The organism is uncultured Roseovarius sp. (assembly GCF_947259555.1).
Taxonomy (GTDB): domain Bacteria; phylum Pseudomonadota; class Alphaproteobacteria; order Rhodobacterales; family Rhodobacteraceae; genus Roseovarius.
Genome location: NZ_CAMYMD010000089.1, coordinates 1 through 54,403, shown reverse-complemented (window position 1 = coordinate 54,403; position 54,403 = coordinate 1). Strand labels below are relative to the sequence as shown.

Genomic DNA, 54,403 nt, shown 5'->3' with positions numbered 1-54,403 from the left:
ACGAGAACGTGGACGCGGTCAAGGCGGGCTGTCCGAACCTCGGGCGTCATATCGAGAACCTTCAGAAGTTCGGTGTGCCGGCGGTGGTGGCGATCAACCATTTCGTGACCGACACCGATGCCGAGGTCGAGGCCGTGAAGGAATACGTGGCCAGCCAAGGCGCCGAGGCCGTGCTCTGCAAGCACTGGGCGCAGGGTTCCAAGGGCACCGAGGAACTGGCCAAAAAGGTTGTCGAGGTCGTCGAAGGCGGATCGGCCAAATATGCGCCGCTCTATCCCGACGACATGCCGCTCTTCAAGAAGATCGAGACCATCGCCAAGGAAATCTACCGCGCTGACGAGGTGGTCGCGGATGCGAAGATCCGCAATCAGCTCAAGGAATGGGAAGATCAGGGGTATGGCAATCTGCCGGTCTGCATGGCCAAGACGCAATACAGCTTTACCACCGATCCGACGCGCCGCGGTGCGCCCGATGGGCACAGCCTTCCGGTGCGCGAGGTGCGCCTCTCGGCCGGTGCTGGCTTTGTCGTGGTGATCTGCGGCGAGATCATGACCATGCCGGGCCTTCCCAAGGTGCCGTCGGCAGAGGCGATCTGCATCAATGACGACGGTCTGATTGACGGGTTGTTCTGATCATGGACCAGTCATCGCTACATACGATCATGATGCCGCTGCGCGACGATGGGCTAGGGTCCGTACTCTTTGCCCACGCCGCGGCGCTCGCCAAGCGTTTCAATGCGCATGTCCGGGTGGTGCATTGCCATCCCAAGGCAGAGGACATGATGCCGTTCGGCGTTGTCATTCCCGGATTTCTGCGAAAGCAGCTTGAAGAGGCGAGCCGTCGGAGCGCCGATAGCGAGCAGAGTTTTCTGCAGGAGAAATTCATCGCCGATGCTGACCGCCATGGCATCAGCGTAGAGCCCCGAAAGGCCGGTCAACCGACAGCGGCGTTTCGGGAATACGAGGGCAAGCAGGTCGACGCCGTGCGCCATTACGGGCGGCTTGCGGATCTGATCTGCGTGGCCAAGCCGAGCAAGGAAGAGGACCTTGGATACAACACCCTGAAATCGGCATTGTTTTCCTCGGGTCGCCCGGTTCTGGTCTGTCCCAAGACCGAGCAGGTGCAACCCGACATCGGACGCCATGTTGCGATTGCGTGGAACGGTTCTCTCGAAGCGTCGCGCGCGGTCGCGCTCGCCATGCCGTTGATCGAGGCGGCGGAACGGGTCACGATCCTGACCGGTGGGCATATCGATCACACGGCCACGCCCGAAGAGTTCAAGGTTTACCTTGGGCAACGTGGCATCAATGCCGAGATCACCACATTCGAGCGCCAGGGAAATGTCGGGCGCACCTTGTTGGAAAAATGCAAGGAGCATGGCGCGGACATGCTGATCATGGGCGCCTATCACGAGAGTTACGAGCGGGAATCCCTGCTCGGGGGCAATTCTGCCACCATCATAGCAGAGGCCACGATACCGGTGGTCATGGTACATTGAGGCAATTGAGCGGACAAACCGTTTAATCTGGACAGAACAGGGAGGATGACAACAAACTCTGAAAAGGTTCCGCTTAACGCTTCAACGGTCGAGGAGGACTTGGCCGGGCGGATCCAAATTAGCAAATGACCGAGACGCGGTCACAATTGGGAGGAAAGTATGAATATTCTGAAGACACTGACGATGAGCGCCGCCGCATTGGCGATTACGGCTCCGGCGGCAATGGCGGAATGGCAACCGCGCAAGCCCGTCGAATTCATCATCATGGCCGGCACCGGCGGTGGCGCAGACCAGATCGCGCGCCTGCTCCAGGGCCTCATCCAGAAAAAAGACCTGAGCCCACGGCCGTTTATTCCGATGAACAAGCCCGGCGGGTCTGGTGCAGAGGCCCTTTCTTACATCAAGGACAAGGAAGGCGACAACCACACGCTGCTGGTCGCGCTCAACAGTATCTACACCACGCCGATCATCCAGGAAGGGCTCGATATCGACGTCACCACATTCGCCCCGATCGGGCTAATGGCGATGGATACGTTCCAGCTCTGGGTCAATACGGATCGTGAAGATATCACTGATCTCGACAGCTATGTTGCGGCCGTCAAGGCAGCTGGTGACAGCTGGAAAGTTGGCGGTACCGGATCCGGACAGGAAGACTCGATCCTGACCGCGATGATGGAAAAAGAGCTTGGCTACGATGTTGTCTACATCCCCTTCCCGGGCGGTGGCACAGTGGCCAAGAACCTCGTCGGCAACCAGATCGACTCGACGGTCAACAACCCGGCGGAACAGATGGAGTTCTGGCGTGCGGGCAACACCAAGCCGCTGGTTCAGTTCAATGGCGAACGCATGCCGCCCTTCGAGGACGTGCCGACCGCCAAGGAGCTGGGTGTGGATATCGAGTACTACATGCAGCGCTCGATCAGCGGACCCGCAGGCATGGATCCCGAGGCCCTGGCCTGGTATCAAGACCTCTTCAAGAGTCTGTTCCATTCCCAGGAATGGCAGGACTATTGCAAGTCTGACGGCCTGACCTGTGACACTTGGGTCTCCGGTGAGGAACTCCAGAGCTTCCACGAAACGCAACTCAAGCGTCATGTCGAGCTTATCGAAAGCGTCGGTGCTGCAAGCATCACGTCCGAGTAAGCTAGCTCAATTGCCTTTCCGGGCGGGCCATGTCCCGCCCGGGGAGCCCTGAAAACCACCACAAGGATCAAGGCTGACCCCGAGGGGCAGCGCGCTCAGGGTGCGCGAACAGAGATGTCGTGCCTGACAGGATCCGATAACAAAGCGAACCGGAGGAAAACATGTCTGTTCGTATGGCTGAAATGCTGATGGGAGTGTGTATGCTCCTTGTATCCCTCGGCCTGATGTGGACCGTGGTCGCGGATGACCTGGCCATCGGCTGGATCGAGGGGCGAGGTCCGGGCTCCGGGATGTGGCCATTCTGGCTGTCTCTGGGCATGGCTCTTTCATCGTGCTGGATCTTATTTCGCTGGTTTCGCAACGTGACACCGGAATCAAGCAACTCTGACCCGTATATCGACCCCGAGACCGTTTTTCTGGTCGGTGTGACGATTGCGGCGATCTTCTTTCTACTTCTGTTGAGCAATATCATCGGGATCTACTTTTCGATGATGCTGTTCCTGCTGGCCTATGTCAGGGGGATCGGTCGCCATGGTTGGATTCTAACCATATCGGTCATGCTGGGCATGCCCGTCGCCATCTACATGTTGTTCGAGGTGGCGCTCAATAAATACCTGCCGCGCGGGTGGCCGTTCTTCGAGAACATCTTCCTGCATATCGACGATTTCCGCTACGCGATCATGTCCTGATCCTGTCCGCGTCCGCGGCAGCTACCTATAGGAAGCGAACAAATGGACTCAATCTTAAGCTTGCTGACGGCCGGACTGCTACAGTCTTTCGAGCCACTCAATCTCGCCATGATATTCCTTGGCTGTTTCGCCGGGTTGTTCATCGGGGCCATGCCGGGCCTTGGCTCGGTAAACGGTGTGGCGATCCTTCTGCCGGTTACCTTTCTTGTCCCTCCGACCTCGGCCATCATCTTTCTTGCGGCGCTATACTATGGCGCCATGTATGGCGGCGCGGTCAGTTCGATCACCTTGGGTATTCCGGGCTCGTCCACTGCCGTGGCGACTGTGTTTGACGGGCGCCCCATGGCGCAGCAGGGCAAGGCCGACAAGGCGCTGATGGCTGCGGCGATCGCCTCGTTCATCGGTGGTACCATATCGGTCATCCTGTTCACCGGCTTTGCGCCACCGCTCGCGGCCTTTGCTCTCAAGTTCGGGCCGCAAGAGGAATTCGCGCTGATGTTGCTCGCGTTTGCCACGTTCATCGGGCTGGGCGGAGACGACATACCCAAGACGATCTTTTCCATCCTCGTCGGGCTTGTTCTCGCGGCGGTGGGCTTTGACATCATCTCGGGCAAGCCACGTTTGATCTTCTTCGACATGGTCGAATTCCAGCGCGGTATCGAATTCCTTGTGCTGGCCATCGGCATCTATGGCATCGGCGAGATGCTGTGGACGCTGGAACATACCAAGGGCGCGGTGCAAATCCACAAGGTTGAAACCGGATTCCGCCGGATGATCGCGAACCTCAAGGACGTGCGCAAATACCTGCCGACCACACTCGTCGGCTCGGTGCTGGGCTTTGTCGTAGGTACCTTGCCAGCGGCTGGTGCCACACCTGCCTCCCTGATGTCCTATGGCTTGGCCAAGTCGTTCTCCAAGGACGGCGACAGCTTTGGCAAGGGCAATGTGGCTGGCGTGGCGGCCCCGGAAGCCGCCAATAACGCGGCTTCCACCGGCTCCATGCTGCCGATGCTCACCCTTGGCATTCCCGGCTCGCCCACCACTGCGATCCTTTTGGGGGGCATGATCATCTGGGGCCTGCGTCCCGGTCCGCTGCTCTTTACCGAAAGCCCTGATTTCGTCTGGGGCCTGATCGGCTCCATGTATGTGGCGAACTTCGTGACGGTCGTGCTCAACATCGCGCTCATCCCGGTCTTTATCCGGGTTCTGGCCATGCCATTCAGCGTTCTGGCACCGATCATCTTCATTCTCTGCGTGGTGGGTGTGTTTGCCACAACGGACCGGATGTTCGATACCTACCTGATGCTCATCCTTGGCCTCGCGGGGTATCTGCTGCGCAAGCTCAATTATCCCGTCGCTCCTGCGGTTCTGGCGATTGTCCTCGGCCCGCTTACGGAACGCTCGCTGCGCCAGTCGCTGATCTCGAGTCAGGGTGATGCCATGACGTTCCTGGAGCGGCCGATCTCGTTGACCTGTATCTTGGTCGCAGTTGCGCTGGTTCTTTACCCGATGGTGTCCAAGCAGTTGCGCAAACGCAAGCTTGCCCAATCCTGAGGGCGCTAGAGCCTGAATTTCGGGAGTACGAAAGAGGGGGGCCACATCGGCCCCCTTCGCACGTCGCGGTGCAGCTTCGAGCCAAATCTCTTGCGGGTCGGGTGCCACGTTGAACAGCAACCCCAAGACATCTCCGCGAGGTGTCTGGCGAAATCTCGGCTCATGCTGGACTGCGCCGACCATGGCCGAATTCGCCTTGATGATGGGGATGGCCTGAAGCTGCCGTTGCTGTGAGCCGCGCATCGTCGTGCCGCGGTGTGGCGACCCAACGCTTATTTGGCAGTGCTTAATGCCAGCCAAACCCGAGAAACATCAGAGCGCAGCGCAGGTTTCAGCCAAATCGCCCCGCCGGGGAGCGGCGTCATGCCGGAGGCATGCCTCTGGCATGACGATGCGCGGCGGCCTTCGGCCTTATTCCGCGCAGGTGCTTCAATCGAATGTCCGCTAAAACCTGCCCATCTTACCCGGACATTGCCCCGCTCCGCCGGTGTCGGCAGGGGCCAAAGAGCGCCGCCAACCCAAGGATAAGGCCAGACACGGTCGCGATCATCCCCGCCGCACTGACCGCGTTGGCGAAACCGAGCCAGATCGGGCCGTATCCGGCGAGAGAGTAGCCAAGCACGGCCGAGAATGTCGCGAAAAGCACGCTCCACGCGACCTGACGACCTAGCCGGTCGGTCATCAGCCGCGCGCTCGCGGGCGGGCAGATGAACATCGCGATCACGATGATGGAGCCAACCGCATCAAACGCCGCGACCGCCGACAGCGCTGCCATGGCAACCAGCGCAAGACCAAGCAGGCCGGTGTTGAGGCCCATGCTCCGGGCAAACCCCTCGTCGAATGTCGCAAGCGCCAGCGGCCGCCAGAGGACGGCAATGAACAAAAGCACACACAACAAAACCGCGCCCATGCGCAGCAATTCAGGCGGCAGTGTGGATAGCGCGGCCGGATCGGCAAGCGCGCCCCAGCCATAGCCATCCAGCCATATCAGGCTCTCAAGGTTGCCATAGAGCGCATGTTGCACATCGAGATGCACGCCCGAGGCCGCGCTCTGCTCCAAAAGAAGCACACCCGCCGCGAACATCGCCGTAAAGACCACCCCCATGGCCGCGCCCGGCTCGATCCGGCCAAGCCTGCGGATGGTCTCGATAAGGGCGACCGAGACCAGCGCCGCCGCCGCCGCGCCCAACATCATAGGCAGGGTGGCGACCATGCCGGTGAGAAGAAATCCCGCGACGATACCCGGCAAAACGACATGGCTGATCGCATCCCCGATCAGGGCCTGACGCCGGAGCAGCAGAAAATTGCCCGGAAGCGCGCAGGCCACCGCCGCCGCAATCCCGATCAACAGCGGGGAGAGGGACAGCATGACGAAATCCTGTCCCATCAGCGTAGCCCCGCCAGCCCGAGACCCCGGTCAAGGGCCGCGATCTGATCCGCCGTCAAAACCTCTTCGAGAGGTGTCAGCCCGTCATAGCGGGCGGCGGCCGCCTCGAATTGTGGATCGGAGCGCAACGTCTGCCAGCGGCGCTCGTCAAGGCGGGCCCGCGCGGCCATGGCATGGCCTGCATCCGTGGCCACGCCATCGGGCCGCAGAAATCCCGCGCGCCGCAACAGGCGCAGGGTGAGCGGCTCGTAGACCGGTTGACCGGACGCCAAGGCCAACAAGCCCTGACGCAAATGAACCCGACGTTGAAAGCGCATGTGACGCAGCGCGGCGGCCAGCACGCCTCGTCCGGGGGCCAAGAGCAAGGATAGGACAAAAAGCACGAACGCCGACAGCACGATGAGCGGACCCGTGGGCAGGTCTGGCGCAGTGGCCGAGAGCGCCGCGCCAAAATAGCCCGCCGCCCCACCGATGAGCCCGGCGATGATCACCACAATCTCCGCGCGTTCCGACCAGAAACGCGCCGCGACAGGCGGAATGATGAGCAGCGCCACAATCAAAACCAGTCCCACGACCTTGAGCCCGGTCACGGTAATACCCAGTGCGAGACCCATCATCGCCAGATCCACCGCACGCAACCGCATGCCCTGCCCCACCGCATATTCGGGATCAAAAGCCACAAGGATCATCGGCCGGTGCAACAGGCGCACCAGCAAGAGGATCACAGCCCCTCCCAGGGCGATTGTCAGAGCCTCATTGCGCAACATGCCCGCCGTGGCGCCAAGCAGGAATGTCTCCAGCCCGGCCTGACGGCCGGTATCCATAACCTGCACCACCGTGAGCAGCACCACGCCAAAGCCAAAGAACACCGACAACACGGCCCCGATGGCGGCATCCTCATGAAGCCGAGTGCGCGCCGTGAGCCATGTCACGGCCAAAAGACCAAGCCCGGCGGAGAGTGCCGCACCCAGCATCAGGCCGGGCAGAAAGCGGCCCTCGCCTCCCATTACCACCATGGCAATAAAGCCCAGCACCACACCGGGCAGTGTGGCGTGGCTGATCGCGTCGGACACAAGCGCACGCTTGCCAAGATAGAGGTAGGTGCCGGTGGCCCCTGCCCCCATGCCCAGCATCGCCGCCCCCAGCGTCACCAGCGTGGCATTATATCCCAGTTGAAGCCCCAGCGCGTCCCAGATCATGCATTACCCCGCTGCGGCCCCACCCATCTGGGCGAGGGCCAGCCGCCCGCCATAGGCGGCTTGAAGATAGTCAGGGGTAAAGACGTCGGCCACCGGCCCCTCGGCGATGGCGGTGGTGTTGATAAGAAAAACACGGTCAAAATAATCGGTCACGGTGGCCAGATCGTGATGCACCGCTATCACCGTCTTTCCTTCGGCGCGCAGACCGTGAAGTACCCCGATGATCGCCTTTTCCGTGGCGGCATCGACACCGGCGAACGGCTCGTCGAGCAGGTAGAGGTCCGCCTCCTGCGCCAACGCGCGGGCGAGAAAGACACGTTGCTGCTGCCCGCCGGACAGCTGGCCGATCTGACGATGGGCAAACCCCTCCATGCCGACACGCTCCAGACAGGCCATGGCGCGGGCGCGGTGATGGCCCTTGATGCGGCGCAAGAGACCAACATCCCGGTACAGACCCATCATCACGACATCGAGCACCCGCGCCGGAAAATCCCAGTCGACACTGGCACGCTGCGGCACATAGGCAATGCGCGCACGCATCTCTCCAAGCGGTCGGCCATAGCTGCTGACCTGCCCCGAAAGCGGTCGGATAATGCCCAGCGCCGCCTTGAGCAAGGTCGACTTGCCAGCCCCGTTGGGCCCGACGATCGCGGTCATCTGTGCGGGCAGGAACACCACATCGACCGAAAAGACCGCCGGTTTCTCGCCGTAAGACACGGTCAGCCCATGAATGGCCAGAGGGCTATCTGTGTCGGGTGCCTGCGTCCGGCCAACGAGTTCGAGCGACATGGCTATCCCCCCACGGCCAGAGTGCCATCCATCCCGCGCGCCAGCGCAGTCCCGCCCAGCGCACGGGCAATGGTTGTCACGTTATGGTCGATCATGCCCACATAGGTGCCTTCATAGGTTCCGGTGCGCCCCATAGCGTCGGAGAAGAGCTCACCGCCGACGATCACCTCGTGACCCTCTGCCGCGGCGCCTTCGATCAGCGCGCGGATGTTGCGGTCAGACACGGTGCTCTCGACGAACACGGCACGGATCTTTCGCGATACGAGCAATTCGACCAGATCCCGAATGCGCGCCAAACCGGCCTCCGATTCTGTGGAAAGGCCCTGTATACCCTCGACGCGAAAACCATGTGCCCGGCCAAAATAGCCAAAGGCGTCATGCGCCGTCACCAGAACGCGAGCCGGCTCCGGCACGGTTGCGAGCACATCGCGCGCATAGGCGGCGAGCCGGACAAGCTCCGACGTGTAGTCGGCGGCATTCGCGGAAAACAGCTCGGCATCGTCGGGTCGCGCCGCGCTCAGCGCCTCTGTCACGCGCCCCACGACCCGCACCCAGAGCTCGGGGTCCATCCACACATGCGGATCATAGCGCCCTGAATAATCTGCATGGGCAATGCGCCGGTCCACCGGCACCGCCTCGCCCACCGCGGTAACAGGTGCGCGCCTACCCAGTTTGAGCAGAAATTCCTCCATCTGCGCCTCAAGGTAGAGACCATGCCACAGTATCAGGTCGGCGCGGGTCAGCGCCGCGATGTCGGTGCGGGTTTGACGATAGGAATGCGGATCAATGCCCGGGCCCATCAATCCGCGCACATCGACGCGATCTCCGCCCACTACGCGGGCCGCATCCGCGATCATACCCGTTGTCGTGACCACACCAAGCGGCGCGTTGGCTCCGGCCCACGCCGGGCCATGGCTCATCAATGTCGATCCAGCGAGCAGACCAAGCGCCTTTCGGCGGTTGATCGGAGTAAGGTGTTTTGTGTTGCGTGACATGCGATTGAACATGCGACTTGTTCGCAACAAAGTCAAGTAAGTTGCAAATAATTCTCACTTTCATTCTCGTCACCCTGTGACCCCACCGTTGGTGTGCGGTTATGGCATGCTGACCTGACCCTAGCGCATCAATGCGCTGTAGTCCTGAAAGATGCTATCGGTGATACGCTGCGCATCAACCGGGTATTGGTCCTCGGCCACCGCCTGTTTGATACGCGTCACGCGAGCCGCGTCAAAGGGCGGGCCCGCGGTGCCATCGGTCTGCACCGGCTGAGGCCGCAGTTTGGCGACATTGGATGACTTGATCGAATCAACCATCTGAAGTCTCCGGTTTTGTGCCGACGGACGGCATGGTTATTTTTTAGAACGACACGGGGTCAGCGAATGTTTGGCCGCGCAGTCACTTTATTCAGCCCCGTGACGATGGCGTGCACAAGCTGGCCGCTGCGCGCATTGGTGACCTGGATGGCCTGCCCCAACTGCCCCGGCTCCAGCGCGACACCGGCGGTTTCTATGCGAATAGGCCCCTTGCCGCCCGCGATAGTCACCGGCGCGCCTTTATTGACCGGCCAGTCATGGTCCAGATACCTCCCGAGCGGCGCCTGCCCCGCCCCCAGATGAACCTTGAGCCGGCGTCCGATGGCACTCTCGCGCGCCACCACCAGATCGCCCTGACCGGTGACCGGAATATCGGCACGCTCCAGATGGGCGGTATTGAGGACAGTACCACGCGGCAGGCTCTCGACCAGCACCAACGCCCGGGTCTGCGCAATCTCGCGCCCCGCGCTGCCGATGCGCGGCCCCGCCCTGCCCGTCTCGAATGCGGATGACGCGGTGCCAGCCCGCCTCGGCGCAACTGAGCCGCACCGCCTGCCAACCACCGCGCTCGAGTCCAACCGACGGCGGCTTCGGGCAGGGCGGGGAAACCCGCGATGCGTTGAAATCACCGCATGCCCCCTGCCCGGCCGCTCTGAGCGGCTGCTCGACAAGCGCCTGCACGCGGCCTCCGTCCAGCGGCGCGGTCAAAAGAGGGGCCGCGAGCCGGATCACAGCCCGGCCTCCAGGAAATAGACCAGAAGGCCCTCGAAACTCTGCGCGTGACGTGTCGGGTCAAGCGGGCGCAGGGTGACATGGCGATTGCCCGGTTCGGCCATATCCAAAAGGTCGAACCGGTCATTCGGGTCGTCGACAAAGGCGAGGCTTGCGCAAGTCAGGCCATGACGCCGCCTTTGACCATCGGGACCGCGCAGCGCGAGGGTGAGGGTCAAACGCACGCCCTTGCCCGCGGCCTCAATGACGATGCTTGGGCGAAGACGATGATCTCCAACCGCAGGCTCGGCGCGGCCGCGTGTCAGTGCCGCATAATCCAGCGCTGCGGCAACCGGTCCGGATGCAGCTGACGCAATACTGTCGAGGCCGGCATCGGGATGGCGGTGCAACGTATCGATAAAATCATGCGCCACGCTTTGCGCCATAGGCTCGGCCCACGCGAACACCTTGGTTGACACGCGCACCACCGGCAGTGTCGCGCTGATCGTCAGGCGGCGACGCGCAGCACAGGCCCCCGCTGACACCGACCCGACCTGCGCGGCGACTCGCACGCGCCATTGCCCCTCCAGTAGTTCGGCAGAGAGCACGCGATGCGACAGCACCCGCCCCGTTGGCCGCAGGATCGACAGATCGGCGGTGGTCCGGCCCTTGTCCATGACGGTATGCCCGCGCCGGCTGGCCCCGCCCGCCACGGCCGCCGTAACCAGCGCCTCGCCAATCGCAGCCGGCACTGGGCCAAGCGCCAGCATGAACAGGATGGCACGCCAACGCATCTCAGCCCCCTGCCGCGCGGCACGCCGGATATAGGCGACCGTATCGGGATCAAGCGCCATCACCACCTCGAAGGAAACGCCGCCCTTGGACGTGACCCGCAAGGTCCGCACGCCGCGAATTTCACCCTCGACCAGCCCGCGCACGCTGTCGCTGCGCAGAACCTGATCGCGCAACACGGTCTCCGAATTGATCCGGATGCCATGGATCTGCTCGGTCAGGTCGCGCAGCGTCTCCATCCGGGCGGCGCGAATGGCCTTCAGCCGTTTCGCATTGGTCGAGGCGCCCGGCTACTTGGACACTTGCGACAGGCCCAGCCCGGTGAACTGAACCACCGGCACTGCGGGCGCGGAGACAACCGGATCGTCGGTCAGCCCGTCCTTGAGCTTGGCCACCGCCTCGGTGCGGGGGCTGGCGTCCTCGGGCAAGGCGTCGACGGCGCGCGGCGCGGACATGCAGACCCCGAGCGGCAGGATCATCAGGAACAAAAGTGCAGAACGGCAGGATGGGATTGGCATAGGGCCCTCTTTGCATCGGGCAGGCGTGAAAACGCGTCACGCCCTGCCCTGCAAACCTTGTGCCAGCCTCGCCATCGCGCAGGCCCGAGAATGGCACGCGGCTTGCAGGAAAATACCCGTAGAGACCTGACGAGAGGACGACACATAGCCGCGCTCAGCCCGGCCACGAACCGGCCCCAACTGGGGGCAAGCCTGCTGCCGGTGGGCATCCTCGCCGTTGTGGCGATGATGGTGTTGCCGCTGCGGCTCACGCTGCTCGACATCTTCTTTGTGTTCAACATCCTGCTGTCGCTTCTGGTTCTGATGGTCGCGCTCTACAGCTATCGCCCGCTCGATTTCTCGTCCTTTCCCTCGATGCTTCTGATCGCCACGGTGCTGCGGCTTGCGCTCAACGTGGCCTCGACCCGGATCGTGCTGACCGACAGACACGAGGGCGGCCACACCGCAGGGGCGCGGGCCGCGTCTCGGACGTATCGGCGCGCTTCACCCTCGACGCGATGCCGGGCAAGCAGATGGCCATCGACGCCGATCTCAATGCCGGGCTGCTGACCCCCAAACAGGCCCGCGCCCGCCACGCCGAAGTGGGCGAAGAGGTCGGTTTCTACGGCGCAATGGAGGGGGCCTCGAAATTCGTCAAAGGCGATACCATCGCCGGTATCCTGATCCTGCTGGCCAACATTCTCGGCGGTGTAGTCATCGGCACCTCGCAGCATGGCCTGTCATTCGGGGCGGCGGCGGAAACCTATGTGCTCTTGTCCATCGGCGGTGGCCTTGTGGCGCAGATCCCCTCGCTGCTGCTGTTCATCGCCACGGCGGTGATCGTGACCCGCGTCGCCTCGGCCCAGAACATGGCCGGGCATATCGGATCGCAGATCGGGCTGCACCGGGCCTGGGCGCCGGTCGCGGCGGTGCTGGCGATCATGGGGCTGATCCCGGGCATGCCCAACCTGCTGTTCATCGTCGCGGCGGGCGCGGTGGCATGGGTCACGCGCAACCAGGCGGCCTAGGGCACGCCACCCCAACGCCGGGACAGGCGCCCGCCCTGCCCGCGCCATCCTCGGCGCACAACCCTCCACCGAACCACCCTCGAACAAGGGCGCGATCACCGCCGAAGAGGTGACGGATTACGCACCTTTTGCAATACAGATCAGCTTTGGCCTCATCCCGCTGATCGAGGAAACCTCCGGCGGCGCGCTGGTGTCGCGGATCACCGGCATAAGGCGCGATGTCTCGACCGCCATGGGCTTTGTGATCCCCGGCGTGCGCATCCGCAACGATATGGGCCTGCCCGCCAATACCTACCATAACCGCATCCGGCGGGCCGTGGTGGCCGAGGACATCGCCTATCCTGATCGCAGACTGGCCTTGCCCGGCGGAGCGACGCCCCGCAAGCTGCGCGGCGTCGAGGTCAAGGACCCGTCCTTTGGGATGGATGCGGTCTGGATTCAGCCGCATCAACAGCCTGAGGCCAACGACTATGTCGTGGTCGAGCCGGAGTCGGTGATCGCAACGCATCTGAGCCAGATGCTCTATGCCCATGCCGCCGAACCGTGTCCGGCTTGCGCGATTGTGGGCTGGCTTTTGCCTGAGGCTCGGACGTTGCGGGGCCGGTCAGTTAGCATCCGTGTCAAGGCAAGCTGCAGGTCCGACAAACCGGATCCAAAAGTTGCACGCGTTTCGGAGTGAGCCTCTTGCATGGCTTCGAACAGGCTGCGCCGCATCTGCGAGGTGGTCGCCGAGGTCGTATCTGGTTGCGCGGCCTCAGCCCTTGTCTCACGCATTTCGGCGAAGTCCGCCTCCAGCATGGCCCGAAACCCCTGAAAGCTCGCCTACTGCGCCGGACCAATAGCCGCAAGCGTGTCGTTCACGCCTTCCAGAGCCTCAAGCTGTGCCTGAAGATCTGCCACCGCTTTGGCGTATTCTCGGGTGGTAATCGAGCGCACGGTTGCGATGTCGTTTGCGAAGGCGTTCCAGGCATCGCAGCATCGTGCCAAGATGTCCTCGTAGGTTTCGAACACGGAAATGACGAGGCGGTTGGCGCCGAGGTAGGCCCGGGCGTCGCGGGGTGCGCGGGGGCGGGTGCCCCACTCGGCCCAGGTCCGGGTGAGCGTGCCTTGCTGGCCGACCCGGGCTTCATCCTGGAACCAGATCTCCTGTGGCTTGGCTTGCTCCGCTTCGGATAGGGCAGCCGTTACCTTTGCCACCGCAACCCCAAGCTCACGCGCCGACAAATCCGTTCGTGTGATCGCAATCGCCATCGACACCTCCATTCATCAATGGAAAGGAAACACAGTGGCGAGGCGAAGGGAATCCCCCGCGTGTCACGGACCAAGGCCGTTGGTATAAACCCGAAAATCTTGGTGTATCGACACACTATGGCACAGGTATTTCATGGGGGTCCGCACCCGCGCTTTGCTTTAGCGTTGAGGATTGCGGCGACTTAACTATCTTTAGATAGTCTTTGCGCTGTAGATTCTGTCGACCTTGACCAAAACTCTGATATCACGTCGCGGTCATACCCCTTGTCTACAACTTGAAAGAGTACTTGTGATGCAGCGCAGAGATTTCCTCATTGCCTCAGTGGCCGCCGGCCTGATCGGTTCCCAACCGGTCTTGGCGCAGAGCAGCGACACTATATTGACGGTCAATGACACCGCACGCGGTACGTCCACACATTTCAGCGATGCTGATCTTTTGGCACTGACACAGCAGAATTTTGCGACCGAGACGATCTGGACCGACGCGGTTCGGACATTCTCCGGTCCGTCCCTGCAAGCCGTGCTTGATGCAGCAGGCGCCAACCCGGCACCCCTGCGGATCTTTGCGATCAACGACTACAGTGTCGAATTTCCCGTTGAGAAGATCGCGCAAGACACCCCGATCCTCGCCAACCGGATCGACGGTGAACGCTTCTCCGTGCGCCAGAAGGGCCCGCTTTGGGTGATCTTTCCGTTCGATCAGAACACCGAGTTTCAAAGCGAGGAAGTTTTCGCGCTGAGCGTCTGGCAGGTCGAGCGGATCGACGTCTTGAACGACTGATCGTGAACCGTGCTTCGCCCTCCGGCGCGCCCACCGGGAAGGTGGTGAATCCGACAAGGCGGCTGTCGGCGCAAATATTTCTGCTTCTGATGTTGGTCGCAAACACCGCGCTTCTGATCAATGCGATGGCATTCAAGCAAAGGCTTGAGGCGATCCATTCCGCCAGCGGTGACAATAGTGGTTGGGTCGTGTCTCAACTTGATGTGGACCATCAGGGTTTGCTGCGCGTGCTGGATGGCGCGGCACTTTTTCTGCGCCCGGATGTGACCAGACCAGTCGATCTTGCGACATTCCACCAGATCAAGCAGGAATTCGACATTTTATACAGCCGCCTGGATATTTTGCCTCCACGCAGCGTCGCATGCCAATTTCGCAACAGACACAGGCCAAGAGCATGTTGCTTGCCACTAAGACCCACGAGATGCGGACGCCGCTGCACGGCCTGATGGCCTCGCTCGGGTTGATCGAGGAATCGAGGAATCGAGACTAAGCCATGGCAACCGCGCGGTACTCAAGACCGCCCGCGGTTGCAGCGCACGGGCTTTGATGCAAGTCGATGACGTGCTGGAGCTCACCCGCCTGGGCGAGAGCTGCGAGACCCCGGAATATTTCCAGCCTGCCAGTATTGCCGCCGACATCGTCGACGAGTTGCAGCCGCTGGCGCAAAAATCCTCTAACCGGGTAGAACTGGTCATCACCGGCCCGTTCCATCTTTACCGTGTGGAGGGGCTGCCGATCGCCAAGCTTGCGATCGAACGGCAAGGGGCACGCTCTCTGTCGAGAGTGAGCCCGGCGTGGGCAGTCGGTTCCATTTTTCCATGCCAGTGATGGACGGATCGACCGCCTCAGCCGCCATTCGCGCCTCGGGTGGGCCATCCGCTGCGGCTGTCATCATCGCCGTGACCGCCTTGATCGAAGCAAAGACCGGGAGCGCATTCGGCACTCTGTGCGAATGAGTGGGTGAAACCACTGCGATCCGGCTCGCGCAGACCACCTTCAGCGATGCACAGCAAACGATCACCGCGCTTCGAGCCGAGGCAATTGCCGACAAGGAAAAAGCCGAAATCGTCCACAAGGCCGCCGGATCGGCCGGTATCATGGGGTTTGCAGACCTGTCCGAGACCCTGTCATAGGCCGAAACGATGCTGTTGGCGCAGCGCGATCCGTTGGACACAGAATTGGTCGATATGACAGCGGGCCTGCTCGCCGAACTGCACACGCTATACGAACCGCTCTTGCGCGAGAAAAGAACCCAGGCCACGCGGCCTCGAACCCGGCCTGATCGACGACACGCGCAAGAGCGCACCGCCCGATGACGCTTCGGCGTTCCGTTCCGGACGGGCACTCATGTGAGGCCTCCCGGCAAGGCCGGTCTTGGAGGATATGCAATAGCCATCTTTTCACGATCTTTCAAAAACACCCATGACGGGCGCCAGTCATTGGACGCTACGTTGCAAGCCCCGTTCCAACCCGGCGCGCGCCGTCAGGCCGCATACTCGTCATTGCCCTCGAAATTGAAGATGCAGGCCCCGTCAAACCCCGTCGATCGAAACAGAAAGGTCTTTTTTCATCGTGGCGATGAACCCGCCATGCTTCATTTCGAATGTCTTGAGGTCGGCGATCGAAGGAAAGAAGAGATTGACCGAAATATCCGGTGCCATCAAATCGGACGAACGCGCCCTGCAGACCGTGCTGCGAGAGATCGAGACCGAGACGCTCGTGCTGGCCCTCAAGGGGGCCGCCGCCAATCTGCGCGACAAGCTGTTGGGCTGTGTGTCGCAACGCGCCGCCGCCAATATCATGGACGAGATGGAGGCCATGGGCCCGGTGCGACTGAGCCAGGTGCAGGACGCGCAGAAACAGATCTCACCATCGCCCGCCGCCTCTCGGACGAGGGCAGCATCACGCTGGCCGGGCGCGGCGGCAAAGAGATGGTCTGATCCATGAGCGCCGCCCCCACCACAGCCCCAGATGCGCTCACGCCCCCCCGCCATGGCCGAGGGTCAGCACCGGCTGGCCGACGCGCTCACCCGCGCAGGTCTGGACCTTGGCTCGCAATCCACCCGGTCGGCCAGCACCGGGCGCGATCCGGGCCAGTCCGGCCAGCCTGCCCCGGCCCCCCTGCCGGGCCAGAACCACAGCCCGATTACCGCGCGATTACCGATCCCGCACCGCCGCGCACCGCCACGCGCGCCACCACATCCGTCAATCTGATAGCCTGAGGTTTCCCATGTCCGACGCCGCCCTCCCTGATCTGCAAGGCCGCCCAAAGGGCCGATTGCTCAAGAAGCTGAGCCTCTTTCCCCTCGCTACAGCGCTCCTCGGCGGGGGCGGTTTCGGCGCTTGGCCCTACTATGCCGGCGAGCGGCTTTCGCCCTCGCAAGAGGTGCTGCGCCTCATCGAACAGGAAAGCGGCGAGACCGGCCCCAGGCGCATGGTCAAGGAAGAGCCTGAGACCACGGTGTTCGAAACGCAGTATTCCAAGTTTGCCGACGCACTGACGACCAATCTCAAAGGCTCGCGCCGCTTTCTTCAGGTCAGGGTTGGCATCTCCACGCAATATGACGCGACCGTCATCACCAATGTCGAGACCCACGCCATGGCGCTGCGCTCTGACATGCTCGCCGTGATCAGCGGCTTTGCAACCGCGCGGCGGGCGCAACCCACGGTGCCGCTCACGCATATCGTCGGTCTCAACCCGGCTCGGGTGGTGCAGGTGGATCTCGCACCGCGCCCACAGCTTCTGTTCGAGGGCACGGCACTTTTCGATGGCGAGTCGGGCGCGCAGGACGGGCGCGCGGCCCTCTCACTGACCCGCAAACTCGACGACTGACAGATTTCCCGGAGACAGGACCATGACCGAAGACACTCCCGACACCCCGCAACAGCCCGCACAGGCCGCCCCCGTCGACCTGGGCCTGCTGTCCAATGTCCGCGTCAGTATGACGGTCGAGGTGGGCCATACCCAGATCACCTTGCAAGACCTCTTGCACCTCAACGAAGGCTCGGTGGTAGAGCTTGACCGCATGGCGGGCGACCCGCTCGACACTCTCGTCAACGGCCCCCCCATCGCCAAGGGCGAAGTGGTCGTCGTGGGCGAGAAATTCGGCATTCGCTTCGGCGATATCGTCGATCCGAAACAGCGGATTGAGACGCTCTGACGCAGCCAAACCCGCTCCACAGGCATGGCACGAAACCTGCAGGGGATTGCGCAGCCATCCCTTGCAGAAGGCGTCTCACTCGTGGACCTGCTCACCCCTGACCGCATCCTGCCGCTCGCCGCCACACCGGAGGCGGACCGATGATCCGCGCCATGCTGCGCATCGGGGCCTCCGTGATCTCGGCCCCGCTCTTTGCCGCGCCCGGGACGCCGCGCCGGGGTGATGACGCTGCAAGTGCCCCCCTTGGCGCGCACTCTACTTCACTGGCGCCATCGGGCGCGAGATCCCCGAAACGTTCTCTAAGGCGGTCGCGGTGATCCTCGCGCATGTCTGGCGCCTCGAACAAGGGCGGCCCGAACCCCAAGTGGATCTGCCCGGCAACCTGCGGCTCCACGAACTCGGCCGCCCAAGCGACAGGACCTGACATGCCACGCAGACGCACCTCCACCGGCGAAATGATCTCGACGCTCTGCTTTCTGGGCGTGGGCCTGCAGTCGCTGGGCGAGGCCGCACTCGCCCCCCTGGTCCAAGCCTCGATCCCAATGCCTTGCGCGCTCGCCTGCCGGACCGGAGCAGCCCGCCGCCCAATCGCCCGGATGCTGCGTCGCGAATGAGCAGGGCTGTCGCGGCCTCATCCCCAAAACCATGCCGCTGCAATAATTCAACAGCGGGATTCAACTGATCATGTCGGGGCAGGTCTTCGTGCCCACGGGCGCGGCGCGGGGCAGCGGCGAGAAATCCGCTGGCGACGGCGCGGATCTGTCAGAAAAGGAACTGATCCTGCTACGTCTCGCGGCGGACGGGCTGACCAACAAGAAAATCGCCCGCGACATGGACGCCAGCGAAGTGACAGTGAAAATGCACATGCGCTCGATCTGCAAGAAACCCGGCGCGCGTTGATCTGAGACGAGAGCGACGCGGTCAAATCACTCTGCTACCGCGCCTGCGCGCCTTTCATCTCAATGCTGGCAATGCTGTGCGCCTGCTCCATCTTAGCGGCAGTACCCGGCGAAAGAGGTGTCGAATGTCGCACAGGGACCGCCCACAACAAAGCCATCCGGTGCCAGAGGGCCGGTTGGGCCGGATGCTTCGCTTTGGCGATATGACTTCCGGTATCTTCGGGGACATGCTCGCGCAGGGGGCCCGGCAAATGGCGCGCGGAGAGCGCCCCCGCCTGCCGGGGCTCCTGCTCACCCCCGAAACGGCGCGACGCGTCACCCGCGACCTTGGTCACATGCGGGGCGCCGCGATGAAGCTCGGGCAGATTCTCTCGATGGAAACCGGCCATATTCTGCCCCCCGAGATGACCACGGTCATGGCAACCCTGCGCGCAGATGCGCCGCACATGCCACCCAAGCAGCTGCAATCTGTGCTCAATGCCGCTTGGGGTGAAGGCTGGTACTCGCGCTTCGCCCGCTTCGATCTGCGCCCGTTCGCTGCCGCCTCGATCGGGCAGGTTCACCGCGCCAAGACCCATGACGGGCGCGATCTTGCGATCAAGGTGCAATATCCCGGTATACGCAACAGCATCGACAGCGATATCGACAATGTCGCCACCCTACTGCGGGTTCCGGGGCTGATCCCTCGCGACATGGACCTCACGCCACTGCTGAGGGATGCAAAGCAACAACTGCAGAACGAGGCCGATTATCACGCCGAAGCGCGGCACTTGCAGCATTTCAACGAATTGCTGCAGGCCTCAGATGTGTTTTGCCTGCCCAGGCTCGTTCCGGAGCTGAGCACAGCAGACGTGCTGGCCATGTCCTATGTCGAAAGCCAACCACTCGACGCCCTGTGCGACGCTCCGCAGGAGCTGCGAGATCACGTCGCAAAGCACCTCATCGAGTTGGTTCTACGCGAGCTCTTCACGTTCAATCTCATGCAGACCGATCCCAATCTTGCCAACTATCGCTACGATCCGGCGACGGGCCGCATTGCGCTGCTTGATTTCGGGGCCGCAATGGCCATCAGACCGGCCTTGGCAGAGGATTTCCGCGCCCTGCTCAACGCAGCGCTCGATGAAGACCCTGAACAGACACGCGCGGCAATGCTCAAGATCGGCTACTTCAGCACCACCACCGCCCCGAGGCATCAAGAGCTGATCCAGCGCCTCTTCGAGACGGCCATGGCCCCGCTGCGTCAGACCGCACCTTTCGATTTCGGCACATCGGATCTCGTGGAGCGGCTGCGCGATATGGGGCTCGCCATGGGGTCCGACCGCGAACTTAACCACGTTCCGCCGCCGGAAACCCTGTTCTTGCATCGCAAAATCGGAGGTATCTATCTCTTGGCGACCCGGTTGAAGGCACGCGTCGCACTGCGACCCATGCTCGAGTCCTTTCGTTGAAACACGGCCTCCTGTCAGGTTTGAAAACGCTTGTGACGATAGCGGCCGGCAGCAGACCGGGCTGCAACCGAGGGCGATTCCCTTCGCGATCATTCGCAGGCGTGCGTTTCACCAAGAGCGATCCAATCGAAGCCCTTTGACTCAGATTATTCAATTATATCAGTAATGTGAAATCTTTAGGCGATGCGCTTGAAGTCTTGTGCCAAACACGACTAGGTTGCGCTCATCGGGGATGGAGGCGCGCGGCATGACCGTGCAGCGCGCCAACTATCCAGCCTTTGGGGGGAGGAGCCGGCATGATAATCCGTGCGATCAACGGCCTGAACGAAGTGGTCGGACGAGTGATATCGGTCCTTGCCATCATTTTCGCCGCGATCATCATCTACGACGTTGTCCTGCGCTACGTGTTCAGCGAGCCGACGCGGTGGGCCTTCGACGTCTCGAAGCAACTCTTCGGCTTCTACTTCGTGCTGTTGGGTGGCTATGCCCTGCGTCACGGCGCGCATGTCCGCGTCGATATCCTGACCGAAAAGTTGGGGCGCGGCGGACAGCGGATCGCGGATCTCTTGGGCTACGCGATCTTCTTCTTCCCCTTCGCCTGGGTATTTCTCACCCGCTCCTGGGATTTTGCCTCGCGCTCCTGGGCGCAGGGTGAAGTCACCTATGGAGCCATTCAGATGCCGGTCTATCCGCTCAAGATGGCGATGTGCGTCGCCGCGGGGCTGTTGCTGCTACAGGGGCTCGCAGAAGTGCTGAAAATCGTCTTCGACCGGCAGGAGGCCTCTGAATGAACCCCGAACTGATTGCCGTCCTGATGTTCGGCCTGCTTTTGCTGGGCCTCTTTCTCGGGCATCCGCTGGCCTTCGTTCTGGGAGGCACCGCCGTGCTGACCGCGATCATCGCGGGCAAGCCGATGGTTCTGGGCATCGTGATCAACCGCATCTTTGGCGATGTGCTCGACAATTACACTCTGATCGCCATTCCGCTCTTTGTCCTGATGGCCCGATTTCTATCGGATTCGGGCGTAACCGACCGAATGTTCGAGACCCTGCGCCTGATGCTCAGTCAGGTGCGCGGCGGCCTTGCGCTCGCGGTGGTGTTCATCTCGATCCTGCTGGCGGCGACCACGGGCATCATCGGCGCGTCGATCACGGTGATGGGCGTGATGGCCCTCCGCCCGATGCTGCAATACGGCTACGCGCCGTCGCTCACAGCCGGGGTGATCGCGGCGTCGGGCTGTCTCGGCATCCTCATTCCGCCCTCGATCATGCTGATCCTGATGGCCAGCTATTCGCCGCTCTCGGTGGGCGAATTGTTCGCGGGCTCGATGATCCCCGGCGTGCTCTTGGGTCTCAGCTATGCGGTCTACGTGTACATCATCTCGGTGCTGCGCCCCGACCTCGCCCCGGCGGTGGAGCCGGATGAAAAGGTCGAGCGCGCCACCCTGATGCGGATGCTGGCGGTCGAGGCGCTGCCACCGCTGGTGCTGATCTTCGGCATTCTCGGCTCGCTGCTGGCGGGCATCGCCACCGCGACCGAGGCATCGGCGATAGGTGCCGCACTCGCCCTCCTGATCGTGATCGCGCGCGGGCGGTTTCAGATGGGCACCTTCTATGGCGCGATGCTCGAGACCGGGCGCACCTCGGCGATGATCCTGTTCATCGTGGTGGGGGCCACCGCATTCACGGGCGTGTTCAACATCACCGGTGGCCTGCGCGCCACGCAAGAACTGATCCGCACGCTCGACATGGAGCCGTGGATGCTGATCACCATGATGATGGCGATCGTGTTCATCCTGGGCGCGTTTCTGGACTGGACCGGGATCGTGCTGCTGTCCTTCCCGATCTTCCTGCCGATCATTCAGGAAATGCCCGACGTGAACCTCTTGTGGTTCGTCGTGCTGATGGCGGTCGTGCTGCAAACCTCGTTCCTGACACCGCCCTTCGGCTATGCGCTGTTTTATCTGCGGGCCATCGCGCCCAAGGATCTGCGCACCGGCTCAATCATCCGCGGCGTGCTGCCGTTCATCGCGCTGATTGTCGCGATGTGTGTACTCGTCGCGGCCTTTCCGGCGCTGGTCACCTGGCTGCCGGATGTCCTCTACACCAAGTAACCACCAACCATGGAGAAGGGAGATACCATGACCATCAAGGCATTCGTACTCGCGGCCGGGACCGCGACCGCGCTGGCCGGGCAGGCCACCGCGCAAGAGAACTGGACGATGACCACAACCTGGCCGTCCTCGCTTGAACTGATCGAGACCGACAAGCACTTTGTCGATCTGGCCAACAAGCTGACCCAAGGTGAGTTGACCATCGAATTCTTCGACGGCGGCTCGCTGGTGCCCTCGGGCGAAGTCTTTGGCGCGGTCGAATCGGGCACCATCCAGGCGGGGGCCGACTGGCCGGGCTACTGGGCCGGGCGCGACGCGGCCTTCTCGCCGCTGGCCACCACGCCAAGCCTGTTCAACGCCGTCGATTACGTGAACTGGATCCAGCAATGGGGCGGTGCCGACCTCTATAACGAGATCTACGGCAATTACGGCATGGTCTACCTGCCCTACGGCGTGACCAACAACGAATCAGGCTTCCGCACCAACGAGCCGATCCGCAATCTCGAAGACCTGCAAGGCAAGCGCCTGCGCCTCTCGGGGCTGGAGCAGGGCAAGCTCCTGGAACGTCTGGGTGGCAATCAGGTCTCCATGGCGGGTGGCGAAATCTACCAGTCGCTGGAGCGTGGCGTGATCGACGGGGCCGAGTTCTCGACCCCCAATGTCGACTGGTCGGGCGGCTTTCAGCAGGTCACCGAGTATTGGGCGACGCCGGGCTGGCACCAGTCCGCCTCGGTCTTTGGCGTGATGATCAACAAATCCGCATGGGACGCGCTCAGCGCCGAGACGCAGGAGAAACTGCAGATCGCCGCAGACGCAACGCTACTGTGGTCGCTCGCCTTCACCGAAAAGCGCGCGACCGAGGCCTATGCCAAGTTCGACGAGGCGGTCGAGATCAACCGCTATGACGACGAGACGCTGGCCAAGGTGCAAGAGATGGCCAACGAGGTGATCGTCGAGACCGCCTGCGAAAACCCCAACTCGGCCAAGGTATATCTGAGCATGGTCGAGTATCTCAACGACTACGCACAATGGCGCGATGCCTCGGCTCCGTTCAACCTCGGGCGCACGCCCAACGGGCCCGACGCCGCCGCCCTGCGCGACTGCGCAGAATAAACCCGATACGCCGCTACAACACGAAGAATGCCCGCCGGAACCGGCGGGCATTTTTATGTTCTCCAAGAAAAAGCCCGGGCGCGCACGCCCGGGCCATTGTTCCTGATCAGGCCGGGTCTCAGCCCTTGGAAAACTCGGGATAGGCCTCCATCCCCATTTCCGCCATGTCGAGCCCGTTGATCTCGGTCTCTTCGTCGACCCGCAAGCCCATGACCGCCTTGATGATGAACCAGAGCACGAGGCTGGCCACGAAGGTGAACACGCCATAGGCGATAATGCCCGTGAGCTGCGTGCCGATGCTCGCATCACCGTAGAAGATCACGGCGAGCGTGCCCCAAATACCCGCGAACAGGTGCACCGGGATCGCGCCGACCACATCGTCGATCTTGAACTTGTCCAGCAGCGGAACGGCAAAGACCACGATCACACCACCGACGGCACCGATCCAGAGCGCACCAAAGAGCGTGGGCGCCAGCGGTTCGGCGGTGATCGACACGAGGCCAGCCAGGGCACCGTTGAGGACCATCGTGAGGTCAGGCTTTTTGTACATCGCCTGCGTCAGGATGAGCGCGGTGACGGCACCTGCGGCTGCGGCCATGTTGGTGTTGGCAAAGATACGGCTCACGTCAGAGACATCCCCCACCGTGCCCATGGCCAGCTGCGAACCACCGTTGAAGCCGAACCAACCCAGCCACAGGATGAACGTCCCGAGAGTGGCAAGCGCGAGGTTCGAGCCCGGGATCGGGATGACCTTGCCGTCCTTGCTGTATTTGCCGATACGCGGGCCCAGCACGATGGCACCGGCCAGCGCGGCCCAGCCGCCGACGGAGTGCACGACAGTCGAGCCGGCAAAGTCGGAGAAGCCCGCCTCGGACAACCAGCCGCCGCCCCACTGCCAGGACCCCGAAATCGGGTAGAGCACACCGGTCAGCACGATCACGAAGACCAGGAACGGCCACAGCTTGATCCGCTCGGCCAGAGCACCCGACACGATCGAGGCTGTCGCGGCGACAAACACCAACTGGAAGAAGAAGTCCGAGCCGATTGACGCGTAGTCAAGCGCCGCGTCAGCAGCCGCCACCCCAACCGGGTCGAGCACGGTCGTCGAAAAGAATGGACCAACCCAACCGGCAACCATCCATCCATCACCGGGATACATCAGGTTGAAACCGATCAGCCAATACATGATCGCGGCAAAGGAATAGAGCGCGATGTTCTTCGTCATCTGCATGGTGACGTTCTTGGACCGCACAAGCCCGCCTTCGAGCATGGCAAAGCCGGCAGCCATGAAAAAGACAAGAAACCCGGCCATGCAGAACAGCAGAGTTGTCATGATGTACGGGCCGACCTCGTCAAAGCCCGGCGCCGCGTCCTGCGCGAGTGCCAGCTGCGGCAGCGCAATAAGCGGTGCGGCCAGCCAATATTTCAGCATGGAATTCATTTTGTCCGTCCTTTCCCCTGCGCGATCAAAGCGCGTCGTCATTGGTTTCGCCGGTGCGCACACGCACGGCCTGCTGGATGTCGAGCACGAAGATCTTGCCGTCACCGATCTTGCCCGTGCGGGCGGTCTTGGTGATGGTGTCGATCACCTGATCGGCCATACCGGCCGAGACCGCGACTTCGAGTTTGACTTTCGGCACGAAATTCACGGCGTACTCGGCCCCGCGATAGATTTCGGTATGGCCGGATTGAGAGCCGAAGCCCTTGATCTCGGTAACCATCATGCCGCGCACGCCGATTTCGGTCAGCGCCTCGCGGACCTCCTCCAGCTTGAACGGCTTTATCGTTGCAATGATGAGTTTCACGTCTGCCCCTTTCGGTTACGGTGTCTCAGCGCGTTGTTTGCACCCGCAGAAAAGTCTCTGAGCGCAGAGTCTGGAAGGGTGCGGACCGGATTTCGAAGATTTGACCCACCGGTATTGCATTATTTTTGGGCTGATTAATTTTATTGATTAATTTTTGTGCATTTTTGAAACCCATATGTGTGTCTGCCGGGTCTCTACTTTTGCAATCGAGCGTTATACACTGCGTCAAAGGCACAAGTCCGGGCAGGGCGAGCATGAGCAATACAGGACGAAAGAAACCACCTCTGGTGGCCCCGAAGCGCACGCGCAAGGCTCCGGCCAAATCTACGCGCAAACCAAAGGGCAAACCCAAGGCAAAGGCTGGCAGACGGCCAACGCGACGCAGCCGCTCGCGCAACCCTGTCGTGCGCTTTGTCGGCGCGATCCTGCGTTGGGTGATGCGGCTGCTCTGGGGTATCGGCTGGCGCATCACCGCGGTCGTGATGCTTATCGTGGGCATCGCCGTGGGCTATACCTACACCACCCTGCCCGATTACCAGACCCTGCTGGACGGGCGCGCCAAGGGGTCGGTGACACTCATCGACAGCGCCGGCGAGGTCTTTGCCTGGCGCGGCGATCAATTCGGCGGCGTCGTCACCGCCGAAACCGTCAGCCCGCACCTCAAGAACGCGGTGATCGCAACTGAGGACCGGCGCTATTACATGCACCCCGGCGTAGACCCGATCGGCATCGCGAGCGCGATCCGAATTAACCTGCGCGAGGGGCGCGGCCCACTCTCTGGCAACGGCGGCTCAACGATCACGCAACAAGCCGCAAAACTCCTGTGTTTCGGCACGGCCTATGACGAGTCCCAATGGGACAGCGAGGCAGAGTATATCGCGGATTGCCGCCGCACATCGCTCTGGCGCAAGGTCAAGGAAGCCGTCTACGCCCTCGCGATGGAGGCGAAATACACCAAGAATCAGATCCTGTCGGTCTATCTCAACCGGGCCTATCTGGGCGGCGGGGCGTATGGGGCCGAGGCTGCCGCGCAGCGGTATTTCGGAAAATCCGCCGCCAATCTCAACCCGGCCGAAGGCGCGATGATCGCGGGCCTTCTGACCGCGCCCTCCACGCTCGCCCCGACCGCCAACCTAGAGAGATCGCAAAATCGCGCCTCCGTGGTGGTCGGGTTGATGCGGCGCCAAGAGTATCTCAACGATCAGGAAGCGGCCATCGCTCTGGCCAATCCGGCAGAACTGTCAGAGGCCGCCGCGCGGCAGGCGGGCGGATATTTTGCCGATTGGGTCATGGCCTCGGGGCCCGAGTTCTTTACCCGTGACACCACCGAGGATGTCATCATCCGCACCACGCTGGATCAGCGGATTCAACGCGCCGCCGAAGAGGCACTCGCCTATATTTTCGATGAAAAGGTGCGTGACGGTTCCAAGGCGCAGGCCGCCATCGTGGTGATGTCTGCGGACGGTGCCGTGCGCGGCATGGTCGGCGGTCGCAAGACCAAGGTGATCGGGGCGTTCAACCGGGCCACACAGGCCAAGCGCCAGACCGGGTCGGCCTTCAAGCCCTTTGTCTACGGCACCGCGCTGGAACTGGGCTATTCCCATGATGCCACCGTCGTGGACGAGCCCTATTGCCTCGACATCCCCGGCTCAGGCCGCTGGTGCCCCGAGAACTACACCCGCGACTACAAGGGCCGCGTGACCCTGACACAGGCGCTTTCGCAATCGCTCAACATTCCGGCGGTCAAGATCTCCGAAAGTGTCGGGCGGGATCTTGTGCGCAAGGTCGCCAGCGATTTCGGTATCGAGAGCGATCTGGCCGATGGCCCCGCCCTCGCGCTTGGCGCATCCGAAAGCACCCTGATCGAGATGACAGGGGCCTATGCAGGCATCCTCAACGGCGGGTCATCGGTGACGCCCTATGGCCTTGTCGAGTTGAAACTTCTCGGCGAGTCGACCCCTTTGATGGGGACTGGCGGCGGCATCGGAGAGCGCGTGATCCAGGAAAACGCCGCGCGCGAATTGACCTATATGATGAGCCGCGTGATTGATGGCGGCACAGGCGGTCGCGCACGCCTGCCCAACCGCGAGGCGGCGGGCAAGACCGGGACAACGCAGGCCGCCCGAGATGCCTGGTTTCTTGGATTTACCGCCGATTATGTGGCGGGCGTCTGGATGGGCTACGATGACAACACCCCACTCACCGGCGTGACCGGCGGCGGGCTACCGGCTGAAATCTGGCAGGAAACCATGATCCGCGTGCACGAGGGGATGGAGCCCAAACCCCTGCCGATGCTGCGCCCCAAACCGCGGGCCGCTCAGGCAGAACCGGTGCCACAGCGTCGGACCCCCACCAACAATGGCAACCCGATCGAAAACATCCTGCGTGGCATTTTCGGCGGCAATTGAGCCGTCACACCGATATTGGGATCGCCTCAATGCGCGGATATGTTTGATATTTTTCTGCCCCGCGCGATGACAGCACGATGGCAAGGTCATGAAATCACGACGTGGCATAAGCCGCTCGCGCGCCCCGTGCCACAGATCAGCCCGCGCGCTTGAGATCCGCGATCAGCGCATTCACATCGCCATTTCGGCGGTCGAGCATCGCACCAATCTCGGTGCGTTCGCTCAAACGCAGGCTGATGCCCTCGATGATCATGTCGAAAAACAGATCCTTTCCCGAGCGGTCCGACACCAGAAAGCTCACCTCGAACGGCGATTGTCCGCGCAGATAGGCGGTCGATTTGACCTCGTGCCAGGACTTGACCTGCTTGACCGAATTGACCTCGATCCGCCCCCCCACGAACTCGTTGAACCGCTTGCCGTATTTCCGCGCGATATATCCGCGAAACGCTTCGGTGAAGGCACGCAGCTGTGCCGACGAGATCCGATTGGCATCTGCGCCGAGCGTCGAACGTGCAATGATGCTGACATCGGCATAGCGACTGAAAATACGTTCGAAATCCGCAATCATGCCGGACACCGGTTTACCCGAGGCGATGACCCGATTGATATTGCTTACAACCTCGTCCACCAGCGCCTTTGCACGCCGGTCATCAAGCGCCAATGCAGGGCGCGGCAATGCGGCAAGCCCGGTCAGGGCCAGCCCGGCAGTCAGAAACTGGCGGCGGAACATGTTACTCATCATAGGGGTCCTCCAACGTGGCGGATGTGGCCGGGGTGTCATAAGGATCGGCACTCGTGTCGTACGGATCATCATATACACTACCGGACGTGCCGCCGAGTTCAAAGCGGCGGTTTTGCAGGTAGATCGAACGTGACTGCGCATAACTATCGGCACTCTCGTATAGAATCGTGTCGATGGTTTCGCTGAACTTGTCCCGCTTGGACAGGCCCGCCGCCACGCCCGCACCGGTGCCGATCAGGCTCTCTGGCGACTCGAGCAGATAGCTCAGCGGATTGGTGAAGAGATCGACGGCAATGCCCCAGGTATCGCGCTCCGTGGACGGACCCAGGACCGGCAGCTCCACATATGCACCCTCGCGCGCGCCCCAAGCATGCAACGTCTGGCCGAAATCGGCATTGGTGCCGGCTGGCATGCCCATCTCGCTCGCCGGATCAAAGAGGCCGCCCAGCCCCACCGTGGTATTGACCACGAGGCGGGCAGTGTCCTCGATGGCCCCGCGCATGTTGAGCTGAAGCACGCTGTTCACGATATCGCTCGGCAGCGACAGATTGGTCGAGAACCTCACGATCAAGGTTTCGATATCATCGGGAATCGCCGAACTGTAGCCCTTGGCCGCCGGTCGAATGAGCGCCCGGTCAAAACCCCGGTTGAACTCGTGCACTTTACGATTCTGGTCCTCGTAGGGATCGAAGGCGTCCTGTGTCGGCATCGACGGGTCCGGGCGCGCACAGGCCGCAATCAGCATCACACCGGTGAGGGCAATCAGACGCAGGGCGGGCTTGCAAAAGTTTTTGTGGGTTGGCAGCAACAATCTAATATCCACAGGCTAAGAATGGCAAAGGGTTACATAATCGATCATGCCGGCAAACCCATCATCCTTCGCCTCGTCTTCACAATGCTGTGGCAGAATGGTGACATTGGCTGTTATGCAGGGTCAGAGCGTTTCGGCGTTGGTCTAACACATAAAACATGACGACAGGAATTACGATTGGATAAAGCAAGATTAGAGGCCGGACGCGAAGAATTGCGTATGGCGAGGCGCGAGAGCCGTGGACTGTATTGGTTCGTGGGCGTTTTCAGCTTCTTTGTAAACCTCCTGATGCTGACCGGGCCGATTTACATGCTTCAGGTCTATGACCGCGTCCTGAGCAGCCGCTCGGTTGAAACGCTGATCGCCTTGTCGGTTCTGGTCCTGTTTCTCTACTCGATGATGGGCCTTCTGGACTATGCGCGTGGTCGGGTCATGGGACGTGTCGGCGCGCGATTCCAAGCGCGGCTGGACAGGCGCGTTTTCGATGCGGTGATTCGCAAGGCCGCGGTGCAGCCTGACACCAACACCGCCACCGGGCTGCGCGACCTCGAATCGATCCAGCGCCTGATGACATCGCCGGTCCTGCTCGCCATCTTTGACATGCCATGGGCGCCGTTTTTTCTAGCTGCGATCTGGATCTTCCACCCTTGGTTGGGAATCCTCGCGCTGACAGGCGGGGCGATGCTGATCCTCATCACGGTCATCAACCAGATTTTCACCCGGCGACCCACTGGGCAGGCAAACGGCGCCAGCGTGCAGGCCGAAGAGATCTCCGACCAGCTGCGCAACGAGTCGGAAATGATTCAGGCCATGGGCATGCGCGACGCAGCCTTCGATCGCTGGCAACAGGTGCGCGGCCGCGCGCTCTCCACACAGATCGAATCGGCCGATCTCGGCGGCAGCTTCACGACCTCGGCCAAGGCGCTTCGGATGTTGTTGCAATCGGCAATGCTCGGGCTTGGGGCGCTCCTTGTGCTGCGCGGCGAGCTGACACCGGGCGCGATGATCGCGGGTTCCATCCTGCTGGGCCGCGCACTGGCCCCCATCGAGCAGGCGATTGGCCAATGGCCGTTGGTCCAACGCGCGATGAAGGGGTGGGACAGCCTCGCCGAACTCTTGGGCACGGTGCCGCCGGAACAGCCGCGCACACCCCTGCCCCGCCCCAAGGCGCGCCTGGAAATCCAGCAATTGACCGTCGTGCCCCCGGGCGAGAGCCAGGCCGTGCTCAAGACACTGAACTTCAAACTCGAACCTGGGCAGGCCGTGGGCGTCATCGGCCCATCCGGCGCGGGCAAGTCGACACTGGCACGCGCGATCACCGGGGTCTGGCGGCCTGCGGGCGGCAAGATCCGCCTCGACGGTGCCGCGCTCGACCAATATACCCCTTCCGTGCTCGGTCAGCTCATTGGCTATCTGCCGCAGCGCGTTCAGCTCTTCGATGGCACGATTGCCGAGAACATCTCGCGCCTCGCGGCAGAGCCGGATGCCGCCAAGATCGTCGAGGCCGCCAAGAAGGCAGATGCCCATGAGATGATTCTCAAGCTGCCCAACGGCTACGACACCAAGGTGACGGCCAGTGGGGGCCGCCTCTCGGGCGGGCAAATGCAGCGCATCGGGCTCGCACGGGCCATGTACGGCGACCCCGAGATCCTTGTGCTGGACGAGCCGAACTCCAACCTCGACAATGAGGGCAGCGAGGCGGTAAATGCCGCGATCCGCTCGTTCCGTGCCGCGGGCAAGGCGGTGGTCGTGGTGGCGCACCGCCCGGCGGCGATCAAGGATTGCGATTTGCTACTGATGCTCGAACACGGGTCGATGCGCGCCTTCGGGCCACGCGAAAAGGTGATGAAAGACGTGTTGCAAAACCATCAACAACTGGCCGCCGCCGGTGGCATGGGAGGTGTGCGATGACATCTCCCACCAGTGGCGCGTGGTCAGTCCGCAAGCCGATGATCATCGGTGTTCTCGGGCTTTTGCTCTTGGTTGGCGGTTTTGGGACCTGGGCCGTTTTCACGCAGATTTCCGGTGCGATTATCGCGCAGGGGCGTATCGAGGTCGATCAGAACCGTCAGGTCGTTCAGCACCCCGACGGTGGCGTCGTGACCGCCATCAAGGTCAAGGAAAGCGACAAGGTCGAGGTCGGCGAGGTGCTCGTGCGACTCGACCCCACCGAATTGCAGTCGCAATTGTCGATCATCGAGAACGAATTGGCCGAGTTGATGGCGCGCCGCGCGCGTCTTGAGGCAGAGCGCGACAAGGCAGACACGCTCAAATTCGACCCGCTCCTGATCGAACTTGCGGACCGCAACACCGATGCGGCCGAGCTCATGACAGGGCAGGAATCGCTGTTTCGGGCACGGCGCGAAACGGTCGCGGCGGAAATTGACCAGTTGCAAAAGCGCCGTGGCCAGACCACCAACCAGATCGAGGGAATAGAAGCCCAGCAAACCGCGCTGGCGCGGCAGCTTGAATTGATCGAACAGGAACTTGCTGACCAGCAATCCCTGCTCGACCGCGGCCTTGCACAAGCCACACGAGTGCTCAGCCTGCAACGTGAACAGGCCCGTCTGAGCGGATCGATGGGCGATCTGACGGCGCAAAAAGCCGAGGCGCAGGGCCGCATCACCGAGATCGACATCACCATTCTCAAGCTCGGGACGGACCGGCGCGAAGAGGCGATCACCACCCTGCGCGACCTGCAATACCGCGAGATCGAACTGCGCGAGCAACGCCGCGCGCTGATCGAGCAGATGAGCCGGCTGGACATCACCGCACCGGTGTCGGGCGTGGTCTACAATCTTCAGGTATTTTCGCTTGGCGCGGTGATCCGTCCGGCCGATCAGGTTCTCTTCATCGTGCCGCAGGATCGCCCCCTCGTCATCAACGCCCGCGTCGATACCATCCACGTCGACAAGCTCTTCGTCGGGCAGGAGGTCACATTGCGGTTTTCCGCGCTCGATCAACGCACGACGCCCGAACTCTTTGGGCGCGTGACGCAGGTCTCTGCCGACGCCTTCGAGGACGAGGCCACAGGCGCCAGCTACTACCGCGCCGAGGTGGTGCTGAGCGAGGGCGAACAAAAGCGACTACCCGAGGATGTCACGCTCATTCCGGGGATGCCCGTCGAGACGTTCATCCGTACCGCAGACCGTACACCGATCGCCTATCTGGTCAAACCATTCACCGATTATCTGGCCAAGGCGTTCCGCGAATGACCCAAATCGCGCAGGTAGCAGGAATTCGGATTTTATTCCTCGCGCTCTGCGGCTAGCGTCGCCGCGACAGACACCCAATGGAGACACGGATATGAGCCAATTCGAGACCAAACTTGCCGAGATGGGCGTGACCCTGCCCGACGCCCCGGCCCCCGCGGCGAATTACGTCCCCTATGTTCAGGCGGGCGACATGCTGTTTGTATCGGGTCAAATCGCCAAGGACGGCGACACGCTCTTGACCGGCAAGCTGGGCGACAACATGGACGTGCCCGCCGGTGCCGAAGCGGCCAAGGTCTGCGCGATTGCCCTCTTGGCGCAGGTCAAGGCGGCCTGCGGCGGCGATCTTGATCGGCTGGTGCGGGTGGTGAAACTCACTGGTTTCGTCAACTCCACCTCCGATTTCACCCAGCAACCGGCGGTGATAAACGGTGCTTCGGATTTCATTGGCGAGGCATTGGGCGATGCGGGCAAACACGCGCGCGCCGCCGTGTCGGCCCCGTCGCTGCCATTTGGTGTCGCGGTCGAGATCGACGGGGTCTTCCAGATCCGATGACCTCCCTGCCCGAGGCGTTCCGCCGCGTGCCCTTGGCGCATCGCGGCTTGCACGACGTGACCGGGGGGCGACCCGAAAATTCGCGCGCCGGGATCACGGCGGCGATTGCGTGGGGGTATGGCATCGAGATTGATCTGCAACTCAGCCGGGACGGTCGGGCAATGGTCTTTCACGACTACGACCTTGGTCGCCTGACAGGCGACACCGGCCCCGTTCGGCAACGCGACGCGGCGGCGCTTGCGGACCTGCCGTTGCTTGGTGGCAAAGAGGGTATTCCGGACCTGTCCGAGGTTCTCACCCTCGTCGACGGCCGCGTGCCCCTGCTCATCGAGTTGAAGGATCAGCACGGCCAGATGGGCAACACCGACGGCGCTCTCGAAAACGCGACAGCAGAGGCGCTGACTCAATATACCGGGCCGGTTGCAGTGATGTCGTTCAATCCGCACATGGTGGCGCGGATGGCAATTCTGGCACCAGACATCCCGCGTGGCCTGGTGACCTGTGGCTACACGCCGGACGATTGGCCCTTGCTCAGGCCAGAGACGCGAAACCGCCTGCGCGACATCCCTGATTTCCGCGCAACCGGCGCGGATTTTGTCAGCCACGACATAAAGGATCTGGATCGTCCGATACTGAGACACCTGCGCGCCGATGGTGCCGCCATCCTGTGCTGGACAGTGCGCTCTCCAGAGGCCGAGGCGCGCGCCCGCGTCCACGCGCACAATATCACGTTCGAGGGCTACAGGCCCGCTATCCCGGCTTGATCCCGCGCCTGGATGTCCCAGATAGAGCCAGGGATTGACCGGGGTCTTTTGACATGAGCCAAAGCGACATCACACTCAGCCTGCACGAACGGATCGCCGACATTCCGGCTCAGGTCTGGGATGCCTGCGCCTGCCCCGAGGCGGCGGAGGGCGGCCGCCCCGAGGACCCATTTACCACACATCGCTTCCTCAAGGCGCTCGAAGACAGCCGCTCGGTCGGCACCGGAACGGGCTGGCACCCGCATTACATGACGGCAGAGGCCGGCGGCGAGGTGATTGCCTGCGCGCCGCTTTACCTCAAGGCGCACAGTCAGGGCGAATATATCTTCGACCATAACTGGGCCCACGCCTATGAGCGCGCGGGCGGACGGTATTATCCCAAGTTTCAGGTGGCGGTGCCGTTCACGCCCGTAACCGGGCGGCGTTTCCTGACCCGCCCAGGCTTCGAAGAGACAGGTCGCGCGGCGCTGGTGCAAGGCGCGGTCGAGGTGGCCGAGCGCAACGGCATTTCCTCGCTTCACCTGACCTTTTGCACCGAAGCCGAAGCCGACGCGGCGTCGGCTATGGGCCTCCTGCGCCGCCGCAACCAGCAATATCACTGGCTCAATCGTGGCTATCCGGATTTCGCCGGGTTCCTCGCGGATCTGTCGTCCCGCAAACGCAAGACGATTCGCAAGGAACGGGCCCGCGCGCAGGATTTCGGCGGCGAGATACTGGCGCTGACGGGCGATGATATCCGCCCCGAGCACTGGGATGCCGTTTGGACCTTTTATCAGGACACCGGCGCGCGCAAATGGGGCACGCCTTACCTGACACGCGCCTTTTTCGAATGCGCACACGAGAGCTTGCGGGACGATATTCTGCTGCTCCTCGCCATGCGCGACGGTCAGCCGATCGCAGGCGCGATGAACCTGATTGGCGCCTCGGCCCTCTATGGCCGGTACTGGGGCTGCATCGAGGACTACCCCTGCCTGCATTTCGAGCTGTGCTATTACCGCGCCATCGAATTTGCCATTGATCATGGGCTGCAAAGGGTAGAGGCTGGCGCACAAGGAGAGCATAAGCTGGCGCGTGGCTATCTGCCCGTGCCCACGCATTCGCTGCATTGGTTGCGCGATGCGGGGTTTGCCGAGGCCGTCGCCCAGTATCTGCAGGCCGAGCGCATTGCCGTCGATGAGGATATCGAAATTCTCACCGGCTATGGCCCATTCCGAAAACCCGCGATGGAGGATCACGAATGACCGAAAAACTGAGTGACACCGCACGCAAGACCACCCTTGAGCCCCTGCTCGAAAACGGCTGGGCCTTGGCCGAGGGTCGCGACGCAATCCACAAGACATTCAAGTTCGCCAATTTCGTAGAGGCCATGGGCTTTATGACCCGCGCCGCGATCTGGGCCGAGAAATGGGACCATCATCCCGAATGGTTCAATGTCTACAACAAGGTCGAGATCACGCTCACCACGCATGACGTGGGCGGCCTCAGTGCCCTGGACGTCAAGCTCGCCCGCAAGATCGACGGCCTGATCGGGTGACTCTCATCCCGATCCGTCGTTAAAACGCGCGCCCTGGGGCCAGGCCCCAGGGCCTCGTTCATCGCACCCGGCATCTGCCGCGACCAGACCGGATCGCGCACATCAAAGCAGCATCACGCCACGCCGGATAAGATTCGCGCCTGCGATCAGCAGCACCCACAGCGTCACCTTTCGAAATGTCGCCTGATCGAACCGGTCCTGTAGCCAGAAGCCCAGCCCGATACCGACAAGCGCCGGCGGCACCAACCCGAGCGAGAGCGGGAGCGTTTCGGCGCGCAAGACCCCCGAGCCGATGTGCGAGCCAAGCAAGAGCACCGCGCCCAGTCCGTAGATCACGCCCTGCACGCGCATCTGTTCGCGCTTTTCCGCGCCGCGCGCCATCAGCATCGCCACGGTCGGCGGTCCCCAGATGCCCGATAGCCCCCCGAAGAGTCCGGCCAGCGCGCCCATCCCGGCCTCGCCGCGCGCGCCCCCCTCGGACGACAGGCGCAGGCCGCGTCCCAGCAACGTAGAGAGCGCATAGGCGGTAATGAGCGGCCCGATAAAGAGGAACATCGCGGCGGGCGGCAGGCGCGGCACCGCCTGGGCCGCCAGCACCATGACCGCCCCGCCTGCCACCAGAAACACCCGGAACCGCGCGACCGAGGCAAGCGCCGCGCCGACGCCCTGCCGCAGCGCCTGCCAAAGGTTCGTGGCGAGCGTCGGCAGAATCAACCCGGCCAGCGCGAGGTCGGGCGGCATCATGGTGCTGAGGCCCGCGATCAGCACCGTTGGCATGGCGAACCCCACCACCCCCTTGACCAGTCCCGCGCAGATCGCCACGCCAAAGGCGAGGCTCCAGCCCCAGAGCGGGCCTATATCGAAAAACATCTCCATGTCTGGTGTGGTAGCATGTCGGTAGCGCCGCAGTGCAAAAAATCAATACGCAACTTTAGATCAAAAACCTGCGACAATTGGCATAATAGTTGCGCTGCACCTGCATAATAGATAAAAGGCACCAGATCAGGAAAAGGATGCGATTCATGGCACATGACGGACAGGATATTGCAATGGCCCAGCCGACGATTCTGGATGACCTATTAGCGCTGACCGGTGCGGCGGTTGCCCCGGTCGAGACCGTGCTGGAGCGCGCAAAATCCTCTGTCGCCGATCTGGTCACTGTCGATGGCCGGGTCTCGGGTAGCGCGATCGAGGCGCATCAGACGGCCGCGCACGGGTTGGCATGGCTGGCCACCTATGTCGAATCCCTGCGCCAGATGCAGAACTGGGCCACCCGGCTGCAGGAGCAGGGCCAGTTCGGCGAAGTGGAGCAACTCATTCACCAGATCGCATTCGGCGAATACCTGCATCAGATCGCCGGCGGTATCCAGATGAACCAGGGCGAGGTGGTGCGCCTGCAGGATCTGGGCCTTGGCTGGGATGCGCTCAGCGGTTTCCAATGTGCCGAGGTGCAGGCCCTGATGGCGCGTGGCAACAGCCAGGCCGCACGCACCCGGCTGGTGGAGTTGATGCAGGAACGCGCCGCCGAGATCACCGTCGGGCGCAGCGGGCTCGATGATGAGCTTGAGATGATCCGCGAACAGTTCCGCCGCTTTGCCGTGGAAAAGGTCGAGCCGTTTGCCCATGAGTGGCACCTCAAGGATGAGTTGATCCCGATGGAGATCATCGAGGAATTGGCGGAAATGGGTGTCTTCGGCCTGACCATCCCCGAGGAATTCGGCGGGCTCGGCCTGTCCAAAGCGTCGATGTGCGTGGTCTCGGAAGAGCTGTCGCGCGGTTATATCGGGGTTGGCAGTCTTGGCACCCGCTCGGAAATCGCCGCCGAACTGATCCTTGCCGGGGGCACGCAAGAGCAAAAGGAAAAATGGCTTCCCAAGCTGGCCAGTGCCGAGACGCTGCCGACCGCCGTATTCACCGAACCCAACACCGGCTCTGATCTTGGCGCCCTGCGCACCCGCGCGGTGCGCGATGACAATGGCGACTGGAACGTCACCGGCAACAAGACCTGGATCACCCATGCCGCGCGCACTCATGTGATGACGCTTCTGGCGCGCACGGTGCCCGACACCACCGATCACCGGGGCCTGTCGATGTTCCTCGCCGAGAAAGAGCCCGGCACGGATGAGGCCCCCTTCCCGACGGCGGGTATGACCGGCGGCGAGATCGAGGTGCTGGGGTATCGCGGCATGAAGGAATACGAGCTTGGCTTCGACAATTTCCACGTCAAGGGCGAGAACCTCTTGGGTGGCGAAGAGGGCAAGGGCTTCAAGCAGCTGATGGAGACCTTCGAGAGCGCCCGCATCCAGACCGCTGCGCGGGCCATCGGCGTCGCGCAATCGGCGCTCGATGTGGCGATGAAATACGCGCAGGATCGCAAACAGTTCGGCAAGCCGCTGATCGCCTTCCCGCGCGTCTCGGGCAAGCTGGCGATGATGGCGGTGGAGATCATGGTGGCGCGTCAGCTGACCTATTTCTCGGCCTGGGAAAAGGACAACGGCCGGCGCTGTGATCTGGAGGCCGGGATGGCCAAGCTGCTTGGCGCACGTGTGGCATGGGCGGCTGCGGACAACGGCTTGCAAATCCACGGTGGCAACGGGTTCGCGCTGGAATACACGATCAGCCGGATCCTGTGCGACGCGCGGATCCTCAATATCTTCGAGGGTGCTGCGGAGATCCAGGCACAGGTGATTGCACGCAGATTGCTTGGGTAGTCTTGGCCTTGAGCGGACATTCGATTGAAGCAACTGCGCGGAACAAGGCCGAAGGCCGCCGCGCATCGCCGTGCCGCCCCCCGGCGCGGCGATTTGGCTGCAACCTGCGCTGCGCTCTGATGTTTTCCGGGCTTGGCTGGCATTAAGTACTGCCAAACTAACGTTGGATCGCCACACCGCGGCACGACGATGCGCGGCTCACGGCAACGTCCGCTCCAGGCCACAACCATCCCCATCAATCCGGCTGAAAGATCGCACCCGCCTGCAACGCGCGCCCCGTGCGCCAGATCAGTCCTGCGATGATGACGCAGAGCACAGCCAGGAGTCCCAGCCCGATCAATCGATGCCCCGCAGACCCGGTTTCCTGGGCATGCGCAAGGCTGGCAAGCGTCGCCCCCGCAACCGGAAAGCTAAGCGCCCAAAAGGCGAGCGAAAAGGGCAATTTCAACAGCTTCGGCAACTGTATCGCCACGATCAGCGCAAAGAGATAGGCGCAGTTCAGCAGAACCCGCGCGAATTCATCCACCCCGCCAACGAGCGCCACCCAGGCGAGATAGCCCACCGACGGCGGCGCGATCAGGATCACCAACGAGGGCTGCAACCGCTCGGGCAATGGGTCGTGAAAGATCAGCCGGTTCATCACCAGCACCAGCATCACTATCCAGAAGATCAGCCCGACGCTGGTAAAGAACCAGCTGATCTCGATATAGCCCAGAGGCACGCCCGCGATGGCCACGATCACGTTGCCGACGGCGGGGATGAACCAGGCGGGCGACAGATGGCCGTGCTGGAAGGCGCGCGCGCCGATCCAGCCATTCACCACCGCGAGCGTCAGCCCCAGTTGCATCGGCACTGCGACCAGCCACATCGCCCGCGCCAGCCCCGGATAGGGCACCAGCATGACGATGGACATCAACACGAGCGCAATGGAAATCGCCGGGAAAAACGCGAGTTTCACGGGATGCTGCCATTCGGCCTGCACGGCACCAGGATGGCGCAGAAGCTTGGCCAGATAGCCTAGGGCGATCGCGGCAAAGATGCCCATGGTGAACCAATGCGTCACGGCCGAGGCGACATGGCCCAGCCCCAACGCCGCCTCGCCCGCGCGCAGCGCAAGGGTAAAGCCGCACAGCCCCATCACCACGGTAAAGAGCGTCACCGGCATGTGTTGCAGACGGCTACCGGCCATGCCGCTCACTCCGCCGCGCCGATGCTCAGATGCAGCGGGGCAAGGCCGTCGACCTCGCCAAGCAGCACATTGCCGGGGACCACCGGGCCGACGCCTGCGGGCGTGCCGGTATAGATGAGATCACCCGGTTGCAGATGGTAAAACCGCGACAGATGCGCGATGATCTCGGGCACGGACCAGACCATGTCCGACAGCCACGCCTCTTGCGTCACCCTGCCGTCCACCGCCAGCCGGATCGCCTGGTCGCCGATCTCGCCAAAATCTGCCTTCGGCGTGATCGCGGCGATGATGGCAGCCTGTTCGAAATCCTTGCCCAGATCCCAGGGGCGGCGTGTCTCCTTGGCGGCACCCTGCAGGTCGCGGCGGGTGAGGTCGATGCCGCAGGCATAGCCGTAGACCGCCGCCATCGCCTCGGTCTCGCTGACCCGGAAGGCAGGCGCGCCGATGGCCACGACGAATTCCATCTCATGATGGCAGTCGCTTGTCTCCAGCGGATAGGGGATCGTTGCCCCCGACAGGCAGATGTCATGCGCCGATTTGTTGAAATACCACGGCGCCTCGCGGTCCACCTCGTTGCCCATCTCGGCGGCGTGGGCAGCATAGTTTCGCCCGACGCAAAAAATCCGCCGCACCGGAAAGGCCCCGGCCTCGCCTTCGACCGGGACAAGCGGGGCGGCTGGAACGGTGAATAGCGGGTCAGTCATGGTGAACTCCGGGGCAAGCGGTTGAAATCGCGCCTGTTATGCGCCCCGCGCACGGCCTTGTCAAAGCACTGGCTCAGCCCGCGCGCAGGCCCCGCGACCAGACCCCGCGCAGGGCGGGCGCGTCGCCGCGCACAGAGAAGCGGATCAGATCGGCCCGCGTGCCCACCTCCAGCCGCCCGCGATCCGTCAGCCCCACGGCGCGCGCCGGGTTCATGGTGACGGTGGCCAGCCCGCGTGCCATGTCGCCCCAGCGATCCCCTAGCTGCACCGCCGCCAAGAGAAGCGCCGAGGGCACGTAATCCGAGGACAGGATGTCGAGATGTCCGAGATCGGCCAGATCGCTGGCAGCGACATTGCCGGAATGCGACCCGCCCCGGATCAGGTTGGGCGCGCCCATGATGACTGAGATGCCACAGGCATGACAGGCGCGGGCGGCCTCAATCGTGGTGGGAAACTCCGCCAGCCGGATGCCGTGGCCATGCGACACCGCGACCTGCGCCTCGGTGGTGTCGTCATGGCTCGCCAGAACTGCGCCATAGCGGGCGGCATGGGCCACGGCGGCGGCCTCATGCCGGTCGCCATGGGCGGCGCGCAGCGCCTTCAATTGCGCGATATGGGCCTCGAATTCGGCGTCATTCAAGGCGTGCTTGCCCTTCATATAGGCTTCGAGCTTGGTCAGGTCTCGAAACTGCCGCTGCCCCGGCGTGTGGTCCATCAGGCTGACGATGCCAACGCGGTCCTCAGGCCCGAATTCCTCCATCTCCTCTTCCAGCGTCTCGGAACAGACCTCGGCACGCAAATGCAGGAAATGGCTGATCTTGAGCGCGTCCCCGGCGCGCAGGCTCAGGAGTTCATCGGCCAGCCCGCGCGCATATTTCTTGTAGCGCCCGGCCCCGGTGGGCACCGACCCCACGCGCATCGCGTCGAACACCGTGGTGATGCCGGTGCTGGCCAGTTCCGCGTCATGGGCGAGGATGGCGGCGTTATGCGGCCAGTCGACCTTGGGGCGCGGTTGAATATGTCGCTCCAGATTGTCAGTATGCAGCTCGACCAGGCCGGGGGCGAGGTAATCACCGCCGCAATCCACCGCACCCAATGGCACCGCCGTGCCGGTGTCGATGGCTGCGATCTGCCCGTCCGCCACATGCAGCGCGCCGGGGCGCACCTCACCCGGCAGGACCAACAACGCATTGGCGAGAATGAGGTTTTCTGTCATGTCACTGTCACGCTTTCCTGGCAGAGGGCGTCAAACCGATGAGTGTGCCCATGCAATTCACCCGCTACGCTGTCTATTACACGCCGCCCGAGACGGCGTTTTCGGAGTTCGGCGCAGCCTGGCTGGGTTGGGATGCGGCCCGAGGCACTGCAGTCGCGCATCCCGAGGTGGCAGGCCTGCCCGCGCCCGTGGCCGAGATCACCGAGACCCCGCGCAAGTACGGGCTGCATGCCACGATGAAACCGCCGTTCCAGCTGGCCGAGGGTCAGGACGAGGCCGCATTGCGAGGTGCGTTTTCGCGGTTCTGCGCGCAGGCGCAACCGGTTCTGCTCGATGGCCTCACCGTCACCGCGCTTGGCCGGTTCTTGGCGTTGATGCCCGAGGGGGACACCACCGCGCTCGATGCGCTCGCCGCCCAGACCGTGCGCGCGTTCGAGCCGTTTCGCGCCCCGCTCTCGGAGGCGGACCTGGCCCGCCGCCGCGCCGGCGGGCTGAGCCCCGATCAGGAGGCGCGGCTGATGAAATGGGGCTATGCGCATGTGATGGAGGGATTCCGCTTTCACATCACGCTGACCGGAAAGCGGCCGAAATCCGAGTTGCCCGTGCTGCGCGATATCCTCACGGCGCAGGTCCTGCCGCTCCTGCCGCGCCCCTTCCCCATTGATGCGCTGTCGCTGATGGGCGAGGATGCGCAAGGCCGGTTTCACCTGATCGCGCGTCATGTCTTTACCCCGTAGACCAGCTTGATCGCCCGCTTGGCGAGCCGCCCGACAGGCGCATCGGTGTCGAGCGTCACCACCGGCCACGCACCGTCGGGCAGGGCGATGTCCGCCCCCTCCAGCCGTTCCGCGATATCGTCGGCCGCCTCGCGCCCGCGTGCAGCCAGACGCGCGACCAGCACCTCGGGCACCGCCGTCAGATGCAGCACGATCAGGCGCGGATAGCGCGCCTGCGCCTGCGCCAGCACGCCGCGCGACAGGTTGACCAGCAGATCGCGCCCCGCGCCGAGATCCATGCAGATGCCCACCGGCACCCCGTAGCGCAGCCCATGCGAGCGCCAGTCGAGGGCAAAGCCGCCCTCCTTGCGGCGCACCTCGAATTCGGCCTCGGTCACCGGCTCATGCCCCTCGCCGCCATCATCGGCGGGCCGGGTGATGACCCGGCGCACCCGGCGCAGGCCGGGGCGCTCGGCCACCATCGCGCGCATCAGCGTGTCCTTGCCCACGCCCGAGGGGCCGACCACGGCAATGAGACGGCCCTTTTTCATGCCGCCTGCCCCGGGGCAAAGGCGCCCACATCGACCTCGCGGTCGCAGACCCGGCCGCGCGCGGCCTCGTCGTGAAAGATGCCGATGATCGCGGCACCGCGCGCCTTTGCCTCTTCGATCAGCGTCAGAACCACCTCGCGATTGGCGGCATCGAGGCTGGCGGTCGGCTCATCCAGCAGAAGTGCTGGAAAGGCGTGGGCAAAGCCGCGCGCGATGTTTACCCGCTGCTGCTCGCCCCCCGAAAACGTCGTCGGACTGAGCGACCACAGCGCCTGAGGGATGTTGAGCCGCGCCAGCAGCGCCTCGGCCCGCGCGATGGCGTCCGCCCGCGCCACACCAAGGGTCAGGAGCGGCTCTGCCACCACCTCGCGCGTGGGCACGCGCGGCACGACGCGCAGGAACTGGCTGACATAGCCGAGCGTGTCGCGCCGCAGTTGGATGATCTCACGCGGGGCGGCACCGGCTATGTCGGTCTCGCCCACCATGATCCGGCCCGCACTGGCGCGGTAATTACCGTAGATCATCCGCATCAGCGTGGATTTGCCCACCCCCGATGTGCCGGTCAGCGCCACGCACTCACCGCGCGCCACCCGCAGATGCGCGCCCGTCATCACCGGGATCACCGCGCCGCCCTGATTGTGCAGGGTAAAGCTCTTGCCCAGACCTTCGATCTCGATCATCGTATCCGTCCCTTTCCCGCCCCGCTCAGACCTGCAACACGCTCGACACCAGCAGCTGCGTATAGCCATGCTGCGGATCATCAAGCACCTGATCGGTCAGCCCGTCCTCGACGACGCGGCCATCCTTCATCACCATCAGCCGGTCGGCGAGCAGGCGCACCACCGCCAGATCATGCGTCACGATGACCGCCGAAAGGCCCATCTCGCGCACCAATCCGCGCAAGAGGTCGAGCAGCCGCGCCTGCACGCTCACATCAAGGCCGCCGGTGGGCTCATCCATGAACACCAATCGCGGGCCGGTCACCAGATTGCGGGCGATCTGCAACCGCTGTTGCATGCCCCCCGAAAACGCCTGCGGTTTGTCATCCACGCGGTCGGCGGCGATCTCGACCCGTCCCAGCCAATCCACCGCCTGTTCGCGGATCTCGCCAAAATGCCGCGCGCCCACCGCCATCAGCCGTTCGCCCACATTGCCGCCCGCCGAAACCCCCATGCGCAGCCCATCACGCGCGTGCTGGTGAACAAACGCCCAATCGGTGCGCATCAGCATGCGCCGTTCCGGCTCGGACATGGTCAGCGTGTCGCGCGGGCCGTGTAGCTGCGTGTCGAAAATCACCTCGCCCCGGTCGGGCGGCAGATGCCCGGCAAGGCACGACAGAAGCGTCGACTTGCCCGAGCCACTCTCGCCGACGATGCCCATCACCTCGCCGGGGTAGAGATCGAACCCGACGTCCTCGCAGCCGCGCCGCGCCCCGTAGAATTTCGCGATGTCGCGGACCTGCAACAGCGGAGTCATGCGGCACCCTCCTCATAGGGCGCACCCTGCGCGCCGACATGGCCCGCCGCACGGCGCGACCGGCAATAATCGGTGTCGGAACAGACGAACATCCGCCCCCCGGCATCATCCACGATCACTTCATCGAGATAGCTGTCGGAGGCCCCGCACAGATCGCAATCGTAATCGGCCTTGCTGGGCTCGAACGGGTGATCCTCGAAATCGAGACTGACAACTTGGGTATAGGGCGGCAGCGCGTAAATCCGCTGTTCGCGCCCCGCACCGAACAGCTGGATCGCCGCCATGCCCAGTTTCGGATTGTCGAATTTCGGGATCGGCGACGGGTCCATGACATAGCGCCCCTCGACCTTGACGGGATAGGCATAGGCGGTGGCGATGGCGCCGTGCTGGCTGATATCCTCGTAGAGCTTCACATGCATGAGACCATATTCCTCAAGGCTGTGCATCTTGCGGGTCTCCAGCTCCGACGGCTCCAGAAAACGCAGCGGTTCCGGGATCGGCACCTGGTAGACAAGGATCTGATCCTGGCTCAGCGCCTCCTCGGGGATGCGGTGGCGGGTCTGGATCAGGCTCGCCCGCGCGGTTTCCTCAGTGGTGGCGACCCCGGCAGTCTTCTCAAAGAATTTGCGGATCGACACCGCGTTGGTGGTGTCATCCGCGCCCTGATCGATCACCTTGAACGTGTCATCGGGGGTCAGGCAGGCGGCAGAGACCTGCACGCCACCGGTGCCCCAGCCATAGGGCATCGGCATCTCGCGGCTGGCAAAAGGCACCTGATAACCGGGGATCGCCAACCCCTTGAGAATGGCCCGACGGATCATCCGCTTGGTTTGCTCGTCGAGATAGGCAAAGTTGTAATCGGTCATAAAAGCCCTCGTTCCCGCAGGTTGGCGCGCAGGTCGTCCGCCCCCGTGAAATGATGCGCCTGCCAGCCGGCGGCCCGCGCGCCTTCGACATTGGCGGCGCTGTCGTCGATGAAAAAACAGCGCTCTGCGGTGGCACCGGCACGGTCGCACAGGAGGTCGAAGATTGCGCAGTCGGGTTTGACCATCCCCTCGTGACCAGACACGACAATGCCCTCGAACATATCCATCAGTTCAGGATGCAGACGGGGGGCCTCGGGCCATGTCTCGGGCCCCCAATTGGTCAGCGCCCACGGTGCGTGACCACGCGCGCGCAAGTCTGCCAGCAGCTGCCAACTCCCCACGATCTTGTCGCGGATGGTCAGGTGAAACCGGTCAAAGAACCCGTCCATCAGATCGGCATGCTGCGGGTGCAGCGCGGCAATCGCCGCCACAGCCTCGGCACGGCTGCGGCCCCGGTCCTGCTCATAATTCCAGTCATAAAACCCGATCCGTGCAAAGAACGCGTCTATCTCGGCATCATCCGCAAAGGCATGGCGAAAGGCCGCCTGCGGCTCCCACCGGATCAGGACATTGCCCAGATCGAAAACCGGGGTCATGGCATCCCCCGCTTCACTGTTCCCAAAATACTCATTCTGCGGCCTCCCACCGGGTGCTGCCCTCGGCCTCGCAGCGCAGTTTACGCACCAGTTCCAACTCAGATTGAAAATCCACGTAATGCGGCAGCTTGATATGCTCCAAAAACCCCGTCGCCTGGATGTTGTCGGCATGCATCAGCACGAATTCCTCGTCCTGCGCGGGTGCGCCCTGATCCTCCTCGCCCAGTTCCTTCCAGCGCAGCGCGCGGTCGACCAGCGCCATGGCGATGGCCTTGCGCTCGGTCTGACCGAAGACCAGCCCATAGCCCCGGGTGAATTGCGGCGGCTCGGTTTTCGAGCCCTTGAACTGGTTGATCGTTTCGCATTCGGTCAGGGTGATTTCGCCCAGCTCGATGGCAAAGCCCAGTTCGGGGATGTCCATCTCCACCGACACGGCCCCGATCCGCAATTCGCCGACAAAGGCGTGGTTGCGGGCATAGCCGCGCTGCGTGGAATAGGCGAGCGACAGGATAAAGCCCTCGTCGCCGCGCGTCAGCGCCTGCAGGCGCAGGGCGCGGTCGGCGGGCAGTTCCATCGGTTCGCGGGTGAGGTCCGGCGGGGTGGCATCGCTTGGCGCCTCGTCCTCGATCAGCCCCTCGCGGTTCAGATAGCCCATGATATGCGGCGTCGGGCCGGGCTGTGGCGGGGCCTCGGGGGCGTCGGCCACCTCGCCCTCGGCGGCCAGTTTGAAATCGAGCAGGCGATGCGTGTAATCGAATGTCGGCCCCAGCACCTGACCGCCCGGCGCATCCTTGAAGGTGGCCGAGATGCGCCGGTCGCAGCGCATCGCAGAGGTCTCCACCGGGTGCGAGGCGCCAAAGCGCGGCAGCGTGGTGCGATAGGCGCGAATGAGGAAAATCGCCTCGATCAGATCGCCGCGCGCCTGCTTGATGGCGAGGGCGGCAAGGTCGGGGTCGTAGAGCGAGCCTTCGGCCATCACGCGGTTGACGGCGAGGCTCAACTGCTCACGGATTTGCGCGACGCCCAGTTCTGCGACAGAAGTATCGCCGCGCCGCTCCTCGGCAAGCCAGGCATGGGCGTTATCGATGGCGCGTTCGCCCCCCTTGACCGCGACATACATCAGCTTGCCTCCACGCGGGTCGTGCGCGGCAGGGCCGCAAGGCGGTCGCCACAGGTGAAGAGGAAATCGAGCCCCAGCGGAAACTGCCGCGCATTGGCCTGAAACGCCGCCGACTCGGGCAGCGAGAGCGCCGCCGTATCTGCGATCCCCGGCCCGGTCAGCCGCGCACCGGTGGCCTCCAGCCGCTCCATCTCGACGATCAGCGTGGCCGAACGGTCGGGATACTCGGACGTGCCCACCGCGTAGTCGTCGAGTGGCATGAGCGCCTCCCATGTGCCTATCGCGAACATCGCCTCGGCCCGCGTCACCAAGGGCGCGCCGGTGTGAAAGGTGATCCAGTCGCGCACCCCCGCGCAATCGGCCGTGCCCGCCAGATACACCGGCGTTTCCGGGTCGCACAGCGTGAGCAGCACCGTGCCCGCCGCGACCGACAGCGGGGCGGGTGGCGTGGCCCCCGCCACGTCTTCGATCGTGCCGGGCCGGGCCATCACGCGCATGATGGCGCGAAAGGCATGGGCCGCCTCGACCGGAGGGGCCGCGAATCCACCACTCAGGGTGTCTGCCTGCATCAGTCCTCTCCCCGCATCATGGTAAAGAAATCCACCTTGGTGGCGGCGGCACGGGCGGCACGGGCGGTGCAGCGGGCGTCCTCGGCCTCCTGCAAAGGCGTGAGCACCACCGCGCGCGCGGTGTCTTTCGTACCGCCCTGCATCAGCGCATCAACGAGCGCGGCCTGTGTCGCATGACGCTTGCCACGGCCCTGCACATAGCCATGTCCAACGGTGCCATCCGCCAGCCGCACCGCGCAGCGCGTCACCGTCATCTCGCCCAGATTGAACGGCGCGCCGGTCGCCCCGGCACGGCCCCGCACCATCACGCCGCCCACCTCGGGCGGGCGCAGATAAGCATAATCGGGGGCAAGCCCGGCCTCGGACCAGAGCCGGTCCAGATCATCGGCGGGCGCGCGAGCCAAGAGACCCATCCATGCCTTGCGCTCGGTTTTGTCGGTCATGCAGACACCTTGCGGATTTGTCGATATTCCTATACAACTAGACAAATAACTACCTGAACCCGCCCTCCTGAACAAGCCTGCAACCGGTGAAATTTCTGTGACATGACCCGCGACAAACCCGATGCGCTGTGGCGCGCGATCCATGACAGCCTGAACGCGGATATTGCGGCGGGGCGTTACGGGCCCGGTGACAAACTGCCCACCGAGGCGGCACTCGCGGCGCGGTTCGGCGTCAACCGGCATACCGTGCGCCGCGCACTTGGGGCGCTGTCAGAGGCGGGGACGATCTTTACCCGGCGCGGCGCAGGCGCGTTTGTCGCGCATCGGCCAACCGATTATCCGATCGGCACACGGGTGCGCTTTCACCAGAACCTGCGCGCGGCCGGCCGCCTGCCGGGCAAGGAGATCCTCGCACAGGAAACCCGCGTGGCAGACGCGGCGGAAGGCGAGGCGCTCGGGCTCAGCCTTGGATCAATGGTGCATGTCTGTGACGGGCTGTCACTGGCCGACGGCATGCCCGTCGCCACCTTTCGGAGCACCTTTCCGGCAGCGCGGTTCCCCGATCTGCCAGAGGCACTGGCCCGCCTCACATCGGTCACGGCGGCGCTCGCCGAGCAGGGGATTGCGGATTACACCCGCGCCTGGACCCGGCTCAACGCAAAGCTTGCCAGCCCCACGCAGGCGCTCCATTTGCAACTCTCCCCCGGCGCGCCGATCCTGCGCACGACGGCGGTCAATGTCGATCCCGACGGGCAGCCCATCGAATACGGGCGCACATGGTTCGCAGGGGACCGGATCACTCTCTCGTTGGTGGATCAATAAAACCCGTCAAAGCTGAAAAGTGTCATGGCGGCGTCACATCGCAGGCTTAATTCAGCTCGTGTATTCAATGCGCTCTTTGACCAAGCCCTTTTCAGCACCAAAAGGCGGCCCATCGTGGCCGCCTTTTCCGTTTCAGCCCCGGTATTTCTCAAGAAACGCCCCGGCCTCCAGCCGGCGGAAATCCTGCAGAGCCGCACGCAGCCGCAGATGATCCCAATCCCACCACGCCAATGCGATCATCCGCTCCGCGAGATCAGGGGCCAGCCGTGCGCGCAACGGCTTGGCGGGCACTCCCGCCACGATCATGTAGGGCGCCACATCCCGTGTCACCACCGCCCCCGCCGCGATCACCGCACCGTGGCCCACCGTCACCTCGGGCTTGACCTGCGCGTTATGCCCGATCCAGGTGTCATGCCCGATCCGCGCCACCCGCGCACGGCGCTTCTCGAACCAAAGCACATCGTCTTCGGTATCCTCCCAATAGCTGGCGGAGCGATAAATGAAATGATGCAAGGACGCGCGATCCAGCGGATGATCGGTCGCCCCCACCCGCACGTAACTCGCGATGTTGGCAAAGCGGCCGATCTCGGCATTGGCCAGATCGCAGGCGCGGTCGCAATAAGAGTAATCCCCCATCGCCACATGGGCGAGACGGCTGCCGCGCCCGACCTCGGTCCAGGCCCCGAACTCGCAATCGGTGATCTCGCAGTCGGGATGAATCACCGCCCCGTCAAAGTGCAATCTCGGCATGGGGTGCTCCACAAGAGAATTATTCCTCCGGCGGGGGTATTTGGACCAAGAAGAACACCGACATGCTTCATCTTGCCCCAAATATCCAAATTCGCCGGTTCAGTGCCCGCTATCATCCGAGGAAATGAGCCGTCGCCGCAACCAGCCCGACACCGTGTCCATCACCATCACCATGATCAGGATGAGAATGATGTAATAGCTCACCTCTTCCCAGTCCTTCTGCGTGATCATCGCCTGTGTCAGCAACAACCCGATGCCGCCACCGGTGATCGCGCCGATGATGGTGGCGCTGCGGGTGTTGGATTCGAGGTAATAGAGCAGCTGGCTCAGCAGGATCGGGGTGATCTGCGGGATGACGCCGAAGCGGTAGCGTTGCAGCAGCTTCGCCCCGGTGGATTGGACCCCCTCTATCTCGCGCTTGTCGACGTTCTCCAGCGCCTCCGAGAAGAGCTTGCCGAAACTGCCGGTATCGGTCAGCAGGATCGCAAGCGCACCGGTCAACGGCCCGGGGCCGAAGGCGCGGGCGAGGATGATCGTCCAGATCAGCGCATCGACGCCGCGCACGAAGTCGAACACCCGCCGCACAACGGCCCGCACGACCATGAACGGCGAGAAATTGCGCGCCGCCGCAAAGGCCAGCGGCAACGCCACGATGGCCGCGCCCATGGTGCCGAGAAAGGCCATCAGGATGGTCTCGAAGATCGCCCACATCACGTCCTTGTGCTGCCACATCCGGTTGTTCCAGATATCGTGGATGATGGCGGCGAGGTTGCTCTTGCCCTCGACGACGCGGTCGCCCGACACCACCAGCCCCGCCAACTCGCCAAAGCTCTTGCCGTAGAACGGGCTGTCGAGCGTGAACCAGAAAAGCTCCCAGCCGAAGGCATAGCGCATCACCTCGGTGCGCGCCTTGGTGAGCGTCACGCGGCCACCCTCGGTGGTGATATCGACGCGCGCGCTGCTGGCGCTGATCCAGCCGGGCACCGAATCGGTCGGCAGGTCGAGCGTCACGCCCTCGCGGCGCGACACCTCCGCCGTGATCAGCCCGTAGCCCGGCACGTCATAGCGCAGCGTGTTGCCGTCGATCAGCACCTCGTGCCCGTGTTTCAGCGCCACGCGCGTGCGCTCCTCGCTCTCAACGCTCACCCAGTCGGGGCTGCGCCCCTCGGGCCATGTGCCCTTGTTCTCGCCTTCCACGGCGATGGTCAGATCTCCTGTGCGGTTGTCGCGCGTGACATGCGTCTTGTAGCTGTAGCTGTCGGCGACGAGGATGCGCGCATTGTCCATCCGCGCGCGATCCGCCAGCCCCGGAATGTCGAAGGCAAAGAAGATATAGACGAAATAGGCGAGGATCACCGCCGGGACGGCGAAGGCCATGAGTTTCTTGCGCCGAAAGAAGCCGGAGGCGTCGAAACCTGCATCGCTTGCCATTGTCATGGTCTCACTCTCCCCCAATCAGCTTGTTGCGGTAGCGGCTCGACACCTGATCGAAGAGCACGATGGTCCCGAACAGCAGCAGAAAGATCGCCGCCACCTCGTCATAGCGGCCCTGCCCCCAGCTGAAGGCGTTCTTGAGATCATAGCCGATGCCGCCCGAGCCGACGAAGCCGAGGATCGCCGAGGCGCGGATATTGATCTCGAAGCGCAGGAGCGCATAGCTCAGATAATTGGGCGCAACCTGCGGGATAACCCCCAGCCACATGCGCTGCCCCCATGTCGCACCGACCGAATGCAGCCCCTCCACCGGCTTCAGCGAGGCATTCTCGTTCACCTCGGAAAACAACTTGCCCAGGGCACCCACGGTATGGATCGCGATGGCGATCATCGCGGGCACCGGCCCGCCACCGAGGATGAAGATCAGCACCAGCGCGATCACGATCTCGGGCACCGCGCGCAGGATGTCCATCACCCGGCGAAACACCCCGATCAGGCGCGGCCATTTCGCAAGGCCCCGCGTCGACAAAAGCGAGATCAGCACCGCGCCCATCGCCCCCAGAAGCGTCGAGGCCGCCGCGATATTGACCGTCTCGATCAGCGACGGCAAAAATTCCCACATCAGCCCCGGCAGGTTGGCGATCTTTTCGCTCGCCTCGGCCAAAACCTCGCCCGGAAACTGGAATATATTGCCGATTCCGTCCCAGAACCCACCCGCGTTGCGCCCGTCGGCCACCTGAAAGCCCGAGACCATCAGCGCGATGAACACGATCAGCACCACGCTGCCATAAAGCCGCTTGCGCCGCGTCATCGCCATATAGGCGGCCTGCACGTCCTGTACCCGCGCCACGCCTGTCTGTCCTGCCGTCAGATCGCTCATGCCTTGCCCCCGTCAAATAAGACCGGGCCTGCGCGCATGGCAGGCCCGGCCCGTGTGTCAGCCCTGACGGCTCACATCTTGGATTTGCGCGCCTCGATGATCGAGATATAGGCGTCGTGCGTGATCGGCATGAAGCCCAGCGCATCGCCCTGAAGCACGCCATAGGCGCAATCCGCGTCAATGGACTTGAGCGATGCCCAGAGGCCCGTCACCTTGAGCTTCACATCCTCGGGCAGCGCCTGGCGCAGCACGACCGGTCCTTCCGGGATCGGCTTCGACTTCCAGATTTCGACCATCTGGTTCATGTCCACGAGCCCCGCATCGGCGGCCTTGCGCAGCGCGCCCGAGTTATAGCCGTCTTCCCACGCGCCCAGACCGTCGGCCCAGGTCACGCCGGCGTCGATATCGCCATTGGCAACCGCGACGATGGTTTGCTCGTGACCGCCAGTAAATTTCACTTCACCGAAGTAATCGCCCGAGTCCATGCTGGCGCCAACCTCCTGCGGAATCTCGATCGACGGGATCAGGTAGCCGCTGGTCGAGTTGGGATCACCGAACCCGAACGTCTTGCCCTTCATATCATCCAGCGAGGTGATGCCGGTATCCTTGCGGGTAAAGCCGATGGAATGATAGCCATAGGACCCGTCGGTGTTGACCTTGACCAGAACCGGCTCGACCGCGCCCGGGTCGGTCAGGTAGGTCTTGGCATAGCCCGATGCACCCAGCCACGCCACGTCGATGGTGCCGCCCAGCAGACCCTGGATCACGCCGTCATAATCGGCGGGGGTAAATATCTTGGTGGGCACACCCAGCAGATCCTCGGTCTTCTCCCGCAGACACTCGTTCGAGGTCATGCGGTCCTGCGCGTTCTCTCCGCCCAGCACGCCGATGCGGAACTCGTCAATCTTGTCCTGCGCCAGCACGGGGCTGACGAGAGCGGTGGTGGCCACGATGGCGGCAAAAAGTTTGGTCATGTCTCTCTCTCCGGTTGGGGTGTCGGCCCGCCACCCCCCGGCGGGCCAGGGGGTCGTCAAACCGCGGCCTCGGCCTCGCGCAGTGCGCGCGCGGCCCCGCGGTCCAGCGTTTCGATGGCGGTCGATGTGCTGTCCTCGGAAAACGAGGCATCGGCGCCGTAGATATCGCGCGCCACGCCAGTGGTCAGTTGCTCGGGGCTTCCGTCAAAGACAACCCGGCCATGCAACATGCCGATCACCCGGTCACAATAGCGCCGCGCGGTATCCAGAGTGTGAAGGTTGGCGATCACCGTGCGTCCATCCTCTTCGTGGATACGGCGCAGGTCATCCATCACCAGCTGGGCGTTCATCGGGTCGAGGCTGGCAATCGGCTCGTCCGCGAGCACGACCTTAGGGTCCTGCATCAGCGCGCGCGCAATCGCCACCCGCTGCTGCTGCCCGCCCGAGAGCGCCTCGGCGCGCTTGGACGCGTGATCGGCGATGCCCAGCCGGTCGAGGATCTCGATGGCACGGTGAATGTCCGCATCTGGGTAGAGGTTGAACATCGTCGCCAGCGTCGAGCGGCGGTTGAGCGTGCCGTGCAGCACGTTCGACACCACGTCCATCCGTGGCACGAGGTTGAATTGCTGAAAGATCATCGCGCAGTCGGATTGCCAGGCGCGTTTGTCGGCACCGCGCAGCGCAGTCACCTCGCGCCCCTCGAACATGATCAGGCCCGAGGAGGCCTCGGTCAGACGGTTGATCATCCGCAGAAGCGTCGACTTGCCCGCCCCGGATCGCCCGATGATCCCGATCATCGCCGGTTTCTCCACGTCGAATGTCACCTTGTCCACAGCCGTATTGCGGCCAAAGCTCTTGGTCAGCGCGTCGATGCTCAGCACGAATGATGCCCCCTTGGTTTGCGCCCCACCTACGCGGCGAACTCAAAGAGTTTGCGACAGCTTGGTAAAAGTTTTTTGACGTCAGCCCGGCAGCCCGTGACATTCACGCCACTTGCGGCAGTGCAGCACGGCGCGTAAGTCTGACGGCATGACTGCCCCGCGCCGCCCCCGCCTGACCCGTGACGACTGGCTGCTGACCGGCCTCACGGCCCTGTGTGAGGGCGGGCCCGGCGCCCTTGGGGCAGAGCCGCTGGCACGGCGTATTGGCGCGACCAAGGGCTCGTTCTACTGGCATTTCGATGATGTGCCCGGCTTTCACACTGCGCTTCTGGGGCTCTGGCAGGCCGAGGCCGAGGCGGCGCTGCTTGCCATCGAGGGCAGCACCGATACCGCCCGCCTGCGCGCCACCGCCCAGACCATCGCCGACAGCGCCTCCAGCGAGAGCCCCGCCCTGCGCACGGAGCCGGCGATTCGCGCTTGGGCGCAGGGCAGTGACACCGTCTCGCGGGCGGTCCGCAGCGTCGATGACCTGCGCCTCGCGCGGCTGCGCGACCTGCTCGCAGCCTGCGGTATCGGCAACCCCGAAATGGCGCGCATTCTCTATGCTTCTGCGACCGGCATGCAGGGGCTTCAGGACACGGGCCGCGCGACCACGGCGACCGCCATCGGCTCGCTTGTCGACCTGATCCTCGCACTGCGGTAAGGCACATGCGTACCGTCCTCCTGCTCATCGGCATGTCCATCCTTGGCCACTGCAAGGACGAGACCGTGTCAGGCCACGGCGGCGCCACTGCGACATGGACACTCCAGAGCATCGACGGCACGCCCTTTACCGCCCGCGCGACGCTGAGCTTTCCGAAGGAAGGCACGCTTGTGGGCGAGGCCCCCTGCAACCGCTATTCCGGCGCGCAGACCCTGCCCTACCCGTGGTTCCGCGCCGAGGCGCTGGTAGCGACCAAACGGGCCTGCCCCGATCTCGAGGCCGAAACACGCTATCTGCGCGCGCTTGCAGAGATGACGCTGGTCGAGGTGGCGGGCGACACGCTGCTCCTGACCAACGACGCGGGGCGCGAGATGGTGTTTCGGGCGGGAGAATAGGCAGGGTGCGGCTAGTGGCCTTGAGCTGCCGTTGCCGAAAGCCGCGCATCGTCGTGCCGCGGTGTGGCGATACTAAGCTGGCTTGGCAGTGCTTTATGGCAGCCAAGCCCGAAAAACATCAGAGCGCAGAACAGGTTGCAGCCAAATCGCCGCGCCGGGGGGCGGCACGGCGATGCGCGGCGGCCTTCGGCCTTGTTCCGCGCAGGTGC

At 63.3% G+C, this 54,403-nt stretch carries 63 protein-coding genes and 2 pseudogenes (1 of these 65 cut by a window edge); 34 read left to right on the top strand and 31 right to left on the bottom strand.

What is annotated here, in order from left to right; all coding sequences use genetic code 11:
- The 5 genes from Q0X85_RS15255 to Q0X85_RS15235 form a co-directional block, all read left to right on the top strand.
- Positions 1-632 carry the final stretch of a formate--tetrahydrofolate ligase gene (locus tag Q0X85_RS15255; RefSeq protein ID WP_297773292.1) on the top strand. 1,036 nt of this gene lie to the left of the window's left edge, so 632 of the gene's 1,668 nt are visible here — the last part of the coding sequence; its start codon lies beyond the left edge, outside the window; its stop codon occupies positions 630-632.
- Between the two features lie 2 nt (positions 633-634).
- Positions 635-1,498 carry a universal stress protein gene (locus Q0X85_RS15250; RefSeq protein WP_297773290.1) on the top strand — a complete coding sequence of 288 codons (864 nt, stop codon included), beginning with the start codon at positions 635-637 and terminating at the stop codon, positions 1,496-1,498.
- A gap of 159 nt (positions 1,499-1,657) precedes the next feature.
- A complete protein-coding gene (locus tag Q0X85_RS15245) occupies positions 1,658-2,641 on the top strand; it encodes a tripartite tricarboxylate transporter substrate binding protein (protein WP_297773289.1) in 984 nt (327 codons plus the stop codon).
- 161 nt (positions 2,642-2,802) lie between these two features.
- Entirely contained in the window at positions 2,803-3,330 is a 528-nt protein-coding gene (locus Q0X85_RS15240; protein ID WP_366130145.1) for a tripartite tricarboxylate transporter TctB family protein, read from the top strand.
- Positions 3,331-3,372: 42 nt separating this feature from the next.
- Entirely contained in the window at positions 3,373-4,884 is a 1,512-nt protein-coding gene (locus Q0X85_RS15235; RefSeq protein WP_297773285.1) for a tripartite tricarboxylate transporter permease, read from the top strand.
- A 460-nt stretch (positions 4,885-5,344) separates the two neighbouring features.
- On the opposite strand, the gene Q0X85_RS15230 is transcribed toward Q0X85_RS15235, so the two are convergent.
- The 8 genes from Q0X85_RS15230 to Q0X85_RS15195 all read right to left on the bottom strand — a co-directional run bounded on the left by Q0X85_RS15230 (position 5,345) and on the right by Q0X85_RS15195 (position 11,593).
- Positions 5,345-6,271 (bottom strand): metal ABC transporter permease, encoded by a 927-nt coding sequence (locus Q0X85_RS15230; RefSeq protein ID WP_297773284.1) that lies wholly within the window; start codon positions 6,269-6,271, stop codon positions 5,345-5,347.
- Entirely contained in the window at positions 6,271-7,470 is a 1,200-nt protein-coding gene (locus tag Q0X85_RS15225) for a metal ABC transporter permease (RefSeq protein ID WP_297773282.1), read from the bottom strand. Before Q0X85_RS15225 ends, Q0X85_RS15230 begins: the two co-directional genes overlap by 1 nt.
- A gap of 3 nt (positions 7,471-7,473) precedes the next feature.
- Entirely contained in the window at positions 7,474-8,259 is a 786-nt protein-coding gene (locus Q0X85_RS15220) for a metal ABC transporter ATP-binding protein (RefSeq protein ID WP_297773280.1), read from the bottom strand.
- Between the two features lie 2 nt (positions 8,260-8,261).
- Positions 8,262-9,179, bottom strand: coding sequence for a zinc ABC transporter substrate-binding protein (locus Q0X85_RS15215; RefSeq protein ID WP_297773313.1), 918 nt, complete (start codon positions 9,177-9,179; stop codon positions 8,262-8,264).
- Positions 9,180-9,374: 195 nt separating this feature from the next.
- Entirely contained in the window at positions 9,375-9,572 is a 198-nt protein-coding gene (locus tag Q0X85_RS15210) for a flagellar biosynthesis anti-sigma factor FlgM (RefSeq protein ID WP_297773278.1), read from the bottom strand.
- A 59-nt stretch (positions 9,573-9,631) separates the two neighbouring features.
- Positions 9,632-10,135 (bottom strand): flagellar basal body P-ring formation chaperone FlgA, encoded by a 504-nt coding sequence (flgA, locus tag Q0X85_RS15205; protein WP_297773277.1) that lies wholly within the window; start codon positions 10,133-10,135, stop codon positions 9,632-9,634.
- Between the two features lie 165 nt (positions 10,136-10,300).
- Entirely contained in the window at positions 10,301-11,314 is a 1,014-nt protein-coding gene (locus Q0X85_RS15200) for a hypothetical protein (protein WP_297773275.1), read from the bottom strand.
- Positions 11,315-11,365: 51 nt separating this feature from the next.
- Entirely contained in the window at positions 11,366-11,593 is a 228-nt protein-coding gene (locus Q0X85_RS15195) for a hypothetical protein (RefSeq protein WP_297773273.1), read from the bottom strand.
- A gap of 90 nt (positions 11,594-11,683) precedes the next feature.
- Here Q0X85_RS15195 and Q0X85_RS15190 point away from each other — a divergent pair.
- Both Q0X85_RS15190 and Q0X85_RS15185 read left to right on the top strand, forming a co-directional pair.
- Positions 11,684-12,600 (top strand): annotated as a pseudogene (locus Q0X85_RS15190) (FHIPEP family type III secretion protein).
- 46 nt (positions 12,601-12,646) lie between these two features.
- On the top strand, positions 12,647-13,279 hold the full coding sequence (locus Q0X85_RS15185; protein WP_366130152.1) for an FHIPEP family type III secretion protein: 633 nt from the start codon (positions 12,647-12,649) through the stop codon (positions 13,277-13,279).
- Between the two features lie 143 nt (positions 13,280-13,422).
- Here the strand turns inward: Q0X85_RS15185 and Q0X85_RS15180 are convergent, their stop codons facing one another.
- Complete coding sequence (locus Q0X85_RS15180) at positions 13,423-13,851, bottom strand: hypothetical protein (protein WP_297773316.1); 429 nt, start codon at positions 13,849-13,851, stop codon at positions 13,423-13,425.
- Between the two features lie 292 nt (positions 13,852-14,143).
- Here Q0X85_RS15180 and Q0X85_RS15175 point away from each other — a divergent pair, with 292 nt between their 5' ends.
- The 15 genes and pseudogenes from Q0X85_RS15175 (at position 14,144) to dctP (ending at position 23,366) form a co-directional block, all read left to right on the top strand.
- A complete protein-coding gene (locus tag Q0X85_RS15175) occupies positions 14,144-14,632 on the top strand; it encodes an oxidoreductase (protein ID WP_297773271.1) in 489 nt (162 codons plus the stop codon).
- 2 nt (positions 14,633-14,634) lie between these two features.
- Complete coding sequence (locus Q0X85_RS15170; protein WP_297773270.1) at positions 14,635-15,078, top strand: hypothetical protein; 444 nt, start codon at positions 14,635-14,637, stop codon at positions 15,076-15,078.
- A gap of 100 nt (positions 15,079-15,178) precedes the next feature.
- Entirely contained in the window at positions 15,179-15,460 is a 282-nt protein-coding gene (locus Q0X85_RS15165; protein ID WP_297773269.1) for a hypothetical protein, read from the top strand.
- Positions 15,460-15,588: a hypothetical protein gene (locus tag Q0X85_RS15160; RefSeq protein WP_297773268.1), complete on the top strand. Its 129-nt coding sequence runs from the start codon at positions 15,460-15,462 to the stop codon at positions 15,586-15,588. Before Q0X85_RS15165 ends, Q0X85_RS15160 begins: the two co-directional genes overlap by 1 nt.
- Entirely contained in the window at positions 15,589-15,765 is a 177-nt protein-coding gene (locus Q0X85_RS15155) for a hypothetical protein (protein WP_297773266.1), read from the top strand. It begins immediately after the preceding gene.
- A gap of 526 nt (positions 15,766-16,291) precedes the next feature.
- Positions 16,292-16,572: pseudogene (locus Q0X85_RS15150) on the top strand (FliG C-terminal domain-containing protein); the annotation flags it as partial.
- Positions 16,573-16,603: 31 nt separating this feature from the next.
- Positions 16,604-16,846 (top strand): hypothetical protein, encoded by a 243-nt coding sequence (locus Q0X85_RS15145; protein WP_297773265.1) that lies wholly within the window; start codon positions 16,604-16,606, stop codon positions 16,844-16,846.
- 16 nt (positions 16,847-16,862) lie between these two features.
- Positions 16,863-17,465 carry a hypothetical protein gene (locus Q0X85_RS15140; RefSeq protein WP_297773264.1) on the top strand — a complete coding sequence of 201 codons (603 nt, stop codon included), beginning with the start codon at positions 16,863-16,865 and terminating at the stop codon, positions 17,463-17,465.
- A 22-nt stretch (positions 17,466-17,487) separates the two neighbouring features.
- Positions 17,488-17,793 (top strand): flagellar motor switch protein FliN, encoded by a 306-nt coding sequence (gene fliN / locus Q0X85_RS15135; RefSeq protein ID WP_297773262.1) that lies wholly within the window; start codon positions 17,488-17,490, stop codon positions 17,791-17,793.
- A gap of 425 nt (positions 17,794-18,218) precedes the next feature.
- Positions 18,219-18,407: a hypothetical protein gene (locus Q0X85_RS15130; RefSeq protein WP_297773261.1), complete on the top strand. Its 189-nt coding sequence runs from the start codon at positions 18,219-18,221 to the stop codon at positions 18,405-18,407.
- Between the two features lie 70 nt (positions 18,408-18,477).
- Positions 18,478-18,693 carry a LuxR C-terminal-related transcriptional regulator gene (locus tag Q0X85_RS15125; RefSeq protein WP_297773260.1) on the top strand — a complete coding sequence of 72 codons (216 nt, stop codon included), beginning with the start codon at positions 18,478-18,480 and terminating at the stop codon, positions 18,691-18,693.
- Between the two features lie 124 nt (positions 18,694-18,817).
- Positions 18,818-20,140 carry an AarF/ABC1/UbiB kinase family protein gene (locus Q0X85_RS15120; RefSeq protein WP_297773259.1) on the top strand — a complete coding sequence of 441 codons (1,323 nt, stop codon included), beginning with the start codon at positions 18,818-18,820 and terminating at the stop codon, positions 20,138-20,140.
- Between the two features lie 296 nt (positions 20,141-20,436).
- On the top strand, positions 20,437-20,931 hold the full coding sequence (locus Q0X85_RS15115) for a TRAP transporter small permease subunit (protein WP_297773258.1): 495 nt from the start codon (positions 20,437-20,439) through the stop codon (positions 20,929-20,931).
- The gene (locus Q0X85_RS15110) at positions 20,928-22,253 is read left to right on the top strand and encodes a TRAP transporter large permease subunit (RefSeq protein ID WP_297773257.1); all 1,326 of its coding nucleotides are present in this window, start codon (positions 20,928-20,930) and stop codon (positions 22,251-22,253) included. The genes Q0X85_RS15115 and Q0X85_RS15110 overlap by 4 nt, the downstream gene beginning before the upstream one ends.
- A 27-nt stretch (positions 22,254-22,280) precedes the next feature.
- Positions 22,281-23,366 carry a TRAP transporter substrate-binding protein DctP gene (gene dctP, locus Q0X85_RS15105; protein WP_297773256.1) on the top strand — a complete coding sequence of 362 codons (1,086 nt, stop codon included), beginning with the start codon at positions 22,281-22,283 and terminating at the stop codon, positions 23,364-23,366.
- A 118-nt stretch (positions 23,367-23,484) separates the two neighbouring features.
- On the opposite strand, the gene Q0X85_RS15100 is transcribed toward dctP, so the two are convergent.
- The 3 genes from Q0X85_RS15100 to Q0X85_RS15090 are packed head-to-tail and all read right to left on the bottom strand — an operon-like array spanning position 23,485 to position 25,568.
- Positions 23,485-24,807 (bottom strand): ammonium transporter, encoded by a 1,323-nt coding sequence (locus tag Q0X85_RS15100; protein WP_297773254.1) that lies wholly within the window; start codon positions 24,805-24,807, stop codon positions 23,485-23,487.
- A 25-nt stretch (positions 24,808-24,832) separates the two neighbouring features.
- Positions 24,833-25,171, bottom strand: a complete 339-nt coding sequence (locus tag Q0X85_RS15095) for a P-II family nitrogen regulator (protein WP_297773253.1) — start codon at positions 25,169-25,171, stop codon at positions 24,833-24,835.
- A 25-nt stretch (positions 25,172-25,196) separates the two neighbouring features.
- Complete coding sequence (locus Q0X85_RS15090; RefSeq protein WP_297773252.1) at positions 25,197-25,568, bottom strand: hypothetical protein; 372 nt, start codon at positions 25,566-25,568, stop codon at positions 25,197-25,199.
- Between the two features lie 85 nt (positions 25,569-25,653).
- Here Q0X85_RS15090 and Q0X85_RS15085 point away from each other — a divergent pair, with 85 nt between their 5' ends.
- Positions 25,654-27,579, top strand: coding sequence for a transglycosylase domain-containing protein (locus Q0X85_RS15085; RefSeq protein WP_297773308.1), 1,926 nt, complete (start codon positions 25,654-25,656; stop codon positions 27,577-27,579).
- A 136-nt stretch (positions 27,580-27,715) separates the two neighbouring features.
- Here Q0X85_RS15085 and Q0X85_RS15080 read toward each other — a convergent pair whose 3' ends face one another.
- Together Q0X85_RS15080 and Q0X85_RS15075 are read right to left on the bottom strand one after the other, a co-directional pair.
- On the bottom strand, positions 27,716-28,321 hold the full coding sequence (locus tag Q0X85_RS15080) for an ABC transporter substrate-binding protein (RefSeq protein ID WP_297773251.1): 606 nt from the start codon (positions 28,319-28,321) through the stop codon (positions 27,716-27,718).
- Positions 28,311-29,132: a VacJ family lipoprotein gene (locus tag Q0X85_RS15075; protein WP_297773249.1), complete on the bottom strand. Its 822-nt coding sequence runs from the start codon at positions 29,130-29,132 to the stop codon at positions 28,311-28,313. Before Q0X85_RS15075 ends, Q0X85_RS15080 begins: the two co-directional genes overlap by 11 nt.
- Before the next feature lie 219 nt (positions 29,133-29,351).
- Between Q0X85_RS15075 and Q0X85_RS15070 the strand changes: the two genes are divergently transcribed.
- From Q0X85_RS15070 to Q0X85_RS15045, 6 genes are all read left to right on the top strand, one after another.
- Positions 29,352-31,043, top strand: a complete 1,692-nt coding sequence (locus tag Q0X85_RS15070) for a type I secretion system permease/ATPase (protein WP_297773305.1) — start codon at positions 29,352-29,354, stop codon at positions 31,041-31,043.
- Complete coding sequence (locus Q0X85_RS15065) at positions 31,040-32,347, top strand: HlyD family type I secretion periplasmic adaptor subunit (protein WP_297773247.1); 1,308 nt, start codon at positions 31,040-31,042, stop codon at positions 32,345-32,347. The genes Q0X85_RS15070 and Q0X85_RS15065 overlap by 4 nt, the downstream gene beginning before the upstream one ends.
- 91 nt (positions 32,348-32,438) lie before the next feature.
- Positions 32,439-32,900, top strand: a complete 462-nt coding sequence (locus Q0X85_RS15060) for a RidA family protein (protein WP_297773246.1) — start codon at positions 32,439-32,441, stop codon at positions 32,898-32,900.
- Positions 32,897-33,664 (top strand): glycerophosphodiester phosphodiesterase family protein, encoded by a 768-nt coding sequence (locus Q0X85_RS15055; protein WP_297773244.1) that lies wholly within the window; start codon positions 32,897-32,899, stop codon positions 33,662-33,664. The genes Q0X85_RS15060 and Q0X85_RS15055 overlap by 4 nt, the downstream gene beginning before the upstream one ends.
- Before the next feature lie 53 nt (positions 33,665-33,717).
- Positions 33,718-34,905: a GNAT family N-acetyltransferase gene (locus Q0X85_RS15050; protein WP_297773241.1), complete on the top strand. Its 1,188-nt coding sequence runs from the start codon at positions 33,718-33,720 to the stop codon at positions 34,903-34,905.
- Positions 34,902-35,198: a 4a-hydroxytetrahydrobiopterin dehydratase gene (locus Q0X85_RS15045; RefSeq protein ID WP_297773238.1), complete on the top strand. Its 297-nt coding sequence runs from the start codon at positions 34,902-34,904 to the stop codon at positions 35,196-35,198. Before Q0X85_RS15050 ends, Q0X85_RS15045 begins: the two co-directional genes overlap by 4 nt.
- A 102-nt stretch (positions 35,199-35,300) precedes the next feature.
- Here the strand turns inward: Q0X85_RS15045 and Q0X85_RS15040 are convergent, their stop codons facing one another.
- Positions 35,301-36,074, bottom strand: a complete 774-nt coding sequence (locus Q0X85_RS15040; protein WP_297773235.1) for a sulfite exporter TauE/SafE family protein — start codon at positions 36,072-36,074, stop codon at positions 35,301-35,303.
- 146 nt (positions 36,075-36,220) lie between these two features.
- Between Q0X85_RS15040 and Q0X85_RS15035 the strand changes: the two genes are divergently transcribed.
- Positions 36,221-37,909, top strand: a complete 1,689-nt coding sequence (locus tag Q0X85_RS15035) for an acyl-CoA dehydrogenase family protein (protein WP_297773233.1) — start codon at positions 36,221-36,223, stop codon at positions 37,907-37,909.
- A 235-nt stretch (positions 37,910-38,144) separates the two neighbouring features.
- On the opposite strand, the gene Q0X85_RS15030 is transcribed toward Q0X85_RS15035, so the two are convergent.
- From Q0X85_RS15030 to Q0X85_RS15020, 3 genes are all read right to left on the bottom strand, one after another.
- The gene (locus tag Q0X85_RS15030; RefSeq protein ID WP_297773231.1) at positions 38,145-39,098 is read right to left on the bottom strand and encodes an SLAC1 anion channel family protein; all 954 of its coding nucleotides are present in this window, start codon (positions 39,096-39,098) and stop codon (positions 38,145-38,147) included.
- A gap of 5 nt (positions 39,099-39,103) precedes the next feature.
- Positions 39,104-39,802 (bottom strand): fumarylacetoacetate hydrolase family protein, encoded by a 699-nt coding sequence (locus tag Q0X85_RS15025; protein WP_297773228.1) that lies wholly within the window; start codon positions 39,800-39,802, stop codon positions 39,104-39,106.
- Between the two features lie 73 nt (positions 39,803-39,875).
- On the bottom strand, positions 39,876-41,018 hold the full coding sequence (locus Q0X85_RS15020; RefSeq protein WP_297773226.1) for an alpha-D-ribose 1-methylphosphonate 5-triphosphate diphosphatase: 1,143 nt from the start codon (positions 41,016-41,018) through the stop codon (positions 39,876-39,878).
- A gap of 50 nt (positions 41,019-41,068) precedes the next feature.
- Between Q0X85_RS15020 and Q0X85_RS15015 the strand changes: the two genes are divergently transcribed.
- Complete coding sequence (locus tag Q0X85_RS15015) at positions 41,069-41,755, top strand: DUF1045 domain-containing protein (RefSeq protein ID WP_297773303.1); 687 nt, start codon at positions 41,069-41,071, stop codon at positions 41,753-41,755.
- Here Q0X85_RS15015 and phnN read toward each other — a convergent pair.
- The 8 genes from phnN to phnG are packed head-to-tail and all read right to left on the bottom strand — an operon-like array spanning position 41,737 to position 47,355.
- Positions 41,737-42,285 (bottom strand): phosphonate metabolism protein/1,5-bisphosphokinase (PRPP-forming) PhnN, encoded by a 549-nt coding sequence (phnN, locus tag Q0X85_RS15010; protein WP_297773224.1) that lies wholly within the window; start codon positions 42,283-42,285, stop codon positions 41,737-41,739. The two genes, Q0X85_RS15015 and phnN, sit on opposite strands and share 19 nt — an antisense overlap.
- Entirely contained in the window at positions 42,282-42,965 is a 684-nt protein-coding gene (phnL, locus tag Q0X85_RS15005; RefSeq protein ID WP_297773223.1) for a phosphonate C-P lyase system protein PhnL, read from the bottom strand. The genes phnN and phnL overlap by 4 nt, the downstream gene beginning before the upstream one ends.
- Positions 42,966-42,990: 25 nt before the next feature.
- Entirely contained in the window at positions 42,991-43,761 is a 771-nt protein-coding gene (gene phnK, locus Q0X85_RS15000; protein WP_297773222.1) for a phosphonate C-P lyase system protein PhnK, read from the bottom strand.
- Complete coding sequence (locus Q0X85_RS14995) at positions 43,758-44,627, bottom strand: alpha-D-ribose 1-methylphosphonate 5-phosphate C-P-lyase PhnJ (protein WP_297773220.1); 870 nt, start codon at positions 44,625-44,627, stop codon at positions 43,758-43,760. Before Q0X85_RS14995 ends, phnK begins: the two co-directional genes overlap by 4 nt.
- Positions 44,624-45,223 (bottom strand): HAD family phosphatase, encoded by a 600-nt coding sequence (locus Q0X85_RS14990; protein WP_297773217.1) that lies wholly within the window; start codon positions 45,221-45,223, stop codon positions 44,624-44,626. Before Q0X85_RS14990 ends, Q0X85_RS14995 begins: the two co-directional genes overlap by 4 nt.
- A 31-nt stretch (positions 45,224-45,254) precedes the next feature.
- Positions 45,255-46,343: a carbon-phosphorus lyase complex subunit PhnI gene (locus Q0X85_RS14985; RefSeq protein ID WP_297773216.1), complete on the bottom strand. Its 1,089-nt coding sequence runs from the start codon at positions 46,341-46,343 to the stop codon at positions 45,255-45,257.
- Positions 46,343-46,912 carry a phosphonate C-P lyase system protein PhnH gene (gene phnH / locus Q0X85_RS14980; RefSeq protein ID WP_297773214.1) on the bottom strand — a complete coding sequence of 190 codons (570 nt, stop codon included), beginning with the start codon at positions 46,910-46,912 and terminating at the stop codon, positions 46,343-46,345. The genes Q0X85_RS14985 and phnH overlap by 1 nt, the downstream gene beginning before the upstream one ends.
- Positions 46,912-47,355, bottom strand: coding sequence for a phosphonate C-P lyase system protein PhnG (gene phnG, locus Q0X85_RS14975; protein ID WP_297773213.1), 444 nt, complete (start codon positions 47,353-47,355; stop codon positions 46,912-46,914). The genes phnH and phnG overlap by 1 nt, the downstream gene beginning before the upstream one ends.
- A 102-nt stretch (positions 47,356-47,457) precedes the next feature.
- On the opposite strand from phnG, the gene phnF reads away from it, so the two are divergent.
- Complete coding sequence (phnF, locus tag Q0X85_RS14970) at positions 47,458-48,177, top strand: phosphonate metabolism transcriptional regulator PhnF (RefSeq protein WP_297773211.1); 720 nt, start codon at positions 47,458-47,460, stop codon at positions 48,175-48,177.
- 132 nt (positions 48,178-48,309) lie between these two features.
- On the opposite strand, the gene Q0X85_RS14965 is transcribed toward phnF, so the two are convergent.
- The 5 genes from Q0X85_RS14965 to phnC all read right to left on the bottom strand — a co-directional run bounded on the left by Q0X85_RS14965 (position 48,310) and on the right by phnC (position 53,096).
- Complete coding sequence (locus tag Q0X85_RS14965) at positions 48,310-48,927, bottom strand: chloramphenicol acetyltransferase (protein ID WP_297773209.1); 618 nt, start codon at positions 48,925-48,927, stop codon at positions 48,310-48,312.
- Positions 48,928-49,026: 99 nt separating this feature from the next.
- Entirely contained in the window at positions 49,027-50,364 is a 1,338-nt protein-coding gene (phnE, locus tag Q0X85_RS14960; RefSeq protein ID WP_297773207.1) for a phosphonate ABC transporter, permease protein PhnE, read from the bottom strand.
- 4 nt (positions 50,365-50,368) lie between these two features.
- Complete coding sequence (gene phnE / locus Q0X85_RS14955) at positions 50,369-51,241, bottom strand: phosphonate ABC transporter, permease protein PhnE (protein WP_297773205.1); 873 nt, start codon at positions 51,239-51,241, stop codon at positions 50,369-50,371.
- A gap of 71 nt (positions 51,242-51,312) precedes the next feature.
- Complete coding sequence (gene phnD / locus Q0X85_RS14950) at positions 51,313-52,215, bottom strand: phosphonate ABC transporter substrate-binding protein (RefSeq protein ID WP_297773202.1); 903 nt, start codon at positions 52,213-52,215, stop codon at positions 51,313-51,315.
- Between the two features lie 56 nt (positions 52,216-52,271).
- On the bottom strand, positions 52,272-53,096 hold the full coding sequence (phnC, locus tag Q0X85_RS14945; protein ID WP_297773200.1) for a phosphonate ABC transporter ATP-binding protein: 825 nt from the start codon (positions 53,094-53,096) through the stop codon (positions 52,272-52,274).
- Positions 53,097-53,244: 148 nt separating this feature from the next.
- Here phnC and Q0X85_RS14940 point away from each other — a divergent pair, with 148 nt between their 5' ends.
- Together Q0X85_RS14940 and Q0X85_RS14935 are read left to right on the top strand one after the other, a co-directional pair.
- Positions 53,245-53,799, top strand: coding sequence for a TetR/AcrR family transcriptional regulator (locus Q0X85_RS14940; RefSeq protein WP_297773197.1), 555 nt, complete (start codon positions 53,245-53,247; stop codon positions 53,797-53,799).
- A 5-nt stretch (positions 53,800-53,804) separates the two neighbouring features.
- On the top strand, positions 53,805-54,194 hold the full coding sequence (locus Q0X85_RS14935) for an META domain-containing protein (protein WP_297773196.1): 390 nt from the start codon (positions 53,805-53,807) through the stop codon (positions 54,192-54,194).
- Positions 54,195-54,403 lie beyond the last annotated feature (209 nt).

Bases quoted from the DNA above. Each gene is read 5' to 3' on its own strand.
- Q0X85_RS14965 (WP_297773209.1), bottom strand. From the start codon at position 48,927: ATGCCGAGATTGCACTTTGACGGGGCGGTGATTCATCCCGACTGCGAG.
- phnG (WP_297773213.1), bottom strand. From the start codon at position 47,355: ATGACCGACAAAACCGAGCGCAAGGCATGGATGGGTCTCTTGGCTCGC.
- dctP (WP_297773256.1), top strand. From the start codon at position 22,281: ATGACCATCAAGGCATTCGTACTCGCGGCCGGGACCGCGACCGCGCTG.
- Q0X85_RS15250 (WP_297773290.1), top strand. From the start codon at position 635: ATGGACCAGTCATCGCTACATACGATCATGATGCCGCTGCGCGACGAT.
- phnE (WP_297773205.1), bottom strand. From the start codon at position 51,241: ATGAGCGATCTGACGGCAGGACAGACAGGCGTGGCGCGGGTACAGGAC.
- Q0X85_RS15050 (WP_297773241.1), top strand. From the start codon at position 33,718: ATGAGCCAAAGCGACATCACACTCAGCCTGCACGAACGGATCGCCGAC.
- phnN (WP_297773224.1), bottom strand. From the start codon at position 42,285: ATGAAAAAGGGCCGTCTCATTGCCGTGGTCGGCCCCTCGGGCGTGGGC.
- Q0X85_RS15235 (WP_297773285.1), top strand. From the start codon at position 3,373: ATGGACTCAATCTTAAGCTTGCTGACGGCCGGACTGCTACAGTCTTTC.
- Q0X85_RS15220 (WP_297773280.1), bottom strand. From the start codon at position 8,259: ATGTCGCTCGAACTCGTTGGCCGGACGCAGGCACCCGACACAGATAGC.
- Q0X85_RS15130 (WP_297773261.1), top strand. From the start codon at position 18,219: ATGCCACGCAGACGCACCTCCACCGGCGAAATGATCTCGACGCTCTGC.
- Q0X85_RS15195 (WP_297773273.1), bottom strand. From the start codon at position 11,593: ATGCCAATCCCATCCTGCCGTTCTGCACTTTTGTTCCTGATGATCCTG.
- Q0X85_RS15045 (WP_297773238.1), top strand. From the start codon at position 34,902: ATGACCGAAAAACTGAGTGACACCGCACGCAAGACCACCCTTGAGCCC.
- Q0X85_RS15115 (WP_297773258.1), top strand. From the start codon at position 20,437: ATGATAATCCGTGCGATCAACGGCCTGAACGAAGTGGTCGGACGAGTG.
- phnD (WP_297773202.1), bottom strand. From the start codon at position 52,215: ATGACCAAACTTTTTGCCGCCATCGTGGCCACCACCGCTCTCGTCAGC.
- Q0X85_RS15160 (WP_297773268.1), top strand. From the start codon at position 15,460: ATGGACGGATCGACCGCCTCAGCCGCCATTCGCGCCTCGGGTGGGCCA.
- Q0X85_RS15240 (WP_366130145.1), top strand. From the start codon at position 2,803: ATGTCTGTTCGTATGGCTGAAATGCTGATGGGAGTGTGTATGCTCCTT.
- Q0X85_RS15145 (WP_297773265.1), top strand. From the start codon at position 16,604: ATGCGCTCACGCCCCCCCGCCATGGCCGAGGGTCAGCACCGGCTGGCC.
- Q0X85_RS15015 (WP_297773303.1), top strand. From the start codon at position 41,069: ATGCAATTCACCCGCTACGCTGTCTATTACACGCCGCCCGAGACGGCG.
- Q0X85_RS15110 (WP_297773257.1), top strand. From the start codon at position 20,928: ATGAACCCCGAACTGATTGCCGTCCTGATGTTCGGCCTGCTTTTGCTG.
- Q0X85_RS15140 (WP_297773264.1), top strand. From the start codon at position 16,863: ATGTCCGACGCCGCCCTCCCTGATCTGCAAGGCCGCCCAAAGGGCCGA.
- phnL (WP_297773223.1), bottom strand. From the start codon at position 42,965: ATGATCGAGATCGAAGGTCTGGGCAAGAGCTTTACCCTGCACAATCAG.
- Q0X85_RS15180 (WP_297773316.1), bottom strand. From the start codon at position 13,851: ATGGCGATTGCGATCACACGAACGGATTTGTCGGCGCGTGAGCTTGGG.
- Q0X85_RS15070 (WP_297773305.1), top strand. From the start codon at position 29,352: ATGGCGAGGCGCGAGAGCCGTGGACTGTATTGGTTCGTGGGCGTTTTC.
- phnH (WP_297773214.1), bottom strand. From the start codon at position 46,912: ATGCAGGCAGACACCCTGAGTGGTGGATTCGCGGCCCCTCCGGTCGAG.
- Q0X85_RS14995 (WP_297773220.1), bottom strand. From the start codon at position 44,627: ATGACCGATTACAACTTTGCCTATCTCGACGAGCAAACCAAGCGGATG.
- Q0X85_RS15245 (WP_297773289.1), top strand. From the start codon at position 1,658: ATGAATATTCTGAAGACACTGACGATGAGCGCCGCCGCATTGGCGATT.
- Q0X85_RS15210 (WP_297773278.1), bottom strand. From the start codon at position 9,572: ATGGTTGATTCGATCAAGTCATCCAATGTCGCCAAACTGCGGCCTCAG.
- phnK (WP_297773222.1), bottom strand. From the start codon at position 43,761: ATGACTCCGCTGTTGCAGGTCCGCGACATCGCGAAATTCTACGGGGCG.
- Q0X85_RS14935 (WP_297773196.1), top strand. From the start codon at position 53,805: ATGCGTACCGTCCTCCTGCTCATCGGCATGTCCATCCTTGGCCACTGC.
- Q0X85_RS14990 (WP_297773217.1), bottom strand. From the start codon at position 45,223: ATGACCCCGGTTTTCGATCTGGGCAATGTCCTGATCCGGTGGGAGCCG.
- Q0X85_RS15100 (WP_297773254.1), bottom strand. From the start codon at position 24,807: ATGAATTCCATGCTGAAATATTGGCTGGCCGCACCGCTTATTGCGCTG.
- Q0X85_RS15030 (WP_297773231.1), bottom strand. From the start codon at position 39,098: ATGGCCGGTAGCCGTCTGCAACACATGCCGGTGACGCTCTTTACCGTG.
- Q0X85_RS15120 (WP_297773259.1), top strand. From the start codon at position 18,818: ATGTCGCACAGGGACCGCCCACAACAAAGCCATCCGGTGCCAGAGGGC.
- Q0X85_RS14985 (WP_297773216.1), bottom strand. From the start codon at position 46,343: ATGTATGTCGCGGTCAAGGGGGGCGAACGCGCCATCGATAACGCCCAT.
- Q0X85_RS15060 (WP_297773246.1), top strand. From the start codon at position 32,439: ATGAGCCAATTCGAGACCAAACTTGCCGAGATGGGCGTGACCCTGCCC.
- Q0X85_RS15125 (WP_297773260.1), top strand. From the start codon at position 18,478: ATGTCGGGGCAGGTCTTCGTGCCCACGGGCGCGGCGCGGGGCAGCGGC.
- Q0X85_RS15225 (WP_297773282.1), bottom strand. From the start codon at position 7,470: ATGATCTGGGACGCGCTGGGGCTTCAACTGGGATATAATGCCACGCTG.
- Q0X85_RS14940 (WP_297773197.1), top strand. From the start codon at position 53,245: ATGACTGCCCCGCGCCGCCCCCGCCTGACCCGTGACGACTGGCTGCTG.
- fliN (WP_297773262.1), top strand. From the start codon at position 17,488: ATGACCGAAGACACTCCCGACACCCCGCAACAGCCCGCACAGGCCGCC.
- Q0X85_RS15055 (WP_297773244.1), top strand. From the start codon at position 32,897: ATGACCTCCCTGCCCGAGGCGTTCCGCCGCGTGCCCTTGGCGCATCGC.
- Q0X85_RS15040 (WP_297773235.1), bottom strand. From the start codon at position 36,074: ATGGAGATGTTTTTCGATATAGGCCCGCTCTGGGGCTGGAGCCTCGCC.
- Q0X85_RS15215 (WP_297773313.1), bottom strand. From the start codon at position 9,179: ATGAGCCATGGCCCGGCGTGGGCCGGAGCCAACGCGCCGCTTGGTGTG.
- Q0X85_RS15175 (WP_297773271.1), top strand. From the start codon at position 14,144: ATGCAGCGCAGAGATTTCCTCATTGCCTCAGTGGCCGCCGGCCTGATC.
- Q0X85_RS15230 (WP_297773284.1), bottom strand. From the start codon at position 6,271: ATGGGACAGGATTTCGTCATGCTGTCCCTCTCCCCGCTGTTGATCGGG.
- phnE (WP_297773207.1), bottom strand. From the start codon at position 50,364: ATGACAATGGCAAGCGATGCAGGTTTCGACGCCTCCGGCTTCTTTCGG.
- Q0X85_RS15080 (WP_297773251.1), bottom strand. From the start codon at position 28,321: ATGATGAGTAACATGTTCCGCCGCCAGTTTCTGACTGCCGGGCTGGCC.
- Q0X85_RS15065 (WP_297773247.1), top strand. From the start codon at position 31,040: ATGACATCTCCCACCAGTGGCGCGTGGTCAGTCCGCAAGCCGATGATC.
- Q0X85_RS15165 (WP_297773269.1), top strand. From the start codon at position 15,179: ATGCAAGTCGATGACGTGCTGGAGCTCACCCGCCTGGGCGAGAGCTGC.
- Q0X85_RS15020 (WP_297773226.1), bottom strand. From the start codon at position 41,018: ATGACAGAAAACCTCATTCTCGCCAATGCGTTGTTGGTCCTGCCGGGT.
- Q0X85_RS15035 (WP_297773233.1), top strand. From the start codon at position 36,221: ATGGCACATGACGGACAGGATATTGCAATGGCCCAGCCGACGATTCTG.
- Q0X85_RS15025 (WP_297773228.1), bottom strand. From the start codon at position 39,802: ATGACTGACCCGCTATTCACCGTTCCAGCCGCCCCGCTTGTCCCGGTC.
- Q0X85_RS15200 (WP_297773275.1), bottom strand. From the start codon at position 11,314: ATGGAGACGCTGCGCGACCTGACCGAGCAGATCCATGGCATCCGGATC.
- Q0X85_RS15085 (WP_297773308.1), top strand. From the start codon at position 25,654: ATGCTTATCGTGGGCATCGCCGTGGGCTATACCTACACCACCCTGCCC.
- phnF (WP_297773211.1), top strand. From the start codon at position 47,458: ATGACCCGCGACAAACCCGATGCGCTGTGGCGCGCGATCCATGACAGC.